Source organism: Streptomyces capparidis, assembly GCF_054782095.1.
Genome location: NZ_BAAGTD010000031.1, coordinates 1 through 57,671 on the forward strand (window position 1 = coordinate 1; position 57,671 = coordinate 57,671).

At 75.1% G+C, this 57,671-nt stretch carries 34 protein-coding genes (1 of these 34 running past the window's edge); 18 read left to right on the plus strand and 16 right to left on the minus strand.

Annotation, left to right across the window (positions count from 1 at the left end; translation table 11 throughout):
* Positions 1 to 726 precede the first annotated feature (726 nt).
* Entirely contained in the window at positions 727 to 2,388 is a 1,662-nt protein-coding gene (locus tag ACYVO2_RS23625; protein ID WP_461009955.1) for an amidohydrolase, read from the minus strand.
* A gap of 73 nt (positions 2,389 to 2,461) precedes the next feature.
* Entirely contained in the window at positions 2,462 to 2,902 is a 441-nt protein-coding gene (locus tag ACYVO2_RS23630) for an Lrp/AsnC family transcriptional regulator (RefSeq protein WP_461009956.1), read from the minus strand.
* Positions 2,903 to 3,069: 167 nt separating this feature from the next.
* On the opposite strand from ACYVO2_RS23630, the gene ACYVO2_RS23635 reads away from it, so the two are divergent.
* The 5 genes from ACYVO2_RS23635 to ACYVO2_RS23655 all read left to right on the plus strand — a co-directional run bounded on the left by ACYVO2_RS23635 (position 3,070) and on the right by ACYVO2_RS23655 (position 10,343).
* Complete coding sequence (locus tag ACYVO2_RS23635) at positions 3,070 to 4,029, plus strand: tyrosine-type recombinase/integrase (protein ID WP_461009957.1); 960 nt, start codon at positions 3,070 to 3,072, stop codon at positions 4,027 to 4,029.
* Between the two features lie 351 nt (positions 4,030 to 4,380).
* Positions 4,381 to 4,785 carry a hypothetical protein gene (locus ACYVO2_RS23640; RefSeq protein WP_461009958.1) on the plus strand — a complete coding sequence of 135 codons (405 nt, stop codon included), beginning with the start codon at positions 4,381 to 4,383 and terminating at the stop codon, positions 4,783 to 4,785.
* 120 nt (positions 4,786 to 4,905) lie between these two features.
* A complete protein-coding gene (locus tag ACYVO2_RS23645) occupies positions 4,906 to 5,763 on the plus strand; it encodes an endo alpha-1,4 polygalactosaminidase (protein WP_461009959.1) in 858 nt (285 codons plus the stop codon).
* Positions 5,764 to 6,113: 350 nt separating this feature from the next.
* Complete coding sequence (locus tag ACYVO2_RS23650) at positions 6,114 to 9,221, plus strand: alpha-N-acetylglucosaminidase (RefSeq protein WP_461010013.1); 3,108 nt, start codon at positions 6,114 to 6,116, stop codon at positions 9,219 to 9,221.
* 192 nt (positions 9,222 to 9,413) lie between these two features.
* Positions 9,414 to 10,343, plus strand: coding sequence for a D-alanyl-D-alanine carboxypeptidase family protein (locus ACYVO2_RS23655; protein ID WP_461009960.1), 930 nt, complete (start codon positions 9,414 to 9,416; stop codon positions 10,341 to 10,343).
* A gap of 205 nt (positions 10,344 to 10,548) precedes the next feature.
* Here ACYVO2_RS23655 and ACYVO2_RS23660 read toward each other — a convergent pair whose 3' ends face one another.
* Positions 10,549 to 11,514 (minus strand): LLM class F420-dependent oxidoreductase, encoded by a 966-nt coding sequence (locus tag ACYVO2_RS23660; protein ID WP_461009961.1) that lies wholly within the window; start codon positions 11,512 to 11,514, stop codon positions 10,549 to 10,551.
* Between the two features lie 261 nt (positions 11,515 to 11,775).
* Positions 11,776 to 14,064, minus strand: coding sequence for a xyloglucanase (locus ACYVO2_RS23665; RefSeq protein WP_461009962.1), 2,289 nt, complete (start codon positions 14,062 to 14,064; stop codon positions 11,776 to 11,778).
* A 294-nt stretch (positions 14,065 to 14,358) separates the two neighbouring features.
* Between ACYVO2_RS23665 and ACYVO2_RS23670 the strand changes: the two genes are divergently transcribed.
* Entirely contained in the window at positions 14,359 to 14,889 is a 531-nt protein-coding gene (locus tag ACYVO2_RS23670; protein ID WP_461009963.1) for a GNAT family N-acetyltransferase, read from the plus strand.
* A gap of 4 nt (positions 14,890 to 14,893) precedes the next feature.
* Here the strand turns inward: ACYVO2_RS23670 and ACYVO2_RS23675 are convergent, their stop codons facing one another.
* Together ACYVO2_RS23675 and ACYVO2_RS23680 are read right to left on the minus strand one after the other, a co-directional pair.
* Positions 14,894 to 15,643: an N-acetyltransferase gene (locus ACYVO2_RS23675; RefSeq protein WP_461010014.1), complete on the minus strand. Its 750-nt coding sequence runs from the start codon at positions 15,641 to 15,643 to the stop codon at positions 14,894 to 14,896.
* A gap of 203 nt (positions 15,644 to 15,846) precedes the next feature.
* Positions 15,847 to 16,707: an NAD(P)H-binding protein gene (locus tag ACYVO2_RS23680; RefSeq protein ID WP_461009964.1), complete on the minus strand. Its 861-nt coding sequence runs from the start codon at positions 16,705 to 16,707 to the stop codon at positions 15,847 to 15,849.
* Between the two features lie 141 nt (positions 16,708 to 16,848).
* Here ACYVO2_RS23680 and ACYVO2_RS23685 point away from each other — a divergent pair, with 141 nt between their 5' ends.
* Together ACYVO2_RS23685 and ACYVO2_RS23690 are read left to right on the plus strand one after the other, a co-directional pair.
* Positions 16,849 to 17,268, plus strand: coding sequence for a winged helix-turn-helix transcriptional regulator (locus ACYVO2_RS23685; protein ID WP_461009965.1), 420 nt, complete (start codon positions 16,849 to 16,851; stop codon positions 17,266 to 17,268).
* A gap of 372 nt (positions 17,269 to 17,640) precedes the next feature.
* Positions 17,641 to 18,720: a helix-turn-helix domain-containing protein gene (locus ACYVO2_RS23690; protein WP_461009966.1), complete on the plus strand. Its 1,080-nt coding sequence runs from the start codon at positions 17,641 to 17,643 to the stop codon at positions 18,718 to 18,720.
* A gap of 127 nt (positions 18,721 to 18,847) precedes the next feature.
* Here ACYVO2_RS23690 and ACYVO2_RS23695 read toward each other — a convergent pair whose 3' ends face one another.
* The 4 genes from ACYVO2_RS23695 to ACYVO2_RS23710 all read right to left on the minus strand — a co-directional run bounded on the left by ACYVO2_RS23695 (position 18,848) and on the right by ACYVO2_RS23710 (position 23,726).
* Positions 18,848 to 19,447 carry a hypothetical protein gene (locus ACYVO2_RS23695; RefSeq protein ID WP_461009967.1) on the minus strand — a complete coding sequence of 200 codons (600 nt, stop codon included), beginning with the start codon at positions 19,445 to 19,447 and terminating at the stop codon, positions 18,848 to 18,850.
* Complete coding sequence (locus tag ACYVO2_RS23700) at positions 19,444 to 21,150, minus strand: PHP domain-containing protein (protein ID WP_461009968.1); 1,707 nt, start codon at positions 21,148 to 21,150, stop codon at positions 19,444 to 19,446. The genes ACYVO2_RS23695 and ACYVO2_RS23700 overlap by 4 nt, the downstream gene beginning before the upstream one ends.
* Before the next feature lie 124 nt (positions 21,151 to 21,274).
* Positions 21,275 to 22,897 (minus strand): hypothetical protein, encoded by a 1,623-nt coding sequence (locus tag ACYVO2_RS23705; protein ID WP_461009969.1) that lies wholly within the window; start codon positions 22,895 to 22,897, stop codon positions 21,275 to 21,277.
* Between the two features lie 520 nt (positions 22,898 to 23,417).
* Positions 23,418 to 23,726 (minus strand): hypothetical protein, encoded by a 309-nt coding sequence (locus ACYVO2_RS23710; protein ID WP_461009970.1) that lies wholly within the window; start codon positions 23,724 to 23,726, stop codon positions 23,418 to 23,420.
* Positions 23,727 to 24,759: 1,033 nt separating this feature from the next.
* Between ACYVO2_RS23710 and ACYVO2_RS23715 the strand changes: the two genes are divergently transcribed.
* The 6 genes from ACYVO2_RS23715 (at position 24,760) to mmsB (ending at position 32,176) form a co-directional block, all read left to right on the plus strand.
* Entirely contained in the window at positions 24,760 to 25,929 is a 1,170-nt protein-coding gene (locus ACYVO2_RS23715) for a mandelate racemase/muconate lactonizing enzyme family protein (protein ID WP_461009971.1), read from the plus strand.
* Positions 25,929 to 26,945, plus strand: a complete 1,017-nt coding sequence (locus tag ACYVO2_RS23720; protein WP_461009972.1) for a zinc-dependent alcohol dehydrogenase — start codon at positions 25,929 to 25,931, stop codon at positions 26,943 to 26,945. Before ACYVO2_RS23715 ends, ACYVO2_RS23720 begins: the two co-directional genes overlap by 1 nt.
* A gap of 224 nt (positions 26,946 to 27,169) precedes the next feature.
* A complete protein-coding gene (locus tag ACYVO2_RS23725; protein ID WP_461009973.1) occupies positions 27,170 to 28,174 on the plus strand; it encodes a U32 family peptidase in 1,005 nt (334 codons plus the stop codon).
* Positions 28,175 to 28,208: 34 nt separating this feature from the next.
* Positions 28,209 to 29,315: a multiple monosaccharide ABC transporter substrate-binding protein gene (gene chvE, locus ACYVO2_RS23730; protein WP_461009974.1), complete on the plus strand. Its 1,107-nt coding sequence runs from the start codon at positions 28,209 to 28,211 to the stop codon at positions 29,313 to 29,315.
* A 47-nt stretch (positions 29,316 to 29,362) separates the two neighbouring features.
* Positions 29,363 to 30,928, plus strand: a complete 1,566-nt coding sequence (mmsA, locus tag ACYVO2_RS23735) for a multiple monosaccharide ABC transporter ATP-binding protein (protein ID WP_461009975.1) — start codon at positions 29,363 to 29,365, stop codon at positions 30,926 to 30,928.
* 3 nt (positions 30,929 to 30,931) lie between these two features.
* Positions 30,932 to 32,176 carry a multiple monosaccharide ABC transporter permease gene (gene mmsB, locus ACYVO2_RS23740; RefSeq protein WP_461009976.1) on the plus strand — a complete coding sequence of 415 codons (1,245 nt, stop codon included), beginning with the start codon at positions 30,932 to 30,934 and terminating at the stop codon, positions 32,174 to 32,176.
* A 239-nt stretch (positions 32,177 to 32,415) separates the two neighbouring features.
* Here mmsB and ACYVO2_RS23745 read toward each other — a convergent pair whose 3' ends face one another.
* Together ACYVO2_RS23745 and ACYVO2_RS23750 are read right to left on the minus strand one after the other, a co-directional pair.
* The gene (locus ACYVO2_RS23745) at positions 32,416 to 33,297 is read right to left on the minus strand and encodes an SMP-30/gluconolactonase/LRE family protein (RefSeq protein ID WP_461009977.1); all 882 of its coding nucleotides are present in this window, start codon (positions 33,295 to 33,297) and stop codon (positions 32,416 to 32,418) included.
* Complete coding sequence (locus ACYVO2_RS23750) at positions 33,294 to 34,067, minus strand: IclR family transcriptional regulator (protein ID WP_461009978.1); 774 nt, start codon at positions 34,065 to 34,067, stop codon at positions 33,294 to 33,296. Before ACYVO2_RS23750 ends, ACYVO2_RS23745 begins: the two co-directional genes overlap by 4 nt.
* A 511-nt stretch (positions 34,068 to 34,578) precedes the next feature.
* On the opposite strand from ACYVO2_RS23750, the gene ACYVO2_RS23755 reads away from it, so the two are divergent.
* The gene (locus ACYVO2_RS23755) at positions 34,579 to 35,577 is read left to right on the plus strand and encodes a LacI family DNA-binding transcriptional regulator (protein WP_461009979.1); all 999 of its coding nucleotides are present in this window, start codon (positions 34,579 to 34,581) and stop codon (positions 35,575 to 35,577) included.
* 165 nt (positions 35,578 to 35,742) lie between these two features.
* Here the strand turns inward: ACYVO2_RS23755 and ACYVO2_RS23760 are convergent, their stop codons facing one another.
* The gene (locus tag ACYVO2_RS23760; RefSeq protein WP_461009980.1) at positions 35,743 to 36,690 is read right to left on the minus strand and encodes a methionyl-tRNA formyltransferase; all 948 of its coding nucleotides are present in this window, start codon (positions 36,688 to 36,690) and stop codon (positions 35,743 to 35,745) included.
* A gap of 144 nt (positions 36,691 to 36,834) precedes the next feature.
* Here ACYVO2_RS23760 and ACYVO2_RS23765 point away from each other — a divergent pair, with 144 nt between their 5' ends.
* The gene (locus ACYVO2_RS23765; protein ID WP_461009981.1) at positions 36,835 to 38,175 is read left to right on the plus strand and encodes a lysine N(6)-hydroxylase/L-ornithine N(5)-oxygenase family protein; all 1,341 of its coding nucleotides are present in this window, start codon (positions 36,835 to 36,837) and stop codon (positions 38,173 to 38,175) included.
* A gap of 129 nt (positions 38,176 to 38,304) precedes the next feature.
* Here ACYVO2_RS23765 and ACYVO2_RS23770 read toward each other — a convergent pair whose 3' ends face one another.
* From ACYVO2_RS23770 to ACYVO2_RS23780, 3 genes are read right to left on the minus strand one after another with little or no spacing between them, the layout of a single operon-like run.
* Entirely contained in the window at positions 38,305 to 39,210 is a 906-nt protein-coding gene (locus ACYVO2_RS23770; RefSeq protein ID WP_461009982.1) for an ABC transporter ATP-binding protein, read from the minus strand.
* 4 nt (positions 39,211 to 39,214) lie between these two features.
* Positions 39,215 to 40,282 (minus strand): FecCD family ABC transporter permease, encoded by a 1,068-nt coding sequence (locus ACYVO2_RS23775; RefSeq protein WP_461009983.1) that lies wholly within the window; start codon positions 40,280 to 40,282, stop codon positions 39,215 to 39,217.
* 3 nt (positions 40,283 to 40,285) lie between these two features.
* The gene (locus ACYVO2_RS23780; RefSeq protein WP_461010015.1) at positions 40,286 to 41,284 is read right to left on the minus strand and encodes a FecCD family ABC transporter permease; all 999 of its coding nucleotides are present in this window, start codon (positions 41,282 to 41,284) and stop codon (positions 40,286 to 40,288) included.
* Between the two features lie 253 nt (positions 41,285 to 41,537).
* Here ACYVO2_RS23780 and ACYVO2_RS23785 point away from each other — a divergent pair, with 253 nt between their 5' ends.
* Positions 41,538 to 42,581: an iron-siderophore ABC transporter substrate-binding protein gene (locus tag ACYVO2_RS23785; protein WP_461009984.1), complete on the plus strand. Its 1,044-nt coding sequence runs from the start codon at positions 41,538 to 41,540 to the stop codon at positions 42,579 to 42,581.
* Between the two features lie 650 nt (positions 42,582 to 43,231).
* Positions 43,232 to 57,671, plus strand: partial view of an amino acid adenylation domain-containing protein gene (locus tag ACYVO2_RS23790; protein WP_461009985.1) — the 5' portion only. The gene runs 278 nt beyond the window's last position; the window shows 14,440 of its 14,718 coding nt (coding positions 1–14,440); it begins with the start codon at positions 43,232 to 43,234; the stop codon falls past the right edge of the window.

Sequence of the window (57,671 nt, forward strand, 5' to 3'; positions counted from 1 at the left end):
TTGTGCCTTCCGATTGTCTTCCTAAGACCGCTTGGCCTCCGACTTGCGGCGTCCTCGCGGACGCCGGCCCGCTGCCCGTCCCCGGTGTGCCGCTGCTCGGTGCCGTGCCCCGCCGCGGCCGCCCGGGGCGGGGCGGCGGGCTCCTGTTCGGGGGGCGCGACGGCCGAGGGGTTGGGGCGCGAGTGCACGGATCGCCGCCTTCCTGCTGTTCCGGTCCTGTGCAGTGACCGTACAACGTGCGGAGGGCACGCCGAATCCGCCTGTGGACAACCCGTCTGTGGACAACCGGGCCGCGTTCGGCGGCCGGACGGCTGCGGACGAGGACCCGGAGCGCCCTTCGGTCCGGCCTGGGACCCGCTGGCTGCGGGTCGGCGGCAGGCCGTTGTCTACTGAGCGCCCGGGCCCCGTCCGCGTCGCACCAGCCGACCGGGCCGGCCGGCCACGCGCGGTCGTGCCCGGGGCGCTGGACCTGGCTCGCGTGCGGCGGCGCGCCCTCGCGGGCGCGGGCGCCGCCTGGGTCCAGGGGCGTTGCGGCACGAACGGTGTGGGGGGTCACCGGTCGGACGTCCTGTGGTGGACGCCGCCGAACCTACTCGCCCGCGCCCGCCGCCTGTCAACAGCCGTCCCACCTGCACGAATGCCGAAAAACAGCAGGTCAGTGCGGTGCTGTCGGGCGCCGGGCGACAGGCCGACGGCACATCGTTCGGCGGTATCGCGCCCCCGTGATCACCCGTTCGGCGTCATGTGCACCACGCGGCCCGCGACCACGGTGCGCAGGCAGTGGGGCAGTTCCGCGCCGGGTGAGACGTCGGGCAGCCCCGGGGTGCCCGAGCGCGGGTCGGTGGACCAGCCCGCGACCCGCTCGTCCGGGGCCTGCACCAGCAGGTCGTCCGCGGCCCACACGGCGTAGTGGGCGGGCGCCCCGGGCACCAGCACGCCCGTGTCGTCGTGGCCGAGCGCCCGCCAGCCGCCGCGGGTGTGGGCGGTGAAGGCGGCGCGGGCGGAGATCCGGTGCTCGGGTGTGCGGTGGAACACGGCGGCCCGCACCGTCCCCCACGGGTCGAGCGGGGTGACGGGGGCGTCGGAGCCGAAGGCGAGCGGCACCCCGGCGCGCAGCAGCGCGGCGTAGGGGTTGAGGGTGCGCGCGCGCTCCCCGCCGAGCCGTTCGGCGTACATCCCGTCCTCCCCGCCCCAGGCGGCGTCGAACGCGGGCTGCACGGAGGCGATCAGGCCGAGCTCGGCGAACGCGGCGACGGCGCCGGGCCCGAGCATCTCCGCGTGCTCCACGCGGTGCCGGGCGGCGCGCAGCCGGGCGAGCCCCACCTGCTCCGCGACCCGGCGGGCCCCGGCGACGACCGACTCGACCGCGGCGTCGCCGATGGCGTGGAAGCCCGCCTGGAGCCCGGCCCGGGTGCAGGCGAGCAGGTGGCCGGCGACCGCTTCCGCGTCCAGGAACGCGGTGCCGCGGTGCCCCGCCGCGTCCGCGTAGGGCTCGCACAGGTGGGCGGTGCGCGAGCCGAGGGAGCCGTCCACGAACAGGTCGCCGGCGGCGCCGACCGCGCCGAGTTCGCGGACTCGGGCCGCGCCGTCGGCGTCGTCCGGGGCGAGGGCCTGCGCCCAGTAGCCGAAGACCAGCGGGCCCGGCTCGTGCGCGGCCAGGGCGAGCAGGTCGGCCAGGTCGTCCTCGGAGGAGATGTCCGGGCCCGCGCACTCGTGGACGGCGGCGATGCCCAGGGACGCGGCGCGGCGCAGCGCGGCCCGCTGGGCGTCGCGGCGCTGGGCGGGGGTGACGGCGGCGTGGGCGGCCCGGCGGGCGGCGTGGTGGGCGTCGCGGGTGAGGGTGCCGTCGCCCTGGTGGCCGTCCAGGTCGGCGATGCCGGGCACGGCGTCGAGCAGGGCCGGGGAGACGGCGGCGGAGTGCATGTCGGTGCGGGTGAGGTAGACGGCGCGGCCGGGCGCGGCGGCGGCGATCTCCTCGCGGGTGGGCGCGCGGTGCTCGGGCCAGCGGGCGGAGTCCCAGCCGTGGCCGAGCACCACGCGGTGGTGGGGGTGGGCGGCGGCGTGGGCGGCGAGGCGCTCCAGGGCGTCGGCCAGGGACGGGCTGCCGGTCAGGTCGAGGCCGGTGAGGGCGAGCCCGGTGGCGGTGGTGTGCACATGGGCGTCGGTGAACGCGGGGGTGACCAGGGCGCCGTCGAGCTCCACGACCTCGTCGACGCTGCCGGCGTGGGCGGCGGCCGCGCCCTCGGAGCCGAGCCAGGCGATCCGGTCGCCCTGGACGACCATCGCGGTGGCGAACGGGTCGGCCGGGCTGTGGATCGTGCCGCCGCGCAGCAGGACGGTGCGGGGGCGGGAGCCGGTGGCGGGGGTGTCGGTCGGGGTGTCGCTCATGGGGGCAAGTCTGCCTCCGCGGCCCCGCCGGGCCGCGCGGGGGGCGCCCTCGGGCGGGCGGAAGGCGCCCTGGTCAGGCGATGGGGGGCCGGGCCTCGTACGGGGTGCTGAGCACGACGGTGGTGCGGGTGGAGACCCCGGCGAGGGAGCGGACCCTGGCCAGCAGGTGCTCCAGTTCGCCCGGGGTGGCGACGCGCACCTTGAGGATGTAGCTCTCGTCGCCCGCGACGCTGTGGCACGCCTCGATCTCGTGCACCTCCGCGAGCCGCTCCGGCACGTCGTCGGGCGCGCTGGGGTCGAACGGCTTGACGGAGATGAACGCGGTGAGCGGCAGCCCGACGGCTTCGGGGTCCACGATGGCGGTGTAGCCGCGGATCACCCCGCGCTGCTCCAGACGGCGCACCCGCTGGTGCACCGCCGAGGTGGACAGGCCGGTGGCCCTGCCCAGGTCGGTGTAGCTCATCCGCCCGTCGGCGAGGAGCAGTCGTACGATCTGCCGGTCGAGGTCCTCCACAGCGCAAGAACCTACAGCGCGCCGGTCCCCTTGGCACACCTGCGCGGTGTCCTCCGGCCGGTGGAGGCGACGGGGTCCCGCGCCGCGGGCGGCGGTGTCCGTGCGGCGGTGTCGGTGCGGCGGTGCGGTCGGGGGCGCTGTCGGTGGCGGGGGCTAGCTTGGCGGGCATGGCTGCGGTGAGTGCGGGGCCCGCGTCGGTCGAGGAGTTCGCGCGGGTGGTGGAGGAACTGGTCGGCCGCCCGGGGGTGAGTGCCGCCCGGGCCCGCCAGTTGCGGTGGGTGGCGGGCGAGCTGCGGCGGGCCGGGCGCAGGGAGGAGTTCCCCGCGGCGGCCCGCGGCTCGCTCGCGGCGCTGCTCGGGCAGGAGGCGGTCGGGGCCTATCTGGCGCTGGCCGGCCGCGGTGAGCTGCGCACCCGGGAGGTGCCCGACCCGAAGCGGGTGTCGGACGCGAGCATGCGGGTGCGGGTGGACTGCCTGGAGCTGGTGGCGAGGGCCGCGGGGCTGCCGCCACCGGAGCCGCCCCGGCCCGCCCCGCCGCAGCCCAAGCCGACGGTGGGGGCGCGGCAGCGGTCGCTGCTGCGGCGCCACCTGGCGGACCGGGCCGGGCACGAGGGCGCGGACGCGGGGCGGGTGCGGCTGCTCGCGCTGATCGGGGTGGTGCTGGACACGGGGGCGCGGGTGGGCGAGCTGTGCGCGCTGCGCCTGGACGACCTGCCGGGCGACCTGGCGACGGTGCGGGTGGTGCGGCGGCCGCAGGCGCGTTCGGTGAGCCCGCCGGTGGCGGAGGTGCTGCCGTTGTCCGGGTCCACCCGCACGGCGCTGCGGCACTGGCTCGCCGTGCGTGAGGAACTGGTGGAGGCGGTGCGGGGCGGCAGGACGGCGCTGTGGGTGTCGGTGCGCAGCAACCACGCGGGCGTGGTCGGCGAGGACGGGCGGGTGCTGCGCCGCCCGCCGGGGATGCCGTTGATGCCGCGGGGGCTGGCCCGGGCCTACACCCGCGCGGTGGTCCGGCTGAACGCGGAGATGGCGGGCCGCCCCGGGTGGGAGCCGCTGCCCTATCGGCTGGAGCAACTGCGGCGCGCGGTGTGCGAGGAGCTCCAGGCGGGCGCGGACGGGGATCCGCGGTGAGGGCGGCCCGGCGCGGCGGCGGAAAATTCCGGTGCCGGAGGCGGCTGTCGCCGCTACATTCCACAGCGGGAGCCGCCCGTCGCGAGAAACCCGTCACCGGCCCAGGACTCCGCCCGGAGCACCGGGGAAAGCGGAAGGCCACTTGTCGGATGTGCGGATCAAACGAAATCGACCATGCGTCAACAGGCGCACTGGGGGCGCTCGGTGGCGCTCGCACATCCGTGGTGTGACGAACGACACTCACCGTGCAACCTGCGTTGAAAGCTGCCGCGATTAGCCGGGTCACGGGACGGGAAATGCTCGCTATGGCCGAGGCCGAAGCGCCCAAGGGCCCATCCCAAGGGGGAAATCATGCGCAGTTCTGATTCTTTGCGTTCGTCCGGCGCCGACGACTTCGCCGATCCCGGCGACGAGTTCGACCGGATCGGTGCGGCGGAGGAGGAGATGTGGGAGATCTTCCACGTCCAGTGCCCCGACTGCCGCCGGCCCATCGCCCTCATCGAGGGCGAGGAACACCTGCCGGAGCACGCGCTGTGCCCGACTCCGTGGAACCCGTTCGGGCTGCGGGTGTGCAAGGGCTCGGGCCGCCCGGTGGAGGACGCGGGCGCCGCCGGCGACCCGACCGGCACCGAGGAGGCGGACCTGGCCGGGGTGCTGCTCACCCTCCCCGAGGGCCTGGACTGGCGGACGCAGCCGTTCTCCCACGTGGGCGGTCCCGGCTCCCGCCCGATGCGTGTGCGCAGGCCCGCGGCCTGATCCCGCCCGTCCGCGGCCTGATCCCGCCCGCCCGGGGGGCCGGCGGGTCCCGGCCCGCGGGGCCGGTCCGGCGCCGCGTACGCTGAGCCCCGTGACGAACGACCCGACCGGCGCGCACCGGTGAGGCGCGGTCGCGCCCGGGCGGCGGTCGCCGGTCTCACCGCCGCCGTCGCGGCCGCCGCGCTGCTGGCCGGCGGCTGCTCCTCGGGACGGGACGGCGGCCGGGGCGAGGACCCGGACAGCGCGGGCACCGGGGCGGCGCCCGCACCGCCACCCGTGAACGCGCCCTTCGACTACCAGATCGGCGGCGGCTATCCGCCGCCGTCCGCGGTCCGGGTGGTCGCGCGCGACCGCGAGGACCGGCCCGCCGAGGGCCTGTACACGATCTGCTACGTCAACGCCTTCCAGGCCCAGCCCGACGAGCTGGCCTGGTGGCAGCGCGCGCACCCCGACCTGCTGCTGCGCGACGACGCCGGCGCCCTGGTGATCGACCGGGACTGGGACGAGGCGCTGCTGGACATCTCCACCGCGGACCGGCGGGAGCGGCTCGCCGGGATCGTGGGCGCCTGGACCGACGGCTGCGCCGAACGGGGCTTCGCCGGCGTGGAGTTCGACAACCTGGACTCCTTCACCCGCTCGGGCGGCAGGCTGGACGCGCGGGACGCGGTGGCGTTCGCCGCCCTGCTCACCGAGCGCGCGCACGAGCGGGGCCTGGCGGCGGCGCAGAAGAACACCGCCGAGTTGCTGGGCGACCGCGAGCGCGCCGGGTTCGACTTCGCGGTGACCGAGGACTGCGCGCGGTACGACGAGTGCGGCGCCTACATCGAGGCGTACGACCGCCATGTGGTGGACGTGGAGTACGAGGACGCTGACTTCCGCACCGCGTGCGAGCGCTGGGGCGAGAGCATCGCGGTGGTGCGGCGCGACCGGGACGTGACCCCGGAGGGGCGCCCCGGCCACGTGTACCGCTCCTGCTGACCGCGGGCCCGCGCCCCGGCGGGTGGGCGCGCCCGCCCGGCACCGCGCACGAACGCCGAGCCCGACCCCGGATTTGACGCTCCGTCACAGCAACGCGGAACGCCGGGTTCCGTCCAGGGAAACACCAGGACAACATCATCCGATTTTCGTACCGCAATGCCCGCTTTTCGCCCGACACGCGACCCGTCCCGGCTCATTGCTCCCGGCAGATCGCTCCCGTTACGGTGCTTCACCGCACGTGTGTCCTGCGTCACCCCGACCACCGTTGGGAGCAGCCCGTGACCGACCAGTCCCGGCCGCCCGAGCAGTCCCCGAGATCCGCCGCCACGCACCGCCTCCTCGCGGCCGGTGTGCCCAGGAGGAGCGTCCTGGGCGCCGCCGCCGCGATCGGCGCGGGGGCGGCGCTCACCGCGCACTCCCCCGCGTCCGCCGCCGACGCGCCGTTCGACCCCGCGCCCGCCGCCGAGGCCCTGGCGCGGCTGCTGCCCGGGCACGCCGGGCAACTGCGGCTCGTCCCGGTCGCGCGCACCGGCGGCGGGGACCGCTTCCGCGTCTCCGGCCGGGCCGGCCGCGTCGAGGTGCGGGGCACCAGTTGCGCCACCCTGCTCACCGGCGTCCACTGGTACCTGAAGTACACCTGCTCCGCCAACGTGTCGTGGACGGGCCGCCAACTGGACCTGCCCGCCGTCCTGCCCGCCCCGGTCCGGCCGCTGGAGCAGGAGGCGTCGGTGCCGCACCGGTTCGCCCTCAACGACACCAACGACGGCTACACCACGCCGTACGGCGACTGGGCGCACTGGGAGCGGCTGATCGACGTCCTGGCGCTGCACGGCTGCAACGAGGTGCTGGTGGTGGCCGGGCAGGAGGCGGTGTACCACCGGGTGCTCCAGGAGTTCGGCTACTCCGACGCCGAGGCCCGCGCCTGGATCCCGGCGCCGTCCCACCAGCCGTGGTGGCTGCTCCAGAACCTCAGCGGCTACGGCGGCCCGGCCACCCCCGAGCTGCTGGCCAGGCGCACCGAGCTGGGGCAGCGGATCGTGGCGCGGCTGCGCGCGCTGGGCATGGAGCCGGTGCTGCCCGGCTACTTCGGGCACGTCCCGGACGGCTTCACCGACCGCAACCCGGGCTCGCGGGTGGTGCCGCAGGGCAACTGGCACGGGTTCAAGCGGCCCGACTGGCTCGACCCGCGCACGGCCGCCTACCGGGAGGTGTCCGCGTCCTTCTACCGGCACCAGCAGGAGCTGTTCGGGCGGGCCGGGTACTTCAAGATGGACCTCCTGCACGAGGGCGGCACGCCCGGCGACGTCCCGATCCCGGACGCGGCGCGCGGGGTGCAGGACGCGCTGAACGCCGCGCACCCGACCGCCACCTGGGTGATCCTCGGCTGGCAGGCCAACCCGCGCCCGGAGCTGCTGGCCGGGGTGGAGAAGGACCGCATGCTGATCGTGGACGGCGTCTCCGACCGGTACCGGTCCGTCACCGACCGGGAGGCCGACTGGGGCGGCACCCCGTACGCGTTCGGCACCATCCCCAACTTCGGCGGGCGCACCACGATCGGCGCCAAGACCCATGTGTGGGTGGAGAAGTACTTCGCCTGGCGGGACAAGCCGGGCAGCGCCCTGGTGGGCACCGCCTACATGCCGGAGTCGGCGCACCGCGACCCGGCGGCGTTCGAGCTGTTCAGCGAGCTGGCGTGGCGACGGGAGCCGGTGGACCCGGCGGCGTGGTTCGCCGCCTGGGCGGACCTGCGCTACGGCGGCAGGGACGCCGCGGCGCGGGGCGCCTGGGACGCGCTGCGCCGCACCGCCTACCAGCACACCGCCAACGAGCGCAGCGACCCGCACGACAGCCTGTTCCAGGCCCGCCCGTCGCTGACGGCCGTCTCGGCGGGCGAGTACGCCCCGAGCGCGCTCACCCACGACCCGGCCGCCTTCGACGCGGCGCTCGCCGGGCTGCTGCGGGTGCGCCCGTCCCTGCGCGGCTCGGACGCCTACCGGTACGACCTGGTGGACGTGGCCCGGCAGGCGCTGGCCAACCGCAGCCGCCAACTGCACCCGCAACTGCGCACCGCGTGGGCCCGCAAGGACCTGGAGACGTTCAAGGCGCTGTCGTCGCTGTGGCTGCGGCTGATGCGGCTGAGCGACGACCTGGCGGGCACCCACCGGGAGTTCCTGCTCGGGCCGTGGCTGGAGGACGCCAAGCGGATGGCGTCGGGCGAGGCGGAGGCCGCCGAGCTGGAGCGCACCGCCCGGGTGCTGCTGACCACCTGGGGCGACCGGCCCACCGCCGACCCGGGCAACCTGGCCGACTACGCCAACCGGGAGTGGCACGGCCTGATCGCCGACTTCTACCTGCCGCGCTGGCAGCGGTACCTGGACGAGCTCACCGACGCGCTCGCGCAGGGCCGCGGCGCCGCGACGTTCGACTGGTACGCGCTCGAGGAGCCGTGGACGCGGGAGCGCCGCGCCTATCCGCAGCGGCCGGTGGCGGACCCGGTGGCCACCGCCCGCCGGGTGCGGGACGCGCTGGCGACCGCCCCCTACCAGGGGACGCTCACGGTGAAGTCGGACCCGGCCACGCTGGAGCCCGGCGGGACCGCGCGACTGGAGGCGACGTTCCGCAACGTCAACGGCCTCGCGCCGACGGGGCGGGTGGACTTCACCCTCACCGGCCTGGACGCCCGGCCGGACGGCGCGACCTCGCTGCCGGAGGTGCCCGCGGGCGGGCAGGACGTGGTGCGCTGGACGGCCACGGCCCCCGCGGAGCCGCCGGACCGGCCGCTGCGCCCGCTGCCGTTCGAGCTCGCCGCGGAGTACGGGCCGCGCGGGGAGCCCCGGGTGCGCGGCGTCCACCCCGGCAGCCTGTACGTGGCCGGGCCCCTGGAGCCGGGCCTGACGACGTGGACGAACAACGCCGCGGTGTTCGGGCAGCTCGGCGACCGGTGGGGCATCGAGGGCGGGGGCACCGACCTGTGGCGGGGCACCACGCACTTCGGCGCGGTGGTGCGGGCGCGGGCGATGGGCGAGGGCACCTCCGTCACGACGCGGGTGGACAGCCAGAGCGCGTCCGGGCCGTGGGCGCGCGCCGGGATCGTGGTGCGCGACGCGATGGGCACCCAGGGCTCGCTCGGGTTCGTGAACCTGGCGGTGACGCCGTCGAACGGCGTGGTGCTGTCGTTCGACTCCGACGGCAACGGCCAACTGGAGACCTACCGGCGGATCACCGGGATCAAGGCGCCGGTGACGCTGCGACTGACCCGCGCCGGTGACCAGTACACCGGCGAGTGCTCCACCGACGACGGGGCGACCTGGCGGACGGTGGCGACGGTGACCGCGCCGGGCGGCGCCGCCCGTCAGGACGTCGGCCTGTTCATGTCGGCGACCAACGGCGGTTCCGGGGCGCGGGGCCTGGTGGAGTTCACCGGGTTCGCCGTGGCGGGCGGCGAAGGCAGCAGGTGACGGGAGCGGGCCCCCGCGCGGGTGCGGGGGCCCGGCCCGCCAGGCCGTATCCCCCGCCCTTCCCCCGGCCGGGCCGCGAGGTGTCCGGTATTCGCCGATCGTGTAGCAAGTGCGTACCAGCCGTGCTGCGTTCTGCTGTGCACTGACAGGATGTGAACCCCTGCCCATCACACCAGTGAACGGAGTACGCATTTGCTAACCCTCAGATCTCGTGCCTCGGGGGCCAGAAGGCTGGGCGCGGTCCTGGTCGTCTCCAGCGTGGCGCTGGTGGCGGCCCCGGTCGCGACCGCCGAGGCGGCCTCGGGACCGAGTGGGGTGACCGCTTCCGGCGCCTTCCTGATCGACAGCACCAAGAACAAGACGCTGTGGAGCAAGGGCGCCGACACCAAGCGGGAGCTGGCCAGCACCACCAAGATCATGACCGCGGTGACGGTGCTGGACACGCCCAAGCTCGATCTGAACAGGAAGATCACGGTCAAGCAGCTCTACCGTGACTACGTCGCCAAGGAGGGGGCCAGCACCGCCGACCTGAGGACCGGCGACAAGCTCAGCGTCGGGCAACTGCTCGACGCGCTGATGCTGCCGTCGGGCTGCGACGCGGCCTACGCGCTGGCCGACGCCTTCGGCAGCGGCAGCACCGTCTCGGCCCGCACCAAGTCGTTCATCTCCAAGATGAACAAGAAGGCCGACGCGCTCGGGATGACCAAGACGGAGTTCGACTCCTTCGACGGCATATCCCAGGCGGGCAAGAACTACTCCACGCCGCGCGACATGGCCAAGCTGGCCCGTCACGCCATGCAGAAGAAGACGTTCCGCGACGTGGTGAAGAAGAAGTCGTCGAAGCAGAAGGCGACCAACGGCCGGGTCTACACCTGGTACAACACCAACAAGCTCCTCGGCTCCTACAACGGCGCCGTGGGCATCAAGACGGGCACCGGGACCAAGGCCGGCCCCTGCCTCGTCTTCGCCGCCACCCGCAATGGGCGGACGGTCGCCGGCGTGGTGCTGAACGACGCCAACCGGTTCCGCAGCGCCGCGCGGATGCTGGACTGGGCCTACGGCACCAACCAGGCCAGCTACATGAAGCTGCGCCAGCTTCCGGCCGGCGCGCAGCAGGACTGACGCCGCACGGCTCCCATCGGCCCCGTCCGCCCGGCCCGCCGGCTCTCGCCGCGCGTCTCCGGCGGGCGGGGCCGATGGCCTCCGGCCGCTTCCCGGGGCCAGTGCGCCGTCCGGGAAGCGGCCGGTGTTCCGATGTCGTCGCGCTCTTGTGTCGCTGTGCTCTTGTGTCTCTGTGCTCTTGGGTCCTCTCCGTCGGCGGGGCGGTTCAGAGCTTGCGCAGCGCGGGGAGCAGCGTGCTCTCCGCCCACTCGATGAACGGCTCCTGGTGGTCGCCGCCGACCTGGACCAGGGCGACCTCGGTGAAGCCGGCGTCCACATAGGGCTTGAGCCGGTCCACGAACAGGCCCACGTCGTCGCCGCAGGGGATCGCCTCCGCCACGTCCTCCGGCTTGACCAGCTCCGTCGCCTGGGCGAACGACGCCGGCCCGGGCAGCTCCGAGTTGACCTTCCAGCCGCCGGGCGACCAGCGGAACTGGTCGTGGGCGCGGGCCACGGCCGCGTCGCGGTCCCGGTCGTAGCACACCGCGAGCTGCCCGACCTTCGGCTTGCCCTCGCCGCCGTGCCGCTCGAAGCCCCGCACCAGCTCGGCCTCGGGCTCGGTGGAGATCACCAGGTCGGCCAACCGCCCGGCCAGCTCGCAGCCGCGCGCGCCGGAGACGGCGACGCCGATGGGCGGCGGGTCGTCGGGCAGGTCCCACAGCTTGGCGGACTCCACGTCGAAGTGGGTGCCGCGGTGGTTGACGTAGCCGCCCGCGAACAGCGCGCGGATGATCTCCACCGCCTCCTCAAGGGCCTCGAGGCGGACGTCCGCGGACGGCCAGCCCTGGCCCACGACGTGCTCGTTCAGGTTCTCCCCCGAGCCGAGTCCGAGCCGGAACCGCCCTTCCGACAGCAGTTGGAGGGTCGCCGCCTTCTGGGCGACCACCGCCGGGTGGTAGCGGAACGTCGGGCAGGTGACGTAGGTCATCAACGGGATGCGGCGGGTCGCCTGCGCCGCGGCGCCGAGCACGGTCCAGGCGTACGGCGCGTGGCCCTGGGAGTCGAGCCACGGGAAGTAGTGGTCAGAGGTGACGGAGAAGTCGAACCCGGCCTCCTCCGCGCGCACCAGGTCCTGGACCAACTGCCGCGGACCCGCCTGCTCGGTCATCATCGTGTATCCCCATCGCACCATGGGCCTCGGGTGCCCCCGTATGGGCGACCAAAACACGACTGGTGAGGAGAGCAGCATTGGTGGTACCGAAGGGCGTTTCGCCGGTGTTCGTCCCCGGCGCGGACCACGGCGGGGCCGAGCGTGCCGGGGCCGGGCGTGCCGGGGCCGGGCGTGCCGGGGCCGGGCGTGCCGGGGCCGGGCGTGCCGGGGCCGGGCGTGCCGGGGCCGGGGGTGGCGCCCCCGGCCCCGCGCCGTGCTGCCGCCGGGCCGTCCCGGCCGGGTTCAGGCGATGTCGCCCCACTGGATGCCGCGCCCGTTGGTGGAGACGTAGACGCGTCCGTACACCCGCGGGTCACCGGTGATCGCCGCGCCGGTCCAGCCCCACTGGTGCTTGTCGTCGTTGATGCGCTCCCAGGTGGCGCCGCCGTCGATCGAGCGGTGGATGCCGCGCTTTCCGGCCACCTTGGCGCTGGAGTACAGCGCCGGGTACGTCCGCCCGGTGGCGGCCTTGCCGAAGCCGATCGTGGCGGCCTCCTCCACGGCGGCGACCTTGGTGAACGTCGCGCCGGAGTCGGTGGAGTGCCACAGGCCCGTGGTGCCGGCCAGCCAGATGTCGCCGCCCCGGCCCGGCACCGCCTGGAACTTCGCGCCGCTCGCGGGCAGGCCGCCCGCCCTGGCGGTGAACGTGGCGCCGCCGTCGGTGCTGACGTAGAACCGCCCGCCGGAGTACCCGTAGAACTTCATCGGGTCCACCCGGTCCGCCTCCACGACCGCGCCGGCGGGGATGCCGGTGGACGCCGTCCAGGAGCTGCCGTGGGTGGTGGTGAAGTGCACGCCCGCGCCCTCGGGGCTCCACAGGTGGCGCTGGCCGTTGGCGGAGATCGCCACGGTGCCGCCGCCGGTGACGCCGGACGGCTCGCTGCTCGCCTGCCACCAGTCGGCCCCGCCGTTGGTGGAGAACGCCACCCGGGCCCCGGAGTCGGCGTTGCCGGCGCGCACGACGCCGGACGGGCTCAGCTCGGCGTAGTCCAGGGAAGTGCTGGTGGCCCAGTTGGGCTGGGTGAACATCATCGGCGGCGCGGTGGTCAGGCTGTCGTGCCGGAAGCCGTTGATGTCGCCGAGCGCGCTCAGCAGCGGCGCGCCGGACGGCGGGCTGATCAGGTCGTTGACCGCGGTCTCCTCCAGGCCCTTGACCATCGGCCGGATGGTGAACTGCTGGTTGGCGTCCCACGCGGTGAGGTTCTCGGTGCCGTAGACCGTGGCGCCGGTGCCGTACATCATCCGGTTGGAGTCGAACGGGTCGATCTCCATCGCCTCGGTCATCCAGCCGAGCTTGGGCGAGGTCTCCGGCGGCGAGGGGTTGGCGCCCCAGGACAGCCACGGGGAGGAGGAGATGTCCATGGTGTAGCGGTTGACGCGGTTCGGGTAGCCGGAGTAGTCCCAGGCGCGGGTCCAGGTGGCGCCGCTGTCCCGGCTGCGGAAGATCTGGGTGTCCGGCCACCAGGAGCTGTACGCGGTGACCATCAGGGTGCCGGGCCTGCTGCGGTCCACGGTCAGACCGCTGTAGCCGAAGTGGGTGTCGGCCTCGGGGACGGGACTGATGTTGGTCCACTGCCCGGTGGCGGTGGTGTAGCGCCACACCTGGCCCTTGCCGCCGTCGTAGGGGCCACCGGTGTCGGAGGTGGCCAGGTACAGGTGGCCGTTCGCCTCGTCCAGGACGCCCTTGTGCGCGAGGTAGCCGGTGGGCTGCCCGGCCAGCCGCTGCCAGGTGGCGCCCGCGTCGGTGGAGCGGTAGACGGTGTTCTCCTTGTCGGCCACGCCGACGTAGATGGTGCGGGTGGCGCTGCCGGAGCTGCCGGTGCGCTTGTCGAACGTCACCCAGGTCACGCCCAGGATGTCGCTCTGGTAGCCGCTGGAGTCGTTGGGGTCGGGGCGGTAGTTGCCCGCGTTGGGGAAGCTGGTCACCCTGGACCAGGTGACGCCGGAGTCGGTGCTGCGCCACAGGCCGTTGCCGCTGGGCGCGCCGAAGTACAGCACGCTGTTGCGGTTGGGGTCGATGGCGAGGCGCTCGCCCATGCCGCGGCCCGGCATGTTCCCGCCGACCTTGAACGGCAGCGTGGTGGCCTGCCAGGTGGCGCCCCTGTCGCCGGAGCGCAGGATCGCGCCGTTGCCGGGGTCCCAACTGTTGGTGTAGGTGCCGACGGCCGCGTAGACGCGGTTGGGGTTGACCGCGTCGGTGGCGATGCTCGCCACGCCGGTCCAGCCCCAGCGGTCCGCGTCCACCCAGTCCAGGAGCGGGATCCACTCCTTCCTGGCCTGGTCCCAGCGGTAGGCGCCGCCGATGTCGGTCCTGGCGTAGATCAGGTTGCGCTCCGACCTGTTGAAGACGATGCCGGGCACGAACCCGCCACCGTCGATGCGCACATTGCGCCAGGTGTACGGCTCGGCGGCGGCCCTGCCCGCGGCCTCGCCCGTGGCGGCGGGCGCGGGCGGCGCCACCACCAGGGCGAGCAGCAGCGAGGCGACCGCGGCCAGGGCGGCCGCGAGCGCGGTGGTTGGACTTCTCCGCATGGATGTCTTCCTCTCCGTCCCGGTGGGAGCGCTCCCATGCACATGTCAAAAGCGAGGCTAGCGGGCCGGGGCGGCCTCGGAAAGAGTCGTGCGCGAGGCGATTGCCCGGGATGTGGTCGGACCACCTGGCGGAATCGACGGTTCCGCCGCCCGACGGGGTAAGCGCTTTCTCGCGGGCGGGCCGGAAAGCGCCGCGGCCCTCGACCCGCGGCCGTGCGGAAGGCGGGCCGGCAGGCGCCCGGGCGGCCCGGAAAACCACGGGCCCGCTCCCCCTCGCGGTGCCAGGATGAGCCCATGGCCGAACTGCTGACCGCCCACACCGCCGACCTGGACCCCGGCGTCCTGGCCGCCGCCCGCGCCCTGCTCTTCGAGGTGTTCGACGACATGACGGAGGAGGACTGGGAGCACGCGCTGGGCGGTGTGCACGCCCTGGTCCTCGAGGGCGGGGAGGTGATGGGGCACGCCTCGGTGGTGCAGCGCAGGCTGCTGCACGGCGGCCGGGCGCTGCGCGCCGGCTATGTGGAGGGCGTCGCGGTGCGCGCGGACCGGCGGCGCCGCGGGCACGCCTCGGCGATGATGGCCGAGCTGGAGCGGGTGCTGCGCGGCGGGTACGAGCTGGGCGCGCTCGGCGCGTCGGACGAGGCGGTGCCGCTCTACACCGGGCGCGGCTGGCGGCGGTGGGAGGGCCCGACCTCGGCGCTGACCCCGAAGGGCGTGGTGCGCACCGAGGAGGAGGACGGCGGCGTGTACGTCCTCCCCCTGTCCGCGCCGCTCGACCCGCGCGGCGAGCTGGTCTGCGACTGGCGCGACGGCGACGTGTGGTGAGGGCTCAGCCGTTCCCGGCGCCTGTGCGGTGCCGTACCCACACGTTGGGCTCGACGTAGACGGCGCGGTCGTGCGCGGTGTCGCAGTGCACCGGGCTCAACGCGCCGGGCACCTCCACCTCGCCGTCCCGGTCGAACGGCAGGCCGGTCCAGCCGCGCCACTGGGCCAGGGAGCCGGCGATCGTCATGGAGGCGGGGGCGACCTTCTCGACGGTGCCGCCGGCCCTGACGTGGACGCGCAGCCACGGGTCGGTGGGGAGCCCGTCCTCGCGGGTCTCGCGGATGTAGTCGGCCATCGGCAGGCGGGGCCGCAGGTGCTTGGCGTTGGGCCGCACCGGGGCGAGCAGGGAGCCGTGGCCCTGCCGGGCCGCCGCGTCCCGCATCGCCGCGAGCATCAGGTGGGACAGGCCGCGGCCGGTGTACGCGACGTCGATGGTGATCTCCAGCGCGCTGGCCACGGTGGTGGGGCGCCGGTGGTGGCGGTCGGAGTACGCCCACACCAGCACCCGGTCCCAGCCCTGGTCGGGCGTCTCCTCGCGGCCGTCGAGCTCGGCGTTGAACGGGACGGCCAGGCCCCGCGCGATCACCCGCTCGCCGTCGGTGGCGATGACGCAGTGCTCGGGGAAGTCCCCGGCGGCCCGCCAGCACAGGGCGTTGGCGACCGGGTCCTGCTCCATGAACACCGGCCAGGAGTCGGCGAAGTCGTACAGGCGCGGGAGCAGGTGGGGGCGCTCGGCGGCGGTGGTGATCCGTATGCCGCCGGAGCCGGGGGCCGCGGCCGGCGGGGCGGCGGGCTCCTCGGCGCGGGGGCCGGTGGGGCCGGGGGTCTGGGCGAGGTCGTTCACGGCACAGCAGCCTGACAGGGGGTGCGGGCCGCCGCCACGGGTTTTCCGGGGGGCGGGCGCGGCCCGGGCGGGGCGGCTCGCGGGGCCGCGGTCCCGCCCGGGGGCCGGGCGGCTCAGCCCTTCAGCGCGGCGGTGACCGCGGCGGGCAGGGTGGTGGCGGGGCGGCCGATCAGCGCGGACAGGTCGCCGGTGACGGTCTCCAGGGCGCCCTGGGAGACCTTGACGTCCGCGTCCACCAGCAGCTCCACCAGGAACCGCGGCAGCCCGGCGCCGGTGAGGATCCCGGCGTAGGCGTCGGCGGGCAGGTCCTGGTACACGACCTGGCTCCCGGACTGGACGGCGGCCTCGGCGGCCAGATCGGCCAGGGTGAAGGCGCTGTCGCCGGTCAGCTCGTAGACCTTGCCCTCGTGCCCGTCGCCGGTGAGGACCGCGGCCGCGGCCTCGGCGTAGTCGGCGCGGGCGGCGGCGGCGATGCGGCCCTGCCCGGCGGAGCCGACCAGGGCGCCGCGGGCCACGGCGTCGCCGAGGGTGGCGGTGTAGTTCTCGAAGTACCAGCCGTTGCGCAGGATCGCCGACGGCACGCCGGAGGCGGCTATCGCCTCCTCGGTCTCCTTGTGCACGCGGGCCAGGCCGAGCGGGTTGGTGTCCGCCCGCACCACGGAGGTGTAGGCGAGCAGCGCGGGGGCGGCCTGCCGGGCCGCGGCGACCACCGCGAGGTGCTGGTCGAGCCGCCGGTCGTCGGGGCCCGAGCTGGAGATGAACAGGATCCTCTCGGCGCCGGAGAACGCCTCGGCAAGCGTCTCGGGGCGCTCGTAGTCGGCCTCCCGCACGGTGACGCCGCGCGCCGCGAGGTCCCGCGCCTTCTCGGGGCTGCGGACGGCGGCGACGATCCCGGCGGCGGGCACGCCGCGCTCCAGGAGGGCGTCCACCACCAGGCGGCCGAGCTGTCCGGTGGCTGCGGTGACGACGATCATCGGTGCTTCCTTCCTCGCGGGGCACGGCGGTGCCCGGCCGGGCGCGGTCGCCCTGGCGCTGCTGTCCATGACGATGGCACTTTCCAATCGAAAGTGCAAACCTCCGGATAGTGCTGTGGGCCGGAGCGGTACGCTGGAGCCATGGACACCACAGACGAGACGAACCGCGCGGAGGAGGAGCGGGCGCTCCAGGAGCTGGCCTTCGACGTGTTCGCCCGCGCCTGCCCCTCGCGCTCGGCGCTGGAGCACATCACCGGCCGCTGGGGGGTGCTCGTCCTCGGGGGCCTGCACACCGGCCCGCTGCGGTTCAACGCGCTGCGCCGCAGGGTGGACGGGGTGAGCGAGAAGATGCTCTCCCAGACCCTCCAGGCGCTGGAGCGCGACGGCTTCGTCCACCGCGAGGTGCACACGGCGATCCCGCCGCGCGTGGAGTACAGCCTCACCCCGCTGGGCCACGAGACCGCCGCCCGGCTGATGGCCCTCATCGAGCACCTGGAGGCCCACATGCCGGCGGTGCTGGCCGCCCAGGACGCCTACGACCGGGACCGCTCCGCGCCCTGAGCGGGCGGCGCGGGCCACGGGCCCGTCCCCTCGCGGCCCGTCCCCCTGTGGCGGGGCGCCGGGCGGCCTGGGGCACCCGGAACCCGGCGTCCCGGGTGCCCGTCCGGCCTACCGGCCGGGCACCACCGGTTTTCCGGCGGTTGGCGACGCCCTCTCCCGTACGGTGCGGAACGCGGGTTTCGGCCGGATGCCGCGCGCGTTCGCGCCAGGACACGTGTCCGAACCCCCGGAATGGGCCAGCATGAGGGAGGCACCCGGTGGTGCCCGGGTGCACAACGGCCGCCGACTGCGCGTTCGTCGGCCGTTCGACGGGGGTGGGGTTACTCGGTGAGGGGTGGTGCACGTACGCACGTGGAGGGGAGGCGGTTCGGGGTGTGGGACACCGTGTTCCGGAGCGAGGAGCTGCCCGCGACGGAACGGTTCGACCAGTGGTGCGCGATGGCCGAACAGGTCATGGTGGGGGAATTCCGGTGTGAGGACCCGGTCGGCTTTCACATGTCGTTCCGGGCGGGCCGCCTGGGCGCGGTACGGCTGACCACCCTGGAGTCCCACCGGCTCCAGGTGTCGCGGAACGCGCGGCGGGCCAGGCAGGACGACGTCGACCTGTTGCAGATCGACGTGGTGTTCGACGGCGACAAGCAGGTGGCGCACGCCGGGCACGAGACGAGCATGCGCAGGCGGGAGGTGATGCTGTCCACCACCGCCCGGCCGTACCAGGGGCGGCTGTGCGCGGAGCGCAACTCGGTCCTGGTGGCCCGGTTCCCCGCCTGCGCGCTGCCGATGCCCCGCGCGCGGGCGGAGCGGCTGCTGGGGCGGGCCCTGCCCGGGGACAGCGGCATCGGCGCGCTGATCACCGACTACCTGACCCGGCTCGCCCACGACCCGTCCGGGTTCGACGGGGCGGCCGACGGCGTGCGCCTCGGCATGATCCTGACGGACCTGACGGGCGCGCTGGTCGCCCATGAGCTGGAGGCCGAGGACGCGCTGACGCCGGAGAGCCGGCGCACCGCGCTGGTGTTGCAGATCAGGGCGTTCATCGACGAGCACCTGGGCGACCCGATGCTCACCCCGCGCACGGTGGCGGCGGCCCACCACATCTCGCCGCGCTATCTGCACTGCCTGTTCAAGGACCAGGACACCACGGTCGCGGCCTGGATCCGCAGGCGGCGCCTGGAGCGCTGCCGCCGGGACCTGGGGGACCCCTCGCTGGTCCACCGGCCGATAGGGGCGATAGCCGCCCGCTGGGGGTTCTCACACGCCGCCGACTTCAGCCGGGCGTTCCGCACGGCGTACGGTCTTTCGCCGTCGGACTACCGGCAGGCGGTGTCCGAGGCGTCGCTGCCCCAGCCGCCGGCCGAGCCGGCGCTGTGCGAACTGCCCTGCGCCGTGCAGCCCGCGGGCCTGGTGCCGGTGTCCGGGGTGCGCGGCCCGGCGGAGTACGCCGCGAGCTGAGCGCGGCGCACCGGGCGGGCGGAGCCCGGGTGCGACAGCCGGCCGGGCCGGCCGTCACGCCCGCCGGGTCGGGGCCGTTCGGTGATCGGCCCTGACCCGGCGGGCGCGTTGCACAGGTGCCCCGTGGTCAGAAGTGGTCCGCGCAGCACGGGGTGGGGTCGGGGACCTCGAACGGGGTCAGCCGCCCGCCCGCCGCGGGCACCAGGGGCAGGCGCAGCCTGCCGTGGTGCCACACCGGGCGGACGTGGTCGCGGGTGACCACCTCGGTGCCCTCGTCCGGCGGGCCGGGCGAGCCGAGGACGGTGACCTCCTCCACCGCGGACTGCGCCAGCACCTCGGCCACCCGCACGGTCCCGGTCAGCCGCTCGGCGCCGGGGAACAGCACGGCCCGGCCGCCGTGGCGGGCCGCTCCCGCGGCGGCGGCCCCGGCCGCGGCGCGGGCCAGCGGGTCCGGGCCGTGCCGCCAGTCGCCGAGCGCGGCTCCGGGACCGTCCTGGCCCAGCGCGGACAGTTGCTCCCGCAGCCGCGCCGCCGCCCCGGGCCCGTCCGCCGCGCCGGTCGGCAGCGCGAAGGACAGGGCGATCGCCGGGACGCCGTCCACGGGCACCGGGTGGGTGCAGCCGACGGTGCCGGGCGGCAGGGCGAGCCGCCGGGCCAGGTCCAGCAGCAGGTGGTCGGCGGCGGCCAGGTCCGGGGCGCCGTCCGCCACCCCGAGGACTGCCCTCACGACGGGACGACCCAGATCGGGTTCGTGTAGAACCACAGGTCGCGCCACGGGTCGGCGTCGCCCACCACGTCGATGGCGGGGCCCGCCGGGTCCACGGAGGCGCCCATCAGGCCGGGCGCGGTGCGGTTGCCGTCGGTGCCGCGCAGCCGCAGGTACAGGGGGCGCTCGACGGGGCCGAGCGGGTAGGTGAGGCGGAAGGTGCCGGTGCGGCCGCTCACGTCGTAGGACCGCACGACCTTGGTGCCGGGCGCGGTGAACGCGTCGCGGTCGCGGACCTCGCCGGTGACGGCGCCGCTGATGACGTCCACGCGGGCGAGCTCGGGCACGAAGCCCGCCCAGTTGGCCCGGTCGGCGACGGTGACGTCGACGACCAGCTCGGCCCTGGTGCCCCGGCGGACGGTGAGGGTGCCGCCGAGCGCCGCGGAGCGGGAGCCCGCGCGCACCCGCACGTCCAGGGCCTTCACCAGCGCGCCGTGGTCCACCCACACCCGGCCCGCCCGGATGCCGTCCATGACGGCGCGGTAGCTGAACCCCGCCGCGCCGACGTGGGTGCGGCTGTACTGGCCGGGCCAGTAGTCGCCCTCGGTCAGGTCGAGGCCGCCGCGGTAGACGGGGTCGTTGTAGCGGCCGTTCGCCTCGTAGTCGCTGCCGGGGCCGCGGGTGGTGGTGTCGGCGTAGACGTTGTGGGAGTCGGAGTTGGCGGTGATCCACCAGGACTTGCCCTCGGCGAGCAGGCTGTCCCACAGGCCGCCGACGGTGGCGGTCATCCAGTCGAAGCCGCCCCAGGTGCGGTAGCTCTCCAGGGGGTAGTCGGGGAAGGAGGCGGCGCCGGGCGAGCCGTCGTACAGGCCGCGGGCCCGGCCCATGCCGCCGGGCGCGGCGATCCCCGCGGCCTGGTGGCCGGGGGCGCCCTCCATGCCGACGGCGATGTGCGGGGCGGCGTCCCGCCAGGCGCGGATCTCGTGCGGGGAGTCGATGCCCTTGCGCGCGGGGTGGTTGGCCAGGAACAGGGCGTCCTTGACCCGCTTGCGGCGCACGGCGTCGGCGAGCCAGTTGACGCCGGCGACGGCCAGGGCCTCGTTGGCGGGGGTGGAGGAGCTGGTGCCGTTGACGCTGCCGTCGTAGGCGAGCTCGAACTCCTTCAGGACGGCGACCTCGTCGCGCCCCGGGTGCACGAAGACGGTGCCGTGCTCGGCGGCGGGGATGTTCCACTCCAGGCCCTGGAAGACCAGGGCCTGCGGGTACTCCTCGCGGGCGGCGACGATGTCGGGGTTCACCTTCTCCACGCCGATCCGGGCGTGGGTGGCGTTGCCGTGGTCGGTGATGACCATCCAGTCCAGGCCGTGGGCGCGGCCCTGCCGGACCTGGTCCACCACCCGGTACTTGCCGTCGTTGCTGTACTGGGTGTGGATGTGGTGGTCGCCGGCCAGCCACAGCAGGCCCCCGGCGCGCCGCCAGCCGGCGCCGGGGGCGGCGGCGGTCGCGGGGGCGGCCGCCGCGGTGCCGCCCTGGCCCGCGAGCACGCCGGTGGCCGCGGCCGCGGCGCCGAGCAGCCCGGCGCGGCGCAGCATCCGGCGCCGGGACAGCGCCGCGGGTTCCAGCTCCTCGTCGGGGACGGCGAGGTCCACGGCCGGGGGCAGGTCCCCGGGCTCGTCGTGGGTGTGCGGGTGCGCGTGCCCGTGGTGCGGGTGGCCGTGGCCCATGTGCCGGCTCCTGGTTCGTCGTGCGTGTGCGGAGCGAGCGTGGCGGCGGCGAGTGAACGCCGCGGGCACGGCCACCCACGCACCGGTGTCGATCGAGGAACGATCGGCGGCGGGCGGCGGTGGCTCAGACGCGGAAGTCCAGGGCGCGACGGAAGACGTCCAGCACCTCGTCGCCCCAGCCCAGCACCCGCAGCGCCGGGTCGAGGTTGGCCGGGGGCCGGTTGATGAGCGTGTCCCGCCGGATCAGCCGGGCGAAGTCCACCGTCACCGGGTCGGGGCGCGGGGTCCGCCCGTCCGGGCGGTGGAACACCACCCCGGCCGCGCGCATCACCTTGACGAACTCCTGGGCCAGGATGCCGTATCCGACGGTGGTCGGGTGCACCCCGTCCAGGGAGAACAGGCCGCCCGCGACGCGCTTCTCGCCGTCCCCGGCCAGGAACCGGGAGTCCGGCGGCGGCTCGAGCGCGGCCAGCTCCGGCGGCATCGGGTACGGCTCCCACCAGTCGGGGCGGGCCTGCGGGTCGTCGATGAAGCGGCGGCAGGCGAGCCGGTCCAGCAGCGCGGCCACGTCGAGCAGCAGCCAGTCGCGGCCCTCCCGCCTGCCCTCGCGGACGGTGGCGGCGATGCCCTCGTTGTAGCCGTCCACGGCCAGGTCGATGTCGCGGGCCTGGGCGGCGGTCAGGTGCGGGTCCTGGCGGACGTCGAAGTCGCCGTCGGTGATCCAGGGCCGGGTGTAGTACGGGAAGTAGCGCGAGCCCGGCTGGGTCTTGGCGTCCACGCCGCGCGCGATCGGGGCGATGGTGACGTGGGGCACGGTGCACCAGATCACGTGGCGGGCCCTCACCCGGCGCACCCGCCGGGCCAGTTCGGCGAGTTCGGCGAGGAAGTGGCTGGGCCGCCACACGTTGAAGCGCTTCTTGCGCTCCAGGTCGTCGTACCCGTCGCCGCTCCACGACACCGTGAGACCGCTGACCGCGCCCAGGGCGTTGTTGGCGCCGAGGAAGACGATGAGGGTCTCCACGCCGTGCTCGGGGTCGGGGTCGTCCGCGTACTGGTCGCCCTGCCCGGTGTCCTCGCCGAGCCGGGCGGCGGCGTCCAGGACGGTCAGGGCGCGGTGCTCGTCGGAGTGCGAGGGCAGCACGCGCAGCGCGGCGATCGCGTTGTGGTCCTCCACCATCTGGCGGAGCAGGTTCTCCTTGGGGCGGGCCAGGGCGGCGTCCAGGCCGCCTGCGGTGCGGTCCAGCACGTCGCGCAGGTCCCAGCCGTAGACGCCGAGGTTGTGGTTGATGCCCGAGGTGGTGGGTGAGGTGCAGCCGGGGCCGCGCTCCCAGTAGTCCTCGACGCGGTCGAGGAAGGCCCGGCCGTGGTACAGCGCCATCGGCACCTCCCAGCAGTCCACCTCCCGGCCGCAGCGGCGCTCCAGCTCGCGCAGCAGCACCTCGATGTTCAGCGGCAGCCCGCCGAAGCCCGGGTACACCGGGTGCCTGAAGTGCTCGGACCAGCCCAGCTCGTGGGCGATGATCGCCGGGTACGACAGGTCGGTGTGGAACACCGAGCCGCTCTGGAATCCGTGGGTGAGCGAGTCCCCTATCGTCACCAGCCGGTGCCTGGGCGCGCCCCGGAACGCGCGCTGCACCGGGATGCCCAGCGTGGGGTCGGTGACCGGCACCCACTCGGTGCCCGCCCGCTCGCGCACCTCCTCCGGGGTGTCCGGGGCGTGATCGGTGCCCTGCGCCGGAACGGCCATTGCGGTCCTCCCCCCACGCGCCGCGGGCCGGGGCCGGACGGCCACTTTCGCGCGGCGGCGGCTTCGTGTCGCGGCTCCGCGACTCGGTCACGAGATTCCCGCCGCGACACCCACGCAGTCAAGGGCCGGGGGGGGGGGGGGGGGGGGGGGGGGGGGGGGGGGGGGGCCGGTGGGTTGTGGGGGTGACGGGGCGTCAAGGGTGTTGCGGACGCCGGAGTCGGGTGGGGGTGGAGGCGGGGAGGGGGTGGCGCGGGAGGGCGGGGGCGCGGCCGGGGGGGTCTCGGGGGACGGGGGGCCGAGGGCGCGGCCGGGCGGGCGTGGGAGTGACGGGGCGACAGGGACGCGGCGGGGCGCCGGAGTCGGGCAGCCGGGCGGCGACGCGGGGGCGCGGCCGCCCGGCCGGGGTGGTGGCGGGGCAGGGTGGTGCGGGTGTCGGGTGAGGGGGTGTCAAGCGTGGTGCGAGGCACCGGAGTCGGGTGGGTGGGTGGGTGGAGGCGGCGCGGGGCGGTGGGCCCCGTCATCATCCCGGCGTCGGCCGGCGCGGCCGCGCTTCCGGCCCGGGCCGTCGCAGGTGCGGCAGCACCGGGCTGCTCTCATGGGCGCCCCCGACGGCCCGCACGTCGTCACCGGCGCCGCTGCGGACGCCCTCCAGGTGCCGGTCAGCGGCGATCCCGGGCGCGGCACCCGCTCCTGGGACGTGCCGGATCAGGCCCTGGGCGCGGTCGGAGTCCAACCAGCCCATCGGACACCCGGCGTCCGGGCCGGGCGGGTCCACGTGCGGCAGCCCGGCGGCGGCGCCCGTGCCCGGGTCCACACAGGCGAGGGCCACCGCCGCCGGGTGCCCGTCCCGGTGCCGGAGGGATCGCGCCGACCCGCGGGGTTTGGTCGCCGTCCGGCAGCCCGCCTCGGTCGGCGGTGTCGATGGCGCCGGCCGCGCTGAGCGCGGTGGTGAGTGAGAGGGGCACCTCCCTCCGCCCTCTGCCGTCGCGAGCGTCCCTGGTGTGCGGCGGCGCCGGGACGTGCCCCCTCGCGGGTCGGTCGGGGAATGCGGTGCTGCTCCACCGCCCGGGTGGTGTGCGCGTCGGGGAGCCGCCAGGTCACCGAACCATCCGTCGGTCAGCGTTGGCCGGGCCTCGTGCCGGCCGCCCCTCACCCCCACCGCCGCGCGCCTGCGCGGCAGCGCCTCGCGGCACAGCGCCGCCGGAGCGGCGAGCGGCGCCGGGGCCGTCGGTGGTGCGGTGGATGCGCAGGACCGTGGTGCGGTGGATGCGCAGGGCCGTGTTCCTCTCCGCTGTCCCGGGGCTTGCCCGCCGCCGCGTGATGTCCGGCGGGCCCTGCCGCGGCGACTGGGCGGGGTGTGGCCTGCGTCACACCGACCGGGGTGCGGGGTGATCCGCGGGGCGCTGCGCACGGCCGGGACCGGGGCTCGGCGTCCCGGCTCACCCCGGCCGTCGGGCCGCCCGGGGCGGGGCCGAGGGTGCCGGGGCGGGGCGGAACGGGCGAGCCGTCGGCGGCGCCTTGTCTTCACCCGCGCCCGCCGTGACCCCGGTCAGGGGCGGGCGCACGACGCGCGGGCCGGCCGTGACCCGACGGCGCCCCGCCGCGGGGGGCGCGGCTCGGGGCCGCCGCGCGGGCCCCTGCCCGCACCGCCGGACCCCGCCGCCGGGACGCGCCCTCCGCGGTCCCCGCCCGGGGCGTCGGGCCCGCTCAGCGGGGGTTCCGGTCGCCGTGCGGGGTGCCGGGCGGCCACCTTGCCGTTCCACCATTGACACATTCGATCGGCCCTCACTACGGTCGCGTCAGCATTTCGAATGCGTGTCGAGATCTCGAACAGCGTGTAAAAGAGCGTGTGAGGAGAGGCAGTGCGCATCACCGGACTCACCACCCACGTCGTGGGTACCCCGTGGCGGAACCTGACCTACGTGGTCGTCCACACCGACGAGGGCCTCACCGGGGTCGGGGAGACCCGCATGCTCGGGCACACCGACGCCCTGCTCGGCTACCTGGCCGAGGCCGAGCAGAACCACATCGCCGGGTCCGACCCGTTCGCGGTCGAGGACCTGGTGCGGCGAATGAAGTACGGCGACTACGGGCGGGCCGGGGAGATCGTGATGTCCGGCATCGCCTGCGTGGAGATGGCCTGCTGGGACATCAAGGGCAAGGCGCTGGGCGTGCCCGTGTGGCAGCTTCTGGGCGGCCGGGTGCACGAGCGGATCAAGGCGTACGCCAACGGCTGGTACACCGTCGAGCGCACCCCCGAGGCGTTCCACGCGGCGGCGCGCCGGGTGGTGGACCGCGGCTACCGGGCCCTGAAGCTGGACCCGTTCGGCACCGGCCACCTGGAGCTGGACCACGCCGAGACCATGCGCTCGATGGCGCTGGTGGAGGCGGTGCGGGACGCCATCGGCGAAGAGGCGGAGCTGCTGCTGGAGATGCACGGCAGGTTCAGCCCGGCCACCGCGATCCGCATCGCGAAGCTGGCGGAGCCGTTCCGGCCGTCGTGGCTGGAGGAGCCGGTGCCGCCGGAGAACCTCAAGGCGCTGGCCAAGGTCTCCGAGCACACCGACCTGCCGATCGCCACCGGTGAGCGCATCCACGACCGGATCGAGTTCCGGGAGATCTTCGAGTACCAGGCCGCCGACATCATCCAGCCCGACCTGGGGCACCTGGGCGGCATCTGGGAGACCCGCAAGCTCGCGGCCACGGCGGAGACCCACTACATGATGGTGGCCCCGCACAACGTGGGCGGCTCGGTGCTCACCGCGGCGTCGCTCCAGATGGGGGCGGCCACCCCGAACTTCAAGATCCTGGAGAACTTCAACGACTTCGCGGACGCGCCCATCAAGAAGGTGGTCAAGGGCGCCCCCGAGGTCGTGGACGGGTACTTCACCGTCTCCGACGCCCCGGGGCTCGGCGTGGAGCTCGACGTCGAGGCCGCGGCGGAGTTCCCGCGCCAGGGCGCCCACTTCGACCTGTGGGCCGAGGACTGGCACTTCCGCGGCGAGAAGAACGCGCAGGACGGGAACGGCTGATGACCCGCACCGGGGAGCGCGCGATCGTGCTCGACGCGCCCGGAAGCCACCGCCTGGTGACCCGGGACCCGGCCGCGCCCGGGCCCGGCGAGGCCCTGGTGGAGGTGGCCGCCGCCGGGATCTGCGGCAGCGACCGGGAGGTGTACCACGGCACCCGGCCCGAGGGCTATGTGCGCTACCCGGTGACGCCGGGCCACGAGTGGTCCGGCGTGGTGCGGGCGGTCGGCCCCGGGGCCGACCCCGCGCTGGTCGGCAGGCCGGTGGTGGGTGAGGGCTTCCGCGCCTGCCTGGGCTGCGCCCGCTGCCGGGAGGGCGAGACGAACCTGTGCGAGGCGGGCTACGACGAGACGGGCTTCACCCGCCCCGGTGCGTTCGCCGACACCCTGGTGCTGCCCGCCCGGCTGCTGCACGTGCTGGGCGACGGCACCGACCTGCGGGCCGCCGCGCTGCTGGAGCCCGCGGCGGTGGCCGCGGCGGCGGCGCTGATCGCGGCGGTCCGGCCCGGGGAGAAGGTGGCGGTGGTGGGCGCGGGCACGCTCGGCATGCTCACCGTCCAGTTGCTCGCCGCCTCCTCCCCCGCCCGGCTGCTCGTGGTGGACCCGCGGGAGGACCGGGCGGCTCCCGCCGGGCGGTTCGGGGCCACCGAGTTCCGGCGGCCCGGCGAGGACGTCGGCGGGGAGTGGGACGTGGTCGTGGAGACGGCGGGCGCCCCGGGGACGGCCGCCGCCGCGGCGGCGCTGGCCCGCCGGGGAGGCCGGGTGGTGCTCACCGGCATCCCCGGTCCCGGCGCGGCCGGGCTGGACCCGGTGGACCTCGTGGTCCGGCGGCTGACGGTGGGCACCGTGTTCGGCGCCTCGTCCGCGGCCTGGTCGCACGCGGTCCGCGCGTTCAACGCGGGCGTGCTCGACCCGGCGCCCCTGATCACCCACGAACTGCCCCTGGAGGAGTACCCGGCCGCCCTCGACCTGCTGGCCTCGGGCGACCCCGGCGTCGGCAAGGTGCTGCTCCGCCCCTGACCGCCGCACCCCGACCGCCGCACCAGGACACCAAGCACCAAGGCACCAAGCACCAAGCACCAAGCACCAAGCACCACCCGCACAGCGCCCCGCGCCGCACCGCGGTGCCGCACCCCGCCCAGCGTCCCGAACGACATCCGACATCCCGAACCCGGCAACGGCTCCCCTCCCGCGGCTCCCCGCGGCGACCGGAACCCCGGGCTCACCGACCCTTGAGGAGCACCGTGACCGACTCCCTCACCCCTCCGGCGTACCCGCGGCGTCCCGGCCAGGATCCGCTGGAACGCCTGGGCCTGCCCTGGCTCCCGGGCAGCGCGCCCGCCACCTCCGGCTTCTCCTTCCCCGACGGCGGGACCTGGCGCACCGAGGTCCCCTCCTGCGAGGGCCCGGAGGCGCTGGCCGCCGTGCTGGCCGAGAGCGAGCGGCTGGACGTCCCGGTCCACCGGATCAGCCAGGGCAGCGGCGTGTGGATGCTCACGGACGCCGAGATCTCCGAGATGGTCGCCGCCTGCGCGGAGCGCGACGTCGAGCTGTGCTTGTTCCTCGGCCCGCGCGGCACCTGGGACATCGGCGGCTCGACGCGCACCGACTCCGGCGGCGGCGGTCTGCGCGCCCGCGGCCAGGACCAGATGGCGGCCTGCGTGGAGGAGGCCCAGCGCGCCGCCGCGCTCGGGGTGCGCTGCCTGCTGGTGGCGGACGAGGGCGTGCTGTGGCTGCTGCACCGCATGCGGGAGGCCGGGGACCTGCCCGCGGACACCACGCTGAAGGTCTCCGCCCTGGTCGGCCCGACCAACCCCGCGTCCTACGAGGTGTGGGAGCGGCTCGGCGCGGACTCGCTGAACGTCCCCAGCGACCTGACGCTCCAGCAGATCGCCGAGATCAGGACGACCAGCCGGGCGCCGATGGACTTCTACGTCGAGGCCCCGGACGACCTCGGCGGCTATGTGCGGATGTACGACGCGGCGGAGCTGATCCGCTGCGGCGCGCCGATCTACCTGAAGTTCGGGCTGCGCAACGCGCCCGGCATCTACCCCTACGGCGCCCACCTGCGGGAGCTGACGGTCAACGGGGCCCGCGAGCGGGTGCGCCGCGGCCGCCTGGTGCTGGACATCCTCGCCCGGCTGGGCGCGGACAAGGGCATGTCGCCGCTCGGCTCCCGGCTCCCCGGCCCGCTGCGGCGCTTCCCCGTCGAGGCGGCCGTCCCCGGCCCGGCCGTCACCGCTTCCTGACCCCCCCAAGACTTCCCGGAACACTGGAGGAATCGTGCGCAAGACACTGGTATCCCTCGCCGCCGTGGCGAGCCTGGCCCTCACCCTCTCCGCCTGCGGGCAGGACGACAACCTCGGCAACGACGGCGGCGACAGCGGCGGCGACAAGAAGGGCGGCACCGTCGGCATCGCGATGCCGACCAAGTCGTCCGAGCGGTGGATCGCCGACGGCAAGAACATGGAGAAGCTGTTCGAGGAGAAGGGCTACAAGACCAACCTCCAGTACGGCGAGGACGACGTCGAGAACCAGGTCTCCCAGATAGAGAACATGATCACCAAGGGTGTGGACCTGCTGGTGATCGCCGCCATCGACGGCTCCTCGCTGTCGGACGTGCTCCGCCAGGCCGACGACGCGGGCATCCCCGTCATCTCCTACGACCGTCTGATCACCAAGACCGAGAACGTCGACTACTACGCCTCTTTCGACAACTTCAAGGTCGGCGTGCAGCAGGCGACCTACATCGTGGACAAGCTGGGGCTGTCGAAGGGCGAGAAGGGCCCGTTCAACATCGAGCTGTTCGCGGGCTCCCCCGACGACAACAACACCCAGTACTTCTTCAACGGCGCCATGAGCGTGCTCAAGCCGTACCTGGACGACAAGAAGCTCGTGGTCCGCAGCAAGCAGACGAAGATGAACCAGGTGGCCACGCTGCGCTGGGACGGCGGCACCGCGCAGTCCCGCATGGACAACCTGCTGAGCAAGTCGTACACCAGCGCCCACCTGGACGCGGTGCTCTCCCCCTACGACGGCATCTCCATCGGCATCCTCTCCGCGCTGAAGGGCGTCGGCTACGGCAGCAAGTCCAAGCCGTTCCCGGTCGTCACCGGGCAGGACGCGGAGCTGGCGTCGGTGAAGTCGATCATCGCGGGCGAGCAGACGCAGACCGTCTACAAGGACACCCGCGAGCTGGCCAAGGTCGCGGTACAGATGGGTGACGCGCTGCTGACCGGCGGCAAGCCCGAGGTCAACGACACCAAGAGCTACGACAACGGCGTCAAGGTCGTGCCCGCCTACCTGCTCCAGCCGGTCAGCGTGGACAAGTCCAACTACCAGAAGGAGCTGGTGGACAGTGGCTACATCTCCGCGGGCAAGCTGAAGTGACCGGGCAGGCGACGCCCCGGGGCGGCGGGGGCGGCCCCATCCTCCAGATGCGCGACATCGGCAAGTCCTTCCCCGGCGTCAAGGCCCTCAACGGGGTCAACCTGACGGTGGAGCGGGGTGAGGTGCACGCCATCTGCGGCGAGAACGGCGCGGGCAAGTCCACGCTGATGAAGGTGCTCAGCGGCGTGCACCCGTACGGCTCCTACGAGGGCGAGATCCTCTACGCCGGGGAGCTGTGCCAGTTCAAGGACATCCGGGCCAGCGAGCAGCAGGGCATCGTGATCATCCATCAGGAGCTGGCGCTGATCCCGTACCTGTCCATCGCCGAGAACATCTTTCTCGGCAACGAGCACGCCAAGAGCGGGGTGATCAGTTGGCACGAGACGCTGCGGCACGCCAAGCAACTGCTCGCCCGGGTGGGCCTGGCCGAGTCCCCGCAGACGCGGGTCGCGGACATCGGCGTGGGCAAGCAGCAGCTCGTGGAGATCGCCAAGGCGCTGTCCAAGCAGGTGGAACTGCTGATCCTGGACGAGCCCACGGCGGCGCTGAACGACGAGGACAGCCGCAAGCTGCTCGATCTGATCCTGGAGTTCAAGGCGCAGGGCATCTCCTGCATCATCATCTCGCACAAGCTGAACGAGATCACGCGCGTCGCGGACGCCATCACGATCCTGCGCGACGGCAGGACCGTGGAGACGCTCCGCGTCGGCGTGGACCCGATCGACGAGGACCGCATCATCCGCGGGATGGTGGGCCGCGACCTCGAGCACCGCTTCCCGGAGCGGGAGTCGAACATCGGCGAGGTCGCCTTCGCCGTCGAGGACTGGACCGCCTACCACCCCATCGATGTGCACCGCAAGGTCGTGGACGGGGTCTCGGTCAACGTCCGGCACGGCGAGATCGTGGGGATCGCCGGGCTGATGGGCGCGGGCCGCACCGAGCTCGCGATGAGCGTGTTCGGCCGCTCCTACGGGCGGCAGATCAGCGGGCGGCTGTACAAGCACGGCGAGCAGATCAGGGCGCGCACGGTGCCGGAGGCGATCTCCCACGGCATCGCGTACGTCACCGAGGACCGCAAGCACTACGGGCTCAACCTGATCGACACCATCGCCCGCAACATCTCGCTCGGCGCGCCGCACAAGGTGGCGCGGAACGGCGTGATGAACGAGCACGAGGAGAACCGGGTCGCGGAGTCGTTCCGCAGGAGCATGAACATCAAGGCGCCGACGGTGCAGGAGCGGGTCGGCCGGCTCAGCGGCGGCAATCAGCAGAAGGTCGTGCTCAGCAAGTGGATCTTCGCTGAGCCGGACGTGCTGATCCTCGACGAGCCCACCCGCGGCATCGACGTCGGCGCCAAGTACGAGATCTACACGGTCATCAACAAGCTGGCCGCCGAGGGCAAGGCGATCATCGTGATCTCCTCGGAGCTGCCGGAGCTGCTCGGCATGTGCGACCGGATCTACACCATGGCCGAGGGCCGCCTCACCGGCGAGGTCAGCCGCGAGGACGCGACACAGGAAGTACTGATGCGCCACATGACGATGCACCGGCCGGCGGAGGACGGGCCGGGCACCGGCCTGCCGCAGGGCAGCCTCGACAAGGGACGGGTGTGAACGATGGGCCCGGTGAAGACCGACGACCGCGCGGCCGGAGGGGCCGCCGTGGTGCAGACCAAGGCCGCCCCTGAGGGCGTGGGCCCGATGCTGCTGCGCATCCTGCGCGGGAACGTGCGGCAGTACGGCATGCTGTTCGCCTTGCTGGCGATCATCGTGCTGTTCCAGATCTGGACGGACGGCATCCTGCTCAAGCCGCTGAACGTCACCAACCTGGTGCAGCAGAACAGCTACATCCTGATCCTCGCCATCGGCATGATGATCGTCATCATCGCCGGGCACATCGACCTCTCGGTGGGCTCGCTCGCCGCGTTCGTCAGCGCGGCGTCCGCGGTGATGATGGTCGAGCACGACATCGCGTGGCCGGTCACACTCGTGATCGCGCTGATCATCGGCGCGGTGGCCGGGGCCTGGCAGGGCTTTTGGATCGCGTATGTGGGCATTCCATCCTTCATCGTGACCCTGGCCGGGATGCTGCTGTTCCGCGGCGGCACCCAGATCCTGCTGGAGGGCCAGTCCCTGGGGCCGTTCCCCAAGGGCTTCCAGAAGATCAGCACCGGCTATCTGCCGGAGTGGGGTCCGGAGACGAACTACCACAACCTGACCCTGCTGCTCGGTCTGGGCGTGGCGGCGCTTGCGCTGTGGCAGGAGTACCGCAACCGCCGCCGGCAGAAGGAGTTCGAGCTCGAGGTCCTGCCGCGCAACTTCTTCCTCATCAAGTGCGTAGCGATCGTGGCGGCCGTGGCGGCGTTCACCATGACGCTGGCCAGCTACCGCGGTGTGCCGGTGGTGCTGCTCATCCTGTGCGGGCTGCTGCTCGCGTTCGGGTTCGTGATGCGCAACGCGGTGGTGGGCCGGCACGTCTACGCGCTCGGCGGCAACCAGGCCGCGGCGAAGCTGTCCGGTGTGAAGGACAAGCGGGTCACCTTCCTGGTGTTCGTCAACATGGGCGTGCTCGCGGCGCTGGCCGGTGTGGTGTACGCGGCGCGGCTGAACGCCGGTGTGCCGCAGGCCGGCATCAACTTCGAGCTCGAGGCCATCGCGGCGGCGTTCATCGGCGGCGCTTCGGCGGCGGGCGGTGTCGGCACGGTGCTCGGCGCGATCATCGGCGGCCTGGTGCTGGGCGTGCTCAACAACGGCATGTCGCTGGTGGGCATCGGCACCGACTACCAGCAGGTCATCAAGGGCCTGGTGCTGCTGGCCGCGGTCGGGTTCGACGTGTACAACAAGCGCAAGGTCGGGCAGTAGCGGGAGGGGGACCTCCTTCGGAGGCCAGGGGGCTCCGGCGCCCCCTGGACCCCCGAGGGGGGCCGGCGCCCGGACGGCCGGGGCTCCCCCCGCGGGGGTGTTCCGGTCTTCTCCGCCGGACTTCGGTCCGTCACCCGGCGTTCGCCATACCGAACTTGATGCGTGATTTCGAACGGCGGGCCGGTCACGGCCGACGGTGTGTCAACCGTCGGCGGCGACCGGCCCGCCGTCGCGCCGGCTCAGCCCGCGAACGCGTGCCCCGGCAGGCCCGTGCCCGCCCCGGGCAGCACGAACACCGCGCCGGCCAGGGGCTGCTCGGCGAGGGCCCGCTCGTCCAGGCCCACCGTCGCCGAGGTGATGTACAGGTCCGTCAGACCGCTCCCGCCGAAGGCGCACGCGGTGGTGCGGGTCACCGGGAGCCGCACCACGCGGTCCAGCCTGCCGTCGGGCGTGTACCGGTGCACGGCGCCGCCCTCCCACAGTGCCACCCACACGCACCCGTCCGCGTCCACGGTGAGGCCGTCGGGCTGCCCGGGCGGGGGGATCTCGGCGAACGGCCGCCGGCCGGTGACGGCCGCGCCGCCGTCGGCCACGTCGAGGACGTCGATCCGGCCGGTGGGGGTGTCCACGTAGTACATCAGGCGCCCGTCGGGGCTCCAGCCGATGCCGTTGCTGACCGTCACGTCGTCCAGCACGGTCGCCCACTGCCCGTCGGGGCCGACCCGGCGCAGCTCGCCGCCGCCCGGGGCCTCGTCGTAGCGCATGCTGCCGGCCCACAGGCCGCCCTGGGCGTCCACGGCGGCGTCGTTGCCCCGGCGGCCCTCCACGGGGTCGTGCAGCAGCCAGCGGAAGGCCCCGTCGGGGTCGTGGAGGCCGACGCCGTCGCGCAGGTTCACCACCAGGCCGCCGCCCGCGCGGGGCTTGGCCGCGCCGACGTGGCTCCGTGTGGTGAGCAGGACGGTGTCGGCGCCGCTCGCCGGGTCCACGGCGTGCACCTGGCAGGCGAGGATGTCCACCCACAGCAGTCGGCCGGCCGCGGTGTCCCAGGTGGGGCCCTCGCCGAGCCGCGCGCCGGGCCCCACCAGGACCTCCAGGCCCTTCTCGCCGTGCTCCGCGCTCACCGCGGCCTCCGGTAGCCCAGCCGCTCCGACAGCTCGGCCGCGCCCTTGGCGACCAGTTCGGCGAGGTCCGCCTCGCGCTCCTCGCTCCAGCGGATCGTGGGCACCGAGATGCTCATCGCCGCGACCAGTTCGCCGTGCGTGTCGCGCACCGGCGCGGCGACGCAGCCCACGTCCGGGTTGGACTCGCAGCGCTCCACGGCGATGCCGCGCTCGCGGATGGAGGCCAGCTCGCGACGCAGCTCGCGCGGCGAGGTGATGCTGTTCGGCGTCATCGCGGCCAGCGGCCTGTCCTCGGGGATCCGGGCGTCGAGCGCGGCCTCGGACAGCCCGGCGAGCAGCAGCTTGCCGACGGCCGTGCAGTGGGCGGGCAGCCGCCGCCCCGCCGCGGAGACCATGCGCACCGCGTGGGTGCTGTCCACCTTGGCGATGTAGATGACGTCGGCTCCGTCCAGAATGGCCACATGCACCGTCTCGTCGCAGGTGTCGGCGACGCGGCGGGCCACGGCGTGACCCTCCGAGGCCAGGTCCAGTTGTTCGGCGTAACGGCTGCCGAGCTGGTAGGCGCGCACTCCGAGCCGGTAGCGGCCGGAGTGGTCCGGCACGGGCACCAGGTAGGAGCGGGCGGCCAGAGTGGTGACCAGTTCGTGCACGGTGGTGCGCGGCAGGCCGAGCCTGCGGGTGATCTCGGGCGCGGACAGGGACTCTTCGCCGTCCAGGAACAGCTCGAGGATGTCCAGGGCGCGCGTCACCGCCGGTACCAGGCGTCCCACCTTGCCCCCTTTGTTCGGTATTTCGACACGCAGTTGATATCACGAACCAACCTAACGGCCACGGGCCCCTACCGGCAACGGGCTCGCGCCGACTGCGAACGGTTCCTCCACACCGCCGCCCCGCGGCGCGGGGCGGCGGTGTGGAGAGGCCGCAGGGGGGTGGGGCGGTGAGGGACGCGGCAGGAGGGCCGCCGCGCGGACCGGGGCGGCGAGAGGGCCGGGAGGGCCGCTGAGCGGAGGGGGCCGGCGCGAGGCGCGGGAGGCGGACGGGCAGGCGGGTGGCGCGGGCCCGTCGAGCCCTCCGGCCCACGCCCCGACCCGGCGTCAGGCCCCCCGCCCGCCGAACGGAGGGCAGGGGCACCCACCGACGCTTCTCGCCACCGGGGGACGCGGCCGCGAAGCTCCCGCCGCCCGCCCTCTCCCCCGTCCCCCTTCACGCGCCCGGCCCGCCGCGGGCAGGGGGATCACCTCGCCGCAAGTCCGTGCAAACTCTTGCGATATGGTTGCGTTCATGACGCGACGACTTGCTGTGGTGGCGAAGAAGGTCGGGGTCAGCGAGGCCACGGTCAGCCGAGTGCTCAACGGCAAGCCCGGGGTGTCGGAAGCCACCCGGCAGGCGGTGCTCTCGGCGCTCGACGTGCTCGGCTACGAGCGGCCCACCCAACTGCGCGGCGAGCGCGCCCGTCTCGTGGGCCTGGTGCTGCCGGAGCTCCAGAACCCCATCTTCCCCGCGTTCGCCGAGGTCATCGGCGGTTCGCTGGCGCAGCTCGGGCTCACCCCGGTGCTGTGCACCCAGACCAAGGGCGGGGTCTCCGAGGCGGACTACGTCGCGCTGCTGCTCCAGCAGCAGGTCTCCGGCGTGGTGTTCGCGGGCGGGCTGTACGCGCAGGCCGACGCCCCCCACGACCACTACCGGCGGCTGGCCGAGCGCCGGATCCCGGTGGTGCTGGTCAACGCGGCCATCGAGGACCTCGGCTTCCCCGGTGTCTCCTGCGACGACGCGGTGGCCGTGGAGCAGGCGTGGCGGCACCTGGCCTCGCTCGGCCACCGCCGCATCGGCCTGGTGCTCGGCCCCGCCGACCATGTGCCGTCCCGGCGCAAGCTGGCCGCCGCCCGGGCGCTCGGCGAGCTGCCCGAGGAGCGGGTGGCGCGCGCCATCTTCTCCCTGGAGGGCGGCCAGGCCGCGGCCGCCCGGCTGCTGGACCGGGGCGTCACCGGCATCATCTGCGCCAGCGACCCGCTCGCCCTGGGCGCGGTGCGCGCCGCCCGGCGCCGGGGGCTGTCCGTCCCCGGGGAGGTGTCGGTGATGGGGTACGACGACTCGGCGTTCATGAACTGCACCGAGCCGCCGCTGACCACCGTGCGCCAGCCCATCGAGGCGATGGGCCGGGCCGCGGTCGAGCTGCTGAACGCGCAGATCCAGGGCGGTTCCGTGGCGGCCGAGGAGCTCTTGTTCGAGCCCGAGCTGGTGGTCCGCGGCTCGACCGGGCAGGCGCCCGCCGACCGCTGACGCGCCCGCCCTGTCGAGGATTTGCGCGTCTCGCACAACAGATTGCGCGACGAGGCGTCAGGCGGCGGGCATCCGCCCGCCGTCCGTGCCGCGCCGCGGCGTCCCGCCCGCGCCCGGGGTGGGGCGGGCGGGCCCGGGGCTCGGGTCCGGGCCCGCCCGCCCGGCTCAGGGGCGGTCGGTGAGGTAGCCGCCCATGGTGCGGAAGTACTCCAGGGCGTCCAGCTCCGTGCCGTCCTTGGTGCGGACCCGGTGCAGCACCAGGCCCCGGTTGCGGCCGTACCGGGCGTCGGCGCCCGCGACCACCACGACCCCGCCGTCCTCGGGGATGAAGATACGGCCCGGAGTGCCGCCGTAGGTCTTGCGGGAGACGGACGCGCGCACGATCCGCAGCGGTTCGCCGCGGTGGTGGGTGAACGCGTTCGGGTACGGGTCGGACTGGGCGCGCACCAGGCGCTCGAGGTCCTCGGCGGGCCAGTTCCAGTCGATGAGGCTGTCCCGCTCGGACCGCTTGTGGAAGAAGCTGGCGCGGGAGCGGTCCTGCGGGGTCCACACGGCCCGGCCCGACGCGATCAGGTCCAGGGAGTCGGCGACGATCGGGCCGATCAGGTCGCAGGTGCGGTGGAACAGGTCGGTGGCGGTGTCGTGCGCCCCGACGGGCACGGCCCGCTGGAGGAGGATGTCGCCCGCGTCCAGCTCGGCGTCCATGCGGTGCGCGGTGACGCCGACCTGCTTCTCCCCGTTCAGCAGCGCCCAGATGATGGGCGAGAAGCCCGCGTAGGCGGGGAGCAGCGAGTCGTGGATGTTCAGGGTGCCGTGCGGCGGCAGGTCGTAGATGTTCGGCGGCAGCCAGGTCCGCCAGTTGTTGGCCACGATCAGGTCGGGCTCCGCCGCCTTGAGGGCGTCGAGCAGTTCCTCGTCGTCCGGGCGGTTGCGCAGCAGCACCGGGACACCGTGCTCGCCCGCGAGGTCCGCGACCGAGTCGTCCCAGATCTTCTCGTAGGCGTGCTCGCTCTTGGGATGGGTGACGACGAGGACGACCTCGTGCTCGGATTCCAGCAGGGCCTTGAGGGTCCGGTGCCCCCAGGTCTGGTAGCCGAACATGACGACGCGCATGAAGTGACGCTCCTCGCTGCGGGGGCGGTTGACGATAGACGCCCAGTTAAGCAAGCCTTACCTAACTGAGCAATGCCGGGGCGGCCGTCGTCGTGTGTGACGGCCGTCCGGTACCCGTGTGTCTGCCGAGTGATAGGGACAGTGATGGCAACTCCTTGCAACGGCGACGGGGTCATGGTCCACGACCTCGTCGGCGTCGGCTTCGGACCCTCGAACCTGGCGCTGGCGGTCGCGGTCACCGAGCACAACGCGAGGCAGGGCGGCGGACGGCCCGTCAACGCGGTGTTCCTGGAGCGGCAGCGGGAGTTCGGCTGGCACCGGGGGATGCTGATCGACGACGCCACCATGCAGGTGTCGTTCCTGAAGGACCTGGTGACGCTGCGCAACCCGGTCAGCGACTTCAGCTTCCTCAACTACCTGCACGGCCAGGGCCGTCTGATCGACTTCATCAACCACAAGACGCTCTTCCCGCTGCGCGTGGAGTTCCACCAGTACCTGGAGTGGGCGGCCGGGCGGGTGGCCGACCTCGTCAGGTACGGCCACGAGGTCGTCCGGGTGGAGCCGGTGGACGGCGGGGAACTGCTCGACGTGGTGGTCCGCGCCGCCGGGTCCGCCGCCGAGGTCCGCCACCGCACCCGCAACCTGGTGCTGGGCACCGGCCTGGTGCCCCGCTTCCCCGAGGGCGTCACCCCCACCGACCGGATCTGGCACACCAGCGAGCTGCTGCCCCGGGCGGCCGCGCTCGCCGGTGCGGCGCCGACCCGGTTCGTGGTGGTCGGCGCGGGGCAGAGCGCCGCCGAGGCCGCCGCCTACCTGCACCGGGAGTTCCCCGGCGCCGAGGTGTGCGCGGTGTTCTCCCGCTACGGCTACAGCCCCGCCGACGACAGCGCGTTCGCCAACCGCATCTTCGACCCCGAGGCCGTGGACGCCTACTACCAGGCGCCCGGCGAGGTGAAGGAGATGCTGCTCGGCTACCACGCCAACACCAACTACTCGGTCGTCGACATGGACCTGATAGACGACCTGTACCGCAGGGCGTACCAGGAGAAGGTGCTCGGCACCCGGCGGCTGCGGATGTTCAACGTGGCCCGGCTCACCGAGGCGGTGGACACCGGCACGGAGGTGCGCGCCACCGTCGAGTCGCTGGCCACCGGGGAGAAGACCGTGCTGGACGCGGACGCGGTGGTGTACTCCACCGGCTACCGGCCCATGGACCCCACGCCGCTGCTCGGCGGGGCCGCGCCGCACTGCCGCCGCGACGGCGCGGGACGGCTGCTGGTGGACCGCGACTACCGGGTGCGCACCACGGACGACCTGTCCAGCGGCATCTACCTCCAGGGCGGCACCGAGCACACGCACGGCATCACCTCGTCCCTGCTGTCGAACACGGCGGTGCGGGCCGGGGACATCCTGGGCTCGCTGCTCGCCCGCGGCGGGGACGCCGGGGCGCGCCCGTACGCGGTGGCGGAGCGGGTCGGCGCGTAGCGGTCGGCGCGGCGGTCGCGCCGCGGGCGCGGAGCGCGGGCACCCGAAGGTGCTCCGCCCCGCGCCCGCGGCGGCCCGTGTGCGGCCCTCCGCGGCCCCGAACGGGCCGCGCCGGGCCCCCCGTTGCCCTCAGCCCACCACGGCGCCGTCGTGCGCCCGCTCAGGGGCCGTCCGCCCCCGGGCGGCGTCGCCGTGATGACGGCCCATCGGCACGACCAGGGGGGTGCCGCTGACCGGGTCGGGGGCGATCCGGCAGGACAGGCCGAAGACGTCGGCGACCAGGTCGGCGGTGACGATCTCCGCCGGGGCGCCCTGGGCGACGACCGCGCCGGACTTCATGGCGATCATGTGGTCGGCGTAGCGGCACGCCTGGTTGAGGTCGTGCAGGACCATCACCACGGTGCGGCCCTCGTGGCGGTTGAGGTCCACCACCAGGTCGAGCACGTCGATCTGGTGGGCGAGGTCGAGGAACGTGGTGGGCTCGTCCAGCAGCAGCACGGGGGTGCCCTGGGCGACGGCCATGGCGATCCAGGCCCGCTGGCGCTGGCCGCCGGACAGCTCGTCCACGGGCCGCTGCGCGTGCTCCAGCATCGATGTGGCCCGCAGCGCGCCCAGCACCGCCTCCTCGTCGTCGCCCGACCACTGCCGCCACACGCTCTGGTGCGGCGCGCGGCCCCGGCTGACCAGGTCGATGACGGTCAGTCCGTCCGGCGCGACCGGGGCCTGCGGCAGGATGCCCAGACGCCGGGCGAGCTGCCGGGTGGGTATGGAGCGCAGGGCGCGGCCGTCCAGGTGGACGGCGCCGGAGCGCGGGGTGAGCAGGCGGGCCAGGGCGCGCAGCAGTGTGGACTTGCCGCAGGCGTTGGCGCCGACGATGACGGTGATGCGGCCCGGCGGGATGGCGACGGTGAGGTCCTCGGCGACGACACGGCCGTCGTAGGCCAGGGTCAGGGCGTCGGCGCGCAGGTCGGGGCCCGCGGGCCGCTTCGCCGCCCCGGTGCCGGAGGTGACGGCGGGCGAGGTGTCGGTGGTCACGTCTTCAGCCTCCTGAGCCGACGCGGTTGGCACGGACGAGCAGCCACAGCAGGAACGGGGCGCCGAGGACTCCGGTGACCACGCCGACGGGCAGCTCGGTGTCGGGCAGCAGCTCCCGGGCGATCAGGTCGCCGGCCAGGACCACCAGGGAACCGGTCAGCGCCGAGGCCACCAGCGGCGGGGCCGCGGTGCGGGCCAGGCGCAGGGCGATCTGGGGCGAGGCGAGCGCCACGAACGTCACGGGGCCCGCGGCGGCCGTGGCGAAGGCGACCAGGCCGACGCCGGCGAGGAGCATCGCCAGGCGGGCCACCTGCACCGGGGTGCCCAGCCCCCGGGCCACCTCGTCGCCCAGCTCCAGGGTGCGGGCCCAGTGGGTGAGCAGCAGCGCCAGCGGCAGCAGCACCAGCACGGCCACGGCCAGCGGGCGCACATGCGTCCAGGTGCGGGCGTTGAGGTTGCCGACCAGCCAGCCCAGCGCGTTGTGGGCCTCGTAGATCTCCGCCTTGGTCAGCAGGTACTCGGTGGCGGCGGTGCACATCCAGGCGACCGCGATGCCGACCAGCACGATGCGGTAGCCGGTGGTGCCGCTCTTCCAGGCCAGCAGGTAGATGACCAGCGCGGCGAGCAGCGCCCCGGCCAGGCCCAGGGTCTGGGTGCCCAGACCGGAGCCGACGCCGAGGACCATCCCGGCGACGACGGCGGCGCCCGCGCCCTGGCTGATGCCGATCATGTCGGGGCTGGCCAGGGGGTTGCGGGTGAGGGTCTGGAACAGGGCGCCGGACAGGCCGAACGCGGCGCCGGCGAGCAGCCCCACCAGGGCCCGCGGCAGCCGCAGCTCCCGCACCACCAGCAGGGTGGTGGGGTCGCCCGAGTTCCACAGCGCCGGGAGCACGTCCGTGACGGGCACGGGGATGTCGCCGACGGACATGCCGAGGCAGAACACCGCGAGCACGGCCGCGGCCAGGGCCGCGTCGACCAGCAGCAGCCGGGGCCGCAGCACCGCGGAGACGGCGGGCCTGGTCAGGCGGACGGCGGTGCGGCCGGCCGCGCGGGACAGGAACGGGGTGGCCATCGGTCACAGCTCCGCGAGTCGGCGGCGGCGGACGAGCACGACGAAGAACGGCGCGCCGAGGAAGGCGACCACGATGCCGACGCCGATCTCGCCGGGCCGGGCGACGATCCGCCCGATGATGTCGGCGGCCAGCAGCAGGCAGGGGGCCAGCACCGTGGACAGCGGCAGCAGCCACCGGTGGTCGGGCCCGGCGCCCAGCAGCCCGGTCAGGCCGCGCACCATGTGCGGCACCACCAGGCCGAGGAAGACCAGCGGGCCGGTCACGGCGACGGCGCCGCCGGTGAGCAGCATCACCACGGCGGCCCCCTGGAGCCGGACCAGCCCGGTCCTGCGGCCCAGGGCGGTGGCCACCTCGTCGCCGAGGGCGAGGCTGTTGAGGGACGGCGCGAGCAGCAGCGCGCCCAGCGCGCCGACGGCCAGGAACGGGGCGACCCTCGCCACCATCGCGGTCTCCTGCCCGGCCAGCGAGCCCGCGGCCCAGAACCGGTAGCGGTTCAGCGCCTCGGCGTCGGTGAGCACCACCGCGCTGGTCAGGGAGTTGAGCATGGCGGTGACGGCGATCCCGGCGAGCGCCAGTTTCACCGGTGTCTGCCCGCCCCGGCCGACCCCGCCGAGCAGGTAGACCACGACGCCCGCGGCCAGCGCCCCGGCGAAGCCGAACCAGATGTAGCCGTACAGCGAGGCGATGCCGAACACGCCCACGGCCAGCACGATGAAGAACGACGCGCCCGCGGTGACCCCGAGCACGCCCGGGTCGGCCAGCGGATTGCGCGTCAGGGCCTGCATCAGCGCGCCGGACAGGCCCAGTGCCGCTCCCGCGCTGATCCCGAGCAGGGTCCTGGGCACCCGCACCGACCAGACGATGGCCTCGATGTCGGGGTCCTGAGGGTCCACCAGGGCCTGCCACACCTGGGAGAGCGGCACCTCGCGGGCGCCGACGGCCAGGGAGAGCAGGCTGAGCAGGAGCAGCAGGGCGAGCGAGCCGAGCAGCAGCAGCCACAGACCGGTCGCGCGCCCGTGCCGGTGCGGCGCCGGGGCGCTCGCGCGCTCCGCGCCGCTCCGTTGCCCGCTGACTTGTTTCACGTCGTCACCACCGCCGCCGCCCAGGTTAGGTCGACCTTATCCGAGGGGGCCGCGGCGGCGGGAAGCGCGGGGCGGGCCCTGTCCCCCGAAGCCGACCACCTCTTTCTATTTAGGTAACCCTTACCTTAGTATGCGCCGTGACCGGAAGCGCAACCCGAACGATGAGGAAGCGATGCACCCAATCCCACTGCTCACCAGGCGCGTCCGGAGGACGGCGCGGAGACTGCCGGCCATCGCCGTCGCGGCGGCGCTGACCTTCGCTCTGGCCGCCTGCGGGAGCGACGACGACGGCGCGGACAGCGAGCCCGCCGCCGAGAAGCAGACCAGCGCGGGGGCCTTCCCGGTCACCATCAAGCACGTCCACGGCTCCACGACCGTCAAGAAGCAGCCCCAGCGCGTCGTCACGGTGGGCCTCAGCGACCAGGACGCGGCGCTGGCCCTCGGTGTCAAGCCGGTCGGCGTCGTGGACTGGCTCAAGGAGCGGCCGTACGGCAAGTGGCCGTGGACGAAGGAGCTGTGGGGCGACACCAAGCCGACCATCGTCGGCGAGCGCGAGGACTTCAAGTACGAGAAGATCATCGCGCTCAAGCCCGATCTGATCCTCGCTCTGTACACGGGCATCGACGAGGAGAAGTACAAGACCCTGAGCGCCATCGCGCCCACGGTCGCCTGGAACGGCGACCACCCGCCGTACGGCGCGCCGTGGCAGGACATGACGCTGACGGCGGGCAAGGCGCTCGGCAAGGAGGCCGAGGCGAAGAAGCTGGTCGAGGGCATCGACCAGCGGTTCGCCAAGGCCCGCGAGGAGCACCCCGAGTTCGCCGGGCAGACCGCCGTGGTGGCCGACACCTACAAGCCGGGCGAGTACTCGGCGTTCGCGCCGCACGACCCGAAGTCGGTGTTCGTCAAGGAGCTCGGCTTCAAGCTCTCGCCCGAGGTGGAGAAGCTCGCCGGCAAGGAGAACGCGGCGACGGTGGGCTCGGAGCGGCTCGACCTGCTGGACGTGGACCGGCTGATCTGGCTGAACTGGGACGCCTCCTCGCAGAAGCGCATCGAGGCGGACAAGGTCTACAAGCAGTTGAAGGTCGTCAAGGACGGCCGGGACCTGTTCCTGCCGTACTTCGAACCGCCGGTCGGGGCGGCCATCACGTACAACACGGTGCTGAGCATTCCGTGGGCCATCGACCAGATGGTGCCGATGCTGGCGAAGAAGTAGACCCTGCGGGCGGCCGGTCCTGGCCGGCCGGCCAGGACCGGCCGGTGTGACGGCCGGGTCCGCAGGTGTGGCCCGGTCGGGCGTGGGCGGCTGGGCCCGGACGGGCGGTGAGAGCCTGTCGGGTCCGGCGCGGCGCCCGGCCGGGGGCTCGGGTCGGTCCGGCGTGGCGGCCGGTCGGGCGGGCGGCGTTCCCCGAGGACGTCCGCCCGGCGGGCACCGGGAGGAGTGGGTCGTGGACGGACGGGTGCGGACGGACGGCCGGGAGGCGGTTCGGAGCGGCGCCGGAACACCACCGGCCCCGACGGCCGGTGGGCCTCTTCCGGTCGCGTTTCGGTCGGCCCGGAATCGCCGGCCCCGTGGCGGCGGACGCCCTCGCCTCCGGCGAGGGTCACCGGCTCCGCCGGGCCGCAGGCCGGGGAGGCTCCCGGCCCGGTCGCCCGCCGCTCCCCGGCCGCCCCTCGGCCGGGCCGGTGGCGCCCCCGCCGCCGGTCGCGGCGAGTTCCTCAGACAATCCCAGATCCCGATGGTGAGTCCCTCGTCCGCCGCACGGCGGGGAGAGGGGGGCGAGCCCTGCCCGCGCCCGGCCCCCGGGCCGTGGTGGTGGGCGTAGCCATGGCCGGATCCGACGTGCTCGAAAGGCGTGGTCACCCGTGTCCGCAAGCGACGTGACGCAGCGACGGCTCGCGTACTGGAGGGACAGGCTCAGCCCGCTGCCGCAGGAGCTGGCGCTGCCCGCGGACCTCCCGCACCCGCGGGTGCCGGGCGAGCCCGGGGGGCGGCTGACGCGGCCGCTGCCCGGTGGTCTCTCGGGGCGGGCGGCGGTGTTCGGGGAGCGGGAGGGCGCGGGCCACGGCGACGTGGTGCTGGCCGCGTTCGCCGCGCTGCTGCACCGCTACTCGGGCTCGGCGGACGTGACGGTGGCCGCGGCCGTGGCGGGCCGGGCGCTGCCGCTGCGGCTCGACCTCACCGGCGGCCCGGGGCTGCGGGAGCTGGTGCGGCGGGTGGCGGCGGCCCGCGCGGAGGCCGCGGGGCACGCGGTGGCGTACGAGGCGATCGTGGAGGAGCTGAAGCCGGAGCCGACCCGCGGCGGCGCCCGGCTGGCGCACACCGGGTTCGGCCTGGCGGACGTCGCGGACGCGCCCGCGCACCTGGACCTGGTGGTGGACGTGGTCTCGGACGGGCTCGCGGTGCGGTACCGGGAGGAGGTGTTCGCCCGGGACACCGCGCAGCGGCTGCTGGGGCACCTGGTGACGCTGCTGGCCGACGGCCTGGACCGGCCGGGCGCCCCGGTGGCCGACCTGCGGGTGCTCCCCGAGCCGGAGCTGCGGCGGATGCTGCTGGAGTGGAACGACACCGCGCACCGGGTGCCCGCGCTGACGCTGCCGGAGCTGTTCCGGCGGCGGGTGGCGCAGGCGCCGGACGCGGTGGCCGTGGTGTTCGAGGGCACCGAGCTGACCTACCGCGAGGTGGACGCCCGCGCCAACCGGCTGGCGCACGCCCTGATCGCCCGGGGCGCGGGGCCCGAGCGGGTGGTGGCGCTCGCGCTGCCCCGCTCCCCGGAGATGATCGTCGCCGAGCTGGCCGTGCTGAAGGCCGGCGCCGCGTACCTGCCGGTGGACCCGGACTACCCGGCGGAGCGGATCGCGTTCATGCTGGCGGACGCCGCCCCGATGTGCCTGGTGACCACGGCCGGCCTGGCCGGGCGGCTGCCGGACGCGGACGGGGTGCCGCACCTGCTGCTGGACGCGCCGGGCACCGCGGCGGACCTGGCGGGGCGCCCGGAGACCGACCCCACCGACGCGGACCGGGGCGCGCCGCTGACGGTGCTCGGCGCCGCGTACGTCATCTACACCTCCGGCTCCACCGGGCGGCCCAAGGGCGTGGTGCTGTCCCACACGGGTGTGGCGAAGCTGGTGGCCACGCAGCAGGAACGGTTCGGCGTGGGCCCGGACAGCAGGGTGCTCCAGTTCGCCTCGCCGAGCTTCGACGTGGCGTTCTGGGACCTGTGCCTGGGCCTGCTGTCGGGCGGGCGGCTGATCGTGGTGCCGTCCGAGCGCCGGGTGCCGGGCGCGGCGCTCGCCGACTACGCGCGCGAGCACGGCGCGACGTTCATGATCCTGCCCCCGGCGCTGCTGGCGGCCATGCCCGAGGGCGTGGAGCTGCCCGCCCCGGCCACGCTGCTGGCCGGGACCGAGCGGGTGTCGCCGGAGCTGGTGGCGCGGTACGCGCCGGGGCGGCGGATGTTCAACGCGTACGGCCCGACGGAGGCCACCGTCAACTCCACGCTGGGCGCGTGCGAACCGGAGGGGCGGCGCGGCGCCTCCGTGCCGATCGGCGTGCCGGACCCGGGCACCCGCGCCTATGTGCTGGACGCGCGGCTGCGGCCGGTCCCGACCGGGGTGGTGGGCGAGCTGTACCTGGGCGGCGACGGGCTGGCCCGCGGCTATCTGGGGCGGCCGGGGCTGACCGCGGAGCGGTTCGTCGCCGACCCGTTCGGCCCGCCCGGCGGCCGGCTGTACCGCACCGGGGACCTGGTGCGCTGGCGGGCCGACGGGCAACTGGACTTCGTGGGCCGCGCGGACGACCAGGTGAAGATCCGCGGCTACCGGATAGAGCCGGGCGAGATCGAGTCGGTGCTGGCCGAGCACCCGTTCGTGGACCAGGTGGCGGTGGTGGCCCGGGAGGACCGGCCGGGCGAGAAGCGGCTGGCCGCGTATGTGGTGCCCGCCGCGACCGGGGAGCGGGAGCGGGACGAGGACGGCGAGCAGCGGCAGGTCGAGGACTGGCGGGACCTGCACGAGCTGCTGTACGCGGCGGCCGACTCCGAGGGCTTCACCGAGAACTTCGCGGGCTGGAACAGCACCTACGACGGCCGGCCGATCCCGCTGGAGGAGATGCGGGCCTGGCGCGAGGCGACGGTGGAGCGCATCCTGGCGCTGCGGCCGCGCCGGGTGCTGGAGATCGGCGTGGGCAGCGGCCTGATCCTGTCCCGGGTCGCGCCCGGCTGTGCGGCGTACTGGGGCCTGGACGCCTCCCGGGAGGCCGTCGCCTCGCTGGCCCGGCAGGTCGGCTCGGTGCCGGAGCTGGCGGGGAAGGTGGAGCTGCGGGCGCAGCCGGCGCACGACGTGAGCGGGCTGCCGCGGGGCTGGTTCGACACCGTCGTGATCAACTCGGTGGCCCAGTACTTCCCGAGCGTGGACTACCTCGCCGATGTGCTGCGGCAGGCGGTGGGGCTGCTGGCGCCCGGCGGGCGGGTGTTCGTCGGCGACGTGCGCAACCTGCGGCTGCTGCGCTGCCTGCGGGCCGCGGTGGAGACGGTGCGCGCGGGCGGGGGCGCGGACCCGGACGCGGTGCGCGCCGCCGTGGAGCGCTCGGTGCGCTGGGAGGGCGAGCTGCTGCTCGACCCGGACGTGTTCCCCGAGCTGGCGCGGAGCATCGACGGCGTGGCGGCGGTGGACCTGCGGGTGAAGCGGGCCCGGCACCACAACGAGCTGAGCCGCTACCGGTACGACGTGGTGCTGAGCACCGCTCCGGCCCCGGCGGCGGCGCCGGAGCGGGTGCTGGCCTGGGGCCGGGACGTGGCGGACCTGGACGGGCTGGCGGAGCTGCTGGCCGCGGCCGGGCGGTCCGCGCGGCTGCGGGTGACCGGCGTGCCCAACGCCCGGCTCGTGTCCGACCTGGCCGCGCTGCGCGCCCTGGACGGCGGCGCGCCCCCCGGGCCGGGCGTGGACCCGGAGCACCTGCACGAGCTCGGGGCGCGGCTGGGGTACGCCACGGCGGTGACCTGGTCCGGGGCGGCCGGGGACGGCAGCCTGGACGCGGTGTTCGCCGCGGCGGAGGGGTCCCTGGGCGAGGTGTACGCGCCGGGCGGCGCCGGTCCGCGGCCCCCGGCGGGGCTCGCCAACCGCCCGGTGCCGTTCCGGGACACCGCGACGCTGGTGAAGACGCTGCGCGCGTACGCGGCCGACCGGCTGCCCGGCTACATGGTGCCGTCGGCGTTCGTGCCGCTCACGGCGCTGCCGGTGACGCCGAGCGGCAAGCTGGACGGCAAGGCGCTGCCCGCCCCCGACTTCACGGCGCTCAGCTCGGGCCGCGCGCCGCGCGACGCCCGCGAGGAGCTGCTGTGCCGGGTCACCGCGCAGGTGCTCGGACTGCCCTCGGTGGGCGTGGACGACGACTTCTTCGCCCTGGGCGGCGACAGCATCCTGGCCATCCGGCTGCTGATCCGGGCGCGCGCGGAGGGGCTGGCGCTGACCTCGCGGGACGTCTTCCAGCACCGCACGCCGGAGGCGCTGGCCAAGGTGGCGGACGAGTGGGTGCCCGAGGAGGACGGCGGCGCCCCGCTGGTGGAGCTGGGCGAGGAGGAGCTGCGGGACCTGCGCGCGCGGGTGCCGGGGCTGGCCGAGGTGCTGCCCGCGGCGCCGCTCCAGGAGGGCCTGTACTTCCACACGCAACTGGCCGGCCCGGAGGCGGAGGACGTCTACCTGGTGCAGCAGGTGCTGGAGCTGACCGGGCCGCTGGACCCGGCGGCGCTGCGCCGGGCCGGGCAGGCGCTGCTCGACCGGCACGCCCCGCTGCGGGCCGCGTTCCACCAGTTGCCCGACGGCACCGTGGTGCAGGCGGTGCCCGCGCCGGGCGCGGTGGAGCTGCCGTGGCGCGAGGTGGACCTGTCCGGCGGCGGGGACGACCTGGGCTTCGGCTCCGGTGAGGACGGCTGCGCCGAGGTGGCCGCGCGGGACCGGGCGGTCCGCTTCGACCTGGGCCGGGCCCCGCTGCTGCGCTGCACCCTGGTGCGGCTCGGCGAGGAGCGGCACCGGCTGCTGCTGACGTTCCACCACGTGGTGGCGGACGGCTGGTCGGTGCCGGTGATCCTGCGGGAGCTGCTGGAGCTGTACGGGCGGGATTCGGCCCGGTTGCCGCGGGTCGCCCCGTACCGGGACTTCCTGGCCCAACTGGCGCGGCGGGACAAGGACGCGGCGCGGCGGGCGTGGGTGGCGGCGCTGGCGGGCCTGGACGGGCCGACGCATCTGGTGCCGTCCCGGCCGGGGCCCGCGGCGGCGCAGTCGGCGCACGTCGGCGTCGAGCTGCCGGAGGACGTCACCGAGGGCCTGGTCGCGCTGGCCAGGCGGCACGGCCTGACGCTGGGCACGGTGGTGCAGGGCGCGTGGGGCCTGCTGCTCGGGCGGCTGACGGGCCGCCGCGACGTGGTGTTCGGCAGCACCGTCTCCGGGCGGGACGCCGAGGTGGACGGCGTGGAGTCGATGGTCGGCCTGTTCATCAACACGCTGCCGGTGCGGCTGCGCTGGTCCCCGGGGCAGTCGCTGGTGGAGGTGCTCACGCGGTTGCAGCGGGAGCAGGCCGAGCTGCTCGACCACCAGCACCTGGGGCTGGCGGAGATCCAGCGGGCGGCCGGGCTCGGCGGCGAGCTGTTCGACACGCTGGTGGTGTTCGAGAACTACCCGGGCGGCGGCGAGCTGCGCGACCCGTCCGGGACGCTGCGCGCCAGGGACCTGGACTTCTCCAGCCCCGGCCACTATCCGCTGTCGCTGATGGTGCTGCCGGGGCGCAGGCTGCGGCTGCGGCTCGGCCACGACACGACCCGCCTGGACGGGGCGGCGGTGCGGCGCCTGGCCGGGCAGTTGACGCTGCTGCTGGCCGAGGCGGCGGCCGAGCCGGGCCGGGCGGTCGGCGGGATCGGCCTGCTGACCGCGGAGCAGGCGCGGCAGGAGGCGGAGCAGTCGACGGGCGAGACGCCGGAGGTGGCGCCGCTGACGCTCACCGAGGCGTTCGCCGCCCGGGTGGCGGCCGCCCCGGACGCGGTGGCCGTGGTGGACGCCGACGGCGGCGAGGTGTCCTACGGCGAGCTGGACCGGCGCGCCGAGGCCCTGGCCCGGCGGTTGCGGGCGCGGGGCGCCGGCCCGGAGGGCGTCGTCGCCGTGGCGGTGCCCCGCTCGGTGGAGCTGGTGGTGTCCCTGCTGGCGGTGCTGAAGTCGGGCGCGGCCTACGTGCCGGTGGACACCGGCTACCCGCCGGAGCGGATCGCCTATCTGCTCGCGGACTCCGGGGCCCGGCTGCTGGTGACGACGGCGCGGGCGGCGGAGCTGCCGCCCGCGGCGGACGGGCCCGAGCGGATCCTCGTGGACGAGGGCGGCGACGGGCCGGGCGACGGGCCCGGCGACGCGGACGCGGCCGGCGCCGGGCCCGCCCCCTCCCCCGCCCACCCCGCCTACCTGATCCACACCTCCGGCTCCACCGGGCTGCCCAAGGGCGTGGTGGTGCCGCACGGCGCGATCGCCCACCAGGCGGCGGCCATGCGCGGCCGGTACGGGATCGGCGCGGGCGACCGGGTGCTCCAGAAGGCGTCGGCGAGCTTCGACGCGTCGGTGTGGGAGGTGTTCCTCGCGCTGACGTCGGGCGCCGCGCTGGTGCTGACCCGGCCCGAGGACCACCAGGAGCCCGCCTACCTGGCCCGGCTGATCCGCGAGCGCGGCGTGACCACGCTGCTGTTCGTGCCCTCGCTGATCGAGGCGTTCCTGCGGGACGCCGAGGTCACCGCCGACCCGTCGTGGGCCGCGCCGCTGCGCCGCACCTTCAGCGGCGCCGAGGCGCTGCCCGGCCGCACCGCCCGCCGCTGGCGGGAGCTGACCGGGGCGCCGCTGCACAACCTGTACGGCCCGACGGAGGCGGCCGTCGCCACCACGTGGTGGCAGTACACCGAGGGCGAGGGCGACGCGCCCACCGTGCCGATCGGCGGCCCGGTGTGGCACACCCGGCTGCGGGTGCTGGACACCTGCCTGCGCCCGGTGCCGCCCGGGGTGCCGGGCGAGCTGTACCTGGCGGGCGCCCAGTTGGCCCGCGGCTACCACGGCCGGGCCGCGCTGACCGCGGAGCGGTTCGTCGCCGACCCGTACGGCCCGCCGGGCAGCCGCATGTACCGCACCGGCGACCTGGTGCGGCGCCGCCCGGACGGGGCGGTGGAGTACCTGGGCCGCACCGACCACCAGGTGGAGATCCGCGGCCACCGGGTGGAGCCCGGCGAGGTGGAGGCGCGCCTGGCGCTGGCGCCCGGGGTGGCCGAGGCCGCGGTGGTGGCCAGGCACGACGGGCCCGGCGGGGCGGCGCGCCTGGTGGCGTACGCGGTGCCGCGGCCGGGGGCGCGGCCGGAGCCGGAGGCGCTGCGCGCGCACCTGGCCGCGGCGCTGCCCGAGCCGCTGGTGCCGAGCGCGTTCGTGCTGCTGCCCGCGCTGCCGCTGACCGCGAGCGGCAAGCTGGACCGCGCGGCGCTGCCGGCGCCCGCGGCGGCGGGCCGCTCCCGGGCGCCCCGCGACGAGCGGGAGCGGCTGCTGTGCGGCGTCTTCGCCGAGGTGCTGGGTCTTGACGAGGTGGGCGCCGAGGACGACTTCTTCCAGTTGGGCGGCGACAGCATCTCCTCGCTCGCGGTGGCCGCGCGGGCGCGCCGCGCCGGGTTCGGGATCGGGCCGCGGGAGGTGTTCACGCACCGCACCCCGGCGGCGCTGGCGGCGGCGGTCGGCCGGTCCGCGCAGGAGCCGGCCGAGGAGCGGGCCGCGCCGGACCTGACCCGGGAGGAGCTGGACCGGGTGGCGGCGGCCGCGCCGGGTCCGGTGGAGGAGGTGTGGCCGCTGTCGCCGCTCCAGGAGGGCCTGTACTTCCACGCCACCTACGACCGCGACGGCCTGGACGTCTACACCGCGCAGCACCACTACGACCTGGACCACCGGGTGGACGCCGGGAAGCTGCGGGCCGCGTTCGCGGCGCTGCTCGACCGCAACGCCGCGCTGCGCGCCGGCTTCACCGGTGACGGCCTGCCCCGGCCGGTGCAGTTCACCGTGGCCGGCGCCCGGGTGCCGCTGGAGGAGGTGGACCTGACCGCTCTCGCCGGGCCTGAGCAGGAGGCGGAGGTGGCGCGGCTGATGGCCGCCGACCGCGCCCGCCGCTTCGACCTGGCCGCTCCCCCGCTGCTGCGGGCGCTGCTGCTGCGGCTCGGCCCGGACCGCGACCGCTTGGTGATCAGCAACCATCTGATCCTGTGGGACGGCTGGTCGGCGTGGCTGTTCCTCGAGCAGTTGTTCACCCTGTACGCCTCGGGGGGCGACGACCGCGGCCTGCCCGCGCCCGGCTCCTACCGGGACTACCTGGCGTGGCTGGGCGGGCAGGACCCGGCCGCCGCGCTGGCCGCCTGGCGCCAGGCGCTGTCGGGCCTGGCGGAGCCCACCGTGGTGGGCCCGGCCGACACCGCGCCCGAGCCGGTGATCCCGCGGCGGCGCCGCGTGGAGCTGTCCGCGGAGCTCAGCGAGCGGCTGCGCGGCGAGGCCCGCCGCCACGGGCTGACCCTCAACACCGTGCTCAACGCCGCCTGGGGCCTGGTGCTCGCGGGCCTGACCGGGCGCGACGACGTGGTGTTCGGGCAGACGGTGGCGGGCCGCCCGGCGGCGGTCGCCGACGTGGAGAACACCATCGGGCTGTTCCTCAACACCGTCCCCACCCGGATCGCGTTCCGGCCCGGGGAGAGCGTGCTCGCGATGCTGCGCCGGGTCCAGGCCGAGCGGGCGGCACTGATGCCGCACGAGTACGTGGGCCTGGGCGAGCTCCAGCGGGAGGCCGGGCACCGGCAGTTGTTCGACACGCTGTTCGTGCTCCAGAACATCGGCGGCGGCTCCGAGCAGCTCGACGACATCTCCCGCCGCCACGGCATCACCTCCTCCGGCGGCGTGGACGCCACCCACTACCCGGTGACGCTGGTGGTCACCCCGGACGAGCGGCTGCGGGTGCTGCTCAGCCACCGGCCCGACGTGTTCGGCGACGACGCGGCGCGGGCGCTGCTGGAGCGGTTCACCGCCGTGCTGGAGCGGCTGGTCGCCGACGTGGACGCGCCCGTCGGCGCGCTGGCGCTGCTCACCGACGCGGAGCGGCGGGAGCTGGCCGACCGCTGGGCGGGCGCGGACCTCGCGGTGCCGGACGACACCGTGGCCGACCTGCTGGCCTGCCAGGCCGGGCGCACCCCGGACGAGGTGGCGCTGGTCTTCGGCGAGCAACGGCTCACCTACGCCCAGCTCGACGCGCGGGTCAACCGGCTCGCCCGGCTGCTGCTGGCCCGCGGGGCGGGCCCGGAGCGGGTGGTGGCCCTCGCGCTGCCCCGCTCGGCGGACATGGTGGCGGCGCTGTTCGCGGTGCTGCGCACCGGGGCGGCGTACCTGCCGCTGGAGCTCGACCACCCGGCGGAGCGCCTGGCGTGGATGATCGAGGACACCGGGCCGATGTGCGTGCTGACGGTCTCCTCGGTGGCGCTGCCCGCGACGGGCGTCCCCGTGGTGGCGCTGGACGACGAGGCGGTGGCCGGCGAGCTGGCCGCGCTGCCGGGCGGGGCGGTGGACGACGCCGAGCGGCCCCGATTCGCCCGCGGCCTGCCGGGCCGCCTGGAGCACCCGGCGTACGTGATCTACACCTCGGGCTCCACCGGCCGCCCCAAGGGCGTCGTCACCCCGTACCGGGGCCTGACGAACATGCAGCTCAACCACCGCGAGGCGGTGTTCGGCCCGGCGGTGGCCGCGGCGGGCGGGCGGCGCCTGCGCATCGCGCACACCGTGTCGTTCGCGTTCGACATGTCGTGGGAGGAGCTGCTGTGGCTGGTCGAGGGCCACGAGGTGCACGTGTGCGACGAGGAGCTGCGGCGTGACGCCGAGGCCCTGGTGGCGTACTGCGACCGGCACCGGATCGACGTCGTCAACGTCACCCCGACCTACGCCCACCACCTGATCGAGGAGGGGCTGCTGGAGGCGGGACTGCCGGAGGCGGGGCAGGCGGGCGGCCGGGACCGGTGGCGCCCCGCGCTGGTGCTGCTCGGCGGCGAGGCCGTGTCCGACGCGGTGTGGGCGGCGCTGCGCGACACCGAGGGCACCTGCGGCTACAACCTGTACGGCCCCACCGAGTACACGATCAACACCCTCGGCGGCGGCACCGACGACAGCGCCACGCCCACGGTGGGCCGCCCGATCCGCGGCACCCGCGCCTATGTGCTGGACGCGGCGCTGCGCCCGGTGCCCCCCGGCACGCCCGGTGAGCTGTACATCTCCGGGGTGGGCCTGGCGCGCGGCTACCACCGGCGGGCGGGTCTGACGGCGGAGCGGTTCGTCGCCGACCCGTTCGGCGCGCCGGGCGGGCGCATGTACCGCACCGGCGACCTGGTGCGGGAGCGGCCCGACGGCAACCTGGACTTCCTGGGCCGCACCGACGACCAGGTCAAGATCCGCGGCTACCGGGTGGAGCTCGGCGAGATCACCGCCGCGCTGCACGACCACCCCGGCGTGGCGCACGCCGCGGTGGTGGTGGACCCCTCGGCGCCGGACGGGGTGAAGCGGCTCGCGGGGTACGTAGTACCGGAAAGCGGGGCACCGGAAAACGGGGCACCGGAGAGCGGGGCACCGGAGGGCGGGGCGCCCGGAGACGGGGCCGCCGCGCTGCTCGCCGAGGTACGGGCGCACCTGAAGGAGCGGCTGCCCGGCTACATGGTGCCCGCCTCGCTGACGGCCGTGGACCGGCTGCCGCTGACCGTCAACGGCAAGCTGGACGTGCGCGCCCTGCCCGCGCCCGCCGTCGCCGCCGAGGCCGGGGGCCGGCCGCCGCGCGACGACCGGGAGGAGGTGCTGTGCGCCCTGTTCGCCGAGGTGCTCGGCGTGGACCGGGTCGGCGTCGAGGACAGCTTCTTCGACCTGGGCGGGCACTCGCTGCTGGCCACCCGGCTGGTCAGCCGGGCCAGGACGGCGCTCGACGCGGAGCTGGCCATCCGGGACCTGTTCGAGGCGCCCACCGTGGCCGCCCTGGCCCGCCGCTGCTCCGGCGCCGCGGCCCGGCCCGCCCTGGTGCGCCGGGAGCGGCCGGCGGAGCTGCCGCTGTCGTTCGCGCAGGCGAGGCTGTGGCTGCTCCAGCGACTGGAGCGGGACTCGGCCGCGTACAACTTCCCCATCGCGGTGCGGCTGCGCGGGCCGCTGGACACCGGCGCGCTGCGGGAGGCGTTCGCCGACGTGACGGCGCGCCACGAGGCGCTGCGCACCGTCTTCGCCGAGCGGGACGGCCGCCCGTACCAGCGGATCCTGCCCGCGGACCTGGCGCGGCCCGTGGTCGAGGAGGTCGCCGCCGGGCCGGACGAGGTCACCGGTGTGGTGGCCGCGGCCGTGGCGCGCCCGTTCGCGCTGGAGGCGGAGCTGCCGCTGCGGGTGACCGTGGTGCGGGTCGCGGAGGACGAGCACGTGCTGGTGGTGCTGCTGCACCACATCACCACCGACGAGTGGTCCGACGGGCCGTTCCTGCGCGACCTGGCGGAGGCGTACGCGGCCAGGCGCGAGGGGCGGGCGCCGCGGTGGCGGCCGCTGCCGGTCTCCTACGCCGACTACACGCTGTGGCAGCGGGAACTGCTGGGCGACCGCGCGGACCTCTCCAGCCTGGCGGCGCGCCAGCTCGCCCACTGGCGGCGGGTGCTCGACGGGCTGCCGGAGGAGATCCAGTTGCCCGCGGACCGGCCGCGCTCCCCGGCGGGCTCGGCGGGCGGCACGGTGCGGACGGCGCTGCCGCCCGAGGCCGCGGCGGGGCTGCGGAGGCTGGCCCGGCGCACCGGGGCGAGCCTGTTCATGGTGCTCCAGGCGGCGGTGGCCGCGCTGCTGCACCGGCTCGGCGCGGGCACCGACATCCCGCTGGGCGCGCCGATCGCCGGGCGCACCGACGAGGCCCTGGACGACGTGGTGGGCTTCTTCGTCAACACCCTGGTGCTGCGCTGCGACGTGACCGGGGACCCGGGCTTCGCCGAGCTGGTGCGGCGGGTGCGGGAGGCGGACCTGGCGGCGTTCTCGCACGCGGACGTGCCGTTCGAGGCGGTGGTGGAGGAGCTCAACCCGGCGCGGGCGGCGGGCCGCAACCCGCTGTTCCAGGTGATGGTGGGGCACCGCAGCCGCGGCGGGACGGCGTTCGAGCTCGCGGGCCTGGAGGTCGCCGACGAGCCGTTCCCCGAGCGCACCGCCAAGTTCGACCTGGTGTTCTCCTTCTCGGACACCAGCACGGAAACCGGCACGGACTCCGGTGGGGACTCCGGCGCGGACCCGGAGGGCATCGGCTGCCGGATCGAGTACCGCGCCGACCTGTTCGACCGGGACACCGTCGTGCGGCTCGGGCAGCGCCTGGGCCGGCTCGCCGTGGCCGTGGCCGCCGATCCGGAGCTGCCCGTCGGCCGGGTGGAGGTGCTGGGCGAGGACGAGCGGGAGCTGGTGCTGCGCGGCTTCAACGACACCCGCCGGGAGGTCGCGGAGACCTCGCTGATCGGGCAGTTCGCGGCGCGGGCGGAGGAGACCCCGGACGCGGTGGCGGTGGTGGACTCCCGCGGCGGGCTGACGTACGCGGAGCTGCGGGAGCGGGCGGAGCGCATCGCCGGGCTGCTGGCCCGGCGCGGTGTGGGCCCGGAGGACGTGGTGGGCGTCGCCCTGCCGAGGAACGCGGACATGGTGGCGTCGGTGCTGGCCGTGCTCCGGCTCGGCGCGGCCTGGCTGCCGCTCGACCTGGGGCACCCGGCCGACCGGGTCGCGTACATGCTGCGGGACTCCGGGGCGGGCCTGGTGGTGACGGACACCGCGACCCGCGGCGCGCTGCCGCCGGTCGGCGCGGCCGAGCTGGTGCTGGACGAGGACGCGGTGGCGGCGGAGCTCGCCGCCGAGCCCGGCGGCGAGCTGCCGCAGGCGCCGTCCGGCATCGGCCACGCCGCCTACGTCATCTACACCTCGGGCTCCACCGGCCGCCCCAAGGGCGTGGTCGTCACCCACGAGGGCATCGGGTCGCTGGTGGCCACGGCCGTGGACCGGATGGGCGTGGACAGCGCCGCCCGGGTGCTCCAGTTCGCCTCCGTCGGGTTCGACGTGGCCGTGTTCGAGCTGGCGATGGCGCTGTGCGCGGGCGCCCGGCTGGTGCTGATACCGGAGGCGGCCCGCACCGACTACCGGGCGCTCACCGGCTTCGTGAACGAGCAGCGGATCACCCACATGATCCTGCCGCCGTCGCTGGTGTCCGCGCTGCCCGCCGACCTGACCCTGCCGAAGGACGCCGTGGTGCTGGTCGGCACCGAGACCGTGCCGCCGGACCTGATCGCCCGCTGGGCCGGCCATCTGCGCCTGCTCGCCGCGTACGGGCTGACCGAGGCCACCGTGAACTCCACGCTGTGGCCGGCGGAGCCCGACTGGAGCGGCGCGGTGCCGATCGGCCGCCCCGACCCGAACACGGTGCTGTATGTGCTGGACGACCGGCTGCGGCCGGTGCCGCCCGGCGTCGTCGGCGAGCTGTACGTGTCCGGGCGCGGGCTGGCCCGCGGCTACCTGGGGCGGCCGGGGCTCACGGCGGAGCGGTTCGTCGCCGACCCGTTCGGCCCGCCCGGCGCCCGCATGTACCGCACCGGCGACCGCGCCCGCTGGCGGCCCGACGGGAACGTGGACTTCCTCGGCCGGGTGGACGACCAGGTGAAGGTGCGCGGGTTCCGGGTGGAGCTCGGCGAGGTCGAGGCGGCGCTGGCCGGGCACCCGGGCGTCACCCAGGCCGCGGTGGTGGCCGACCGGGCCGGCGAGGTGACCCGGCTCGTCGGGTACGCCGTGCCGTCCGGGGCGACGCCGCCGCCGTCGCCCGCCGAGCTGCGCGCGCACGTGGCCGGGCGACTGCCGGACTACATGGTCCCGGCGACCGTGGTGGTGCTGGACGGGCCGCTGCCGCTGACCCGCAACGGCAAGCTGGACCGGCGGGCGCTGCCCGCCCCCGACTGGTCGGCGCTGGCCGGCGACGCCAAACCCGCGGGCCCGGAGCAGGAGGCGCTGGCGCGGCTGTTCGCGGAGGTGCTGAGACTGCCCGAGGTGGGCGTCCACGACGACTTCTTCGCGCTCGGCGGCCACTCGATGGCCTCGATGCGGCTGCTGGCGCGGATCAGGTCGGTGTTCGGGGTGGAGCTCTCCGTGCGGGACGTGTTCGACACGCCGACGGTGGCGGGCCTGGCCGGGCTGCTGGCGGGCGCGGGCGCCGCGGTGCGGGCGGAGCTGCGCCCGGTGCCCCGGCCTCAGGCGCTGCCGCTGGCGCCGGGGCAGCGGCTGCTGTGGGCGCGGCACCGGGCGGCCGGGGAGCGCGGCACCTGGGACCTGGCGTTCGCGCTGCGCGCCCCGGGCGGGCTCGACGTGCCCGCGCTGGAGGCGGCGCTGGCCGACCTGGTCGCCCGGCACGAGCCGCTGCGCACCGTCTTCGCGCCGCTGGCGGACGGCGGCGCGCGGCAGGTCCCGCTGCCGGAGGACCGTACGGTGCTGGAGCAGTTGCCGCCGCGGGAGGCGGACCTGGACACCCAGCTCGCCGAGCTGGCCCGCACCGGACCCGACCTGACCCGCGAACCCCCGTTCCGGGCGCGCCTGGTGACGGACGGCTCGGGCGCGCGGGCGCTGCTGGTCACCACGCACTACCTGGGCGTGGACGAGTGGTCGGTGGTGCCGCTGGTCCGGGACCTCACCACCGCGTACGAGGCCCGCGCCCGGGGCCTGGCGCCGCGGTGGCGGCCGCTGCCCGTCGGCTACGCCGACTACACGGTGTGGGCGAACGAGGCGCTGGGCGACCCGGCGGACCCGGGCAGCCCGTACGCCCGCCAACTGGCCTGGTGGCGCGAGGCGCTGCGCGGCCTGCCCGGCGGCGGCGCGGGGGACGGCGTCCACCGCGGCGAGGACCTGGAGTTCGCGCTTGACCCCGCGCTGCACGAGGGCGTGGACCGGCTGGCGCGGGCCACCGGCACCAGCATGTTCATGGTGATGCAGGCGGCGCTGGCCACTGTGCTCACCCGCGGCGGCGCGGGCACGGACCTGCCGATCGGCACCCTGGTCGCGGCCCGCGGCTCGGCGCTGCTGGACGACCTGGTGGGCTCGTTCTTCAACACGGTGGTGCTGCGCACCGACACCTCCGGCGACCCGGACTTCACCGAGCTGCTGGCCCGGGTCAGGAGCACCGACCTGGCGGCGCTCGACCACCAGGACGTCCCGTTCCGGGACGTGGCCGACGCGCTGGGGCTCGCCGCGCCCC

Coding starts and splice junctions, on each gene's coding strand:
- ACYVO2_RS23700 (WP_461009968.1), bottom strand. CDS start 21,150: ATGGGCCACGGCCACCCGCACCACGGGCACGCGCACCCGCACACCCAC.
- ACYVO2_RS23785 (WP_461009984.1), top strand. CDS start 41,538: ATGCACCCAATCCCACTGCTCACCAGGCGCGTCCGGAGGACGGCGCGG.
- ACYVO2_RS23665 (WP_461009962.1), bottom strand. CDS start 14,064: ATGCGGAGAAGTCCAACCACCGCGCTCGCGGCCGCCCTGGCCGCGGTC.
- ACYVO2_RS23685 (WP_461009965.1), top strand. CDS start 16,849: ATGGACACCACAGACGAGACGAACCGCGCGGAGGAGGAGCGGGCGCTC.
- ACYVO2_RS23640 (WP_461009958.1), top strand. CDS start 4,381: ATGCGCAGTTCTGATTCTTTGCGTTCGTCCGGCGCCGACGACTTCGCC.
- ACYVO2_RS23635 (WP_461009957.1), top strand. CDS start 3,070: ATGGCTGCGGTGAGTGCGGGGCCCGCGTCGGTCGAGGAGTTCGCGCGG.
- ACYVO2_RS23680 (WP_461009964.1), bottom strand. CDS start 16,707: ATGATCGTCGTCACCGCAGCCACCGGACAGCTCGGCCGCCTGGTGGTG.
- ACYVO2_RS23755 (WP_461009979.1), top strand. CDS start 34,579: ATGACGCGACGACTTGCTGTGGTGGCGAAGAAGGTCGGGGTCAGCGAG.
- mmsB (WP_461009976.1), top strand. CDS start 30,932: ATGGGCCCGGTGAAGACCGACGACCGCGCGGCCGGAGGGGCCGCCGTG.
- mmsA (WP_461009975.1), top strand. CDS start 29,363: ATGCGCGACATCGGCAAGTCCTTCCCCGGCGTCAAGGCCCTCAACGGG.
- ACYVO2_RS23705 (WP_461009969.1), bottom strand. CDS start 22,897: ATGGCCGTTCCGGCGCAGGGCACCGATCACGCCCCGGACACCCCGGAG.
- ACYVO2_RS23760 (WP_461009980.1), bottom strand. CDS start 36,690: ATGCGCGTCGTCATGTTCGGCTACCAGACCTGGGGGCACCGGACCCTC.
- ACYVO2_RS23720 (WP_461009972.1), top strand. CDS start 25,929: ATGACCCGCACCGGGGAGCGCGCGATCGTGCTCGACGCGCCCGGAAGC.
- ACYVO2_RS23775 (WP_461009983.1), bottom strand. CDS start 40,282: ATGGCCACCCCGTTCCTGTCCCGCGCGGCCGGCCGCACCGCCGTCCGC.
- ACYVO2_RS23625 (WP_461009955.1), bottom strand. CDS start 2,388: ATGAGCGACACCCCGACCGACACCCCCGCCACCGGCTCCCGCCCCCGC.
- ACYVO2_RS23765 (WP_461009981.1), top strand. CDS start 36,835: ATGGCAACTCCTTGCAACGGCGACGGGGTCATGGTCCACGACCTCGTC.
- ACYVO2_RS23670 (WP_461009963.1), top strand. CDS start 14,359: ATGGCCGAACTGCTGACCGCCCACACCGCCGACCTGGACCCCGGCGTC.
- ACYVO2_RS23660 (WP_461009961.1), bottom strand. CDS start 11,514: ATGGTGCGATGGGGATACACGATGATGACCGAGCAGGCGGGTCCGCGG.